The 56,945-nt window shown below is 64.5% G+C and carries 57 protein-coding genes (2 of these 57 only partly in view); 23 read left to right on the top strand and 34 right to left on the bottom strand.

Features of this window, described 5'->3' with window-relative positions; genetic code table 11:
* Nucleotides 1-770 carry the 5' portion of a divergent polysaccharide deacetylase family protein gene (locus RIC54_RS00880; RefSeq protein ID WP_350097728.1) on the bottom strand. 49 nt of this gene lie to the left of the window's left edge, so the window shows 770 of its 819 coding nt (coding positions 1-770); its start codon is at nt 768-770; its stop codon lies off the left edge, out of view.
* A 386-nt stretch (nt 771-1,156) separates the two neighbouring features.
* Here RIC54_RS00880 and RIC54_RS00875 point away from each other — a divergent pair, with 386 nt between their 5' ends.
* The 6 genes from RIC54_RS00875 to lexA all read left to right on the top strand — a co-directional run bounded on the left by RIC54_RS00875 (nt 1,157) and on the right by lexA (nt 6,237).
* The gene (locus tag RIC54_RS00875; RefSeq protein WP_350097730.1) at nt 1,157-1,795 is read left to right on the top strand and encodes an anthranilate synthase component II; all 639 of its coding nucleotides are present in this window, start codon (nt 1,157-1,159) and stop codon (nt 1,793-1,795) included.
* 8 nt (nt 1,796-1,803) lie between these two features.
* Complete coding sequence (gene trpD / locus RIC54_RS00870; protein ID WP_350097732.1) at nt 1,804-2,835, top strand: anthranilate phosphoribosyltransferase; 1,032 nt, start codon at nt 1,804-1,806, stop codon at nt 2,833-2,835.
* Nucleotides 2,832-3,638, top strand: coding sequence for an indole-3-glycerol phosphate synthase TrpC (gene trpC / locus RIC54_RS00865; protein ID WP_350097734.1), 807 nt, complete (start codon nt 2,832-2,834; stop codon nt 3,636-3,638). Before trpD ends, trpC begins: the two co-directional genes overlap by 4 nt.
* Nucleotides 3,639-3,660: 22 nt before the next feature.
* Nucleotides 3,661-4,137 (top strand): cyclic pyranopterin monophosphate synthase MoaC, encoded by a 477-nt coding sequence (moaC, locus tag RIC54_RS00860; protein WP_350097736.1) that lies wholly within the window; start codon nt 3,661-3,663, stop codon nt 4,135-4,137.
* Nucleotides 4,127-5,380, top strand: coding sequence for a molybdopterin molybdotransferase MoeA (locus RIC54_RS00855; RefSeq protein WP_350097738.1), 1,254 nt, complete (start codon nt 4,127-4,129; stop codon nt 5,378-5,380). Before moaC ends, RIC54_RS00855 begins: the two co-directional genes overlap by 11 nt.
* A 131-nt stretch (nt 5,381-5,511) precedes the next feature.
* A complete protein-coding gene (lexA, locus tag RIC54_RS00850; RefSeq protein ID WP_350097740.1) occupies nt 5,512-6,237 on the top strand; it encodes a transcriptional repressor LexA in 726 nt (241 codons plus the stop codon).
* Nucleotides 6,238-6,293: 56 nt separating this feature from the next.
* Here the strand turns inward: lexA and RIC54_RS00845 are convergent, their stop codons facing one another.
* Together RIC54_RS00845 and RIC54_RS00840 are read right to left on the bottom strand one after the other, a co-directional pair.
* Nucleotides 6,294-6,602: a hypothetical protein gene (locus tag RIC54_RS00845; protein WP_350097742.1), complete on the bottom strand. Its 309-nt coding sequence runs from the start codon at nt 6,600-6,602 to the stop codon at nt 6,294-6,296.
* 120 nt (nt 6,603-6,722) lie between these two features.
* Complete coding sequence (locus RIC54_RS00840; RefSeq protein ID WP_350150409.1) at nt 6,723-8,843, bottom strand: ComEC/Rec2 family competence protein; 2,121 nt, start codon at nt 8,841-8,843, stop codon at nt 6,723-6,725.
* A gap of 125 nt (nt 8,844-8,968) precedes the next feature.
* Between RIC54_RS00840 and gltX the strand changes: the two genes are divergently transcribed.
* Entirely contained in the window at nt 8,969-10,384 is a 1,416-nt protein-coding gene (gene gltX, locus RIC54_RS00835; RefSeq protein WP_350097746.1) for a glutamate--tRNA ligase, read from the top strand.
* A 72-nt stretch (nt 10,385-10,456) separates the two neighbouring features.
* Nucleotides 10,457-11,758, top strand: a complete 1,302-nt coding sequence (locus RIC54_RS00830) for a citrate synthase (protein WP_350150406.1) — start codon at nt 10,457-10,459, stop codon at nt 11,756-11,758.
* An 89-nt stretch (nt 11,759-11,847) separates the two neighbouring features.
* Here RIC54_RS00830 and lpxB read toward each other — a convergent pair whose 3' ends face one another.
* From lpxB to rpsB, 15 genes are all read right to left on the bottom strand, one after another.
* Nucleotides 11,848-13,029: a lipid-A-disaccharide synthase gene (lpxB, locus tag RIC54_RS00825; RefSeq protein WP_350097750.1), complete on the bottom strand. Its 1,182-nt coding sequence runs from the start codon at nt 13,027-13,029 to the stop codon at nt 11,848-11,850.
* Complete coding sequence (locus tag RIC54_RS00820; RefSeq protein WP_350097752.1) at nt 13,026-13,850, bottom strand: LpxI family protein; 825 nt, start codon at nt 13,848-13,850, stop codon at nt 13,026-13,028. Before RIC54_RS00820 ends, lpxB begins: the two co-directional genes overlap by 4 nt.
* A 7-nt stretch (nt 13,851-13,857) precedes the next feature.
* Entirely contained in the window at nt 13,858-14,661 is an 804-nt protein-coding gene (gene lpxA, locus RIC54_RS00815; RefSeq protein ID WP_350097754.1) for an acyl-ACP--UDP-N-acetylglucosamine O-acyltransferase, read from the bottom strand.
* Between the two features lie 14 nt (nt 14,662-14,675).
* Nucleotides 14,676-15,152 (bottom strand): 3-hydroxyacyl-ACP dehydratase FabZ, encoded by a 477-nt coding sequence (gene fabZ, locus RIC54_RS00810; RefSeq protein WP_350097756.1) that lies wholly within the window; start codon nt 15,150-15,152, stop codon nt 14,676-14,678.
* An 11-nt stretch (nt 15,153-15,163) separates the two neighbouring features.
* Complete coding sequence (lpxD, locus tag RIC54_RS00805; RefSeq protein WP_350150432.1) at nt 15,164-16,132, bottom strand: UDP-3-O-(3-hydroxymyristoyl)glucosamine N-acyltransferase; 969 nt, start codon at nt 16,130-16,132, stop codon at nt 15,164-15,166.
* Nucleotides 16,133-16,202: 70 nt separating this feature from the next.
* Nucleotides 16,203-16,781 (bottom strand): OmpH/Skp family outer membrane protein, encoded by a 579-nt coding sequence (locus RIC54_RS00800; RefSeq protein ID WP_350097760.1) that lies wholly within the window; start codon nt 16,779-16,781, stop codon nt 16,203-16,205.
* The gene (bamA, locus tag RIC54_RS00795; protein ID WP_350097762.1) at nt 16,781-19,057 is read right to left on the bottom strand and encodes an outer membrane protein assembly factor BamA; all 2,277 of its coding nucleotides are present in this window, start codon (nt 19,055-19,057) and stop codon (nt 16,781-16,783) included. Before bamA ends, RIC54_RS00800 begins: the two co-directional genes overlap by 1 nt.
* A 98-nt stretch (nt 19,058-19,155) precedes the next feature.
* Nucleotides 19,156-20,283 (bottom strand): RIP metalloprotease RseP, encoded by a 1,128-nt coding sequence (gene rseP, locus RIC54_RS00790; protein ID WP_350097764.1) that lies wholly within the window; start codon nt 20,281-20,283, stop codon nt 19,156-19,158.
* Between the two features lie 48 nt (nt 20,284-20,331).
* On the bottom strand, nt 20,332-21,549 hold the full coding sequence (locus tag RIC54_RS00785) for a 1-deoxy-D-xylulose-5-phosphate reductoisomerase (protein ID WP_350097766.1): 1,218 nt from the start codon (nt 21,547-21,549) through the stop codon (nt 20,332-20,334).
* On the bottom strand, nt 21,546-22,388 hold the full coding sequence (locus tag RIC54_RS00780; RefSeq protein ID WP_350097768.1) for a phosphatidate cytidylyltransferase: 843 nt from the start codon (nt 22,386-22,388) through the stop codon (nt 21,546-21,548). The genes RIC54_RS00785 and RIC54_RS00780 overlap by 4 nt, the downstream gene beginning before the upstream one ends.
* Nucleotides 22,385-23,131, bottom strand: a complete 747-nt coding sequence (locus RIC54_RS00775) for an isoprenyl transferase (protein WP_350097770.1) — start codon at nt 23,129-23,131, stop codon at nt 22,385-22,387. The genes RIC54_RS00780 and RIC54_RS00775 overlap by 4 nt, the downstream gene beginning before the upstream one ends.
* A 3-nt stretch (nt 23,132-23,134) precedes the next feature.
* Entirely contained in the window at nt 23,135-23,692 is a 558-nt protein-coding gene (frr, locus tag RIC54_RS00770) for a ribosome recycling factor (protein WP_350097772.1), read from the bottom strand.
* Nucleotides 23,693-23,697: 5 nt separating this feature from the next.
* Entirely contained in the window at nt 23,698-24,438 is a 741-nt protein-coding gene (gene pyrH, locus RIC54_RS00765; protein ID WP_350097774.1) for a UMP kinase, read from the bottom strand.
* Between the two features lie 45 nt (nt 24,439-24,483).
* Complete coding sequence (gene tsf / locus RIC54_RS00760) at nt 24,484-25,404, bottom strand: translation elongation factor Ts (protein ID WP_350097776.1); 921 nt, start codon at nt 25,402-25,404, stop codon at nt 24,484-24,486.
* An 85-nt stretch (nt 25,405-25,489) separates the two neighbouring features.
* Nucleotides 25,490-26,320: a 30S ribosomal protein S2 gene (gene rpsB, locus RIC54_RS00755; RefSeq protein WP_350150404.1), complete on the bottom strand. Its 831-nt coding sequence runs from the start codon at nt 26,318-26,320 to the stop codon at nt 25,490-25,492.
* Nucleotides 26,321-26,618: 298 nt separating this feature from the next.
* On the opposite strand from rpsB, the gene RIC54_RS00750 reads away from it, so the two are divergent.
* A complete protein-coding gene (locus RIC54_RS00750; RefSeq protein WP_350097780.1) occupies nt 26,619-26,843 on the top strand; it encodes a hypothetical protein in 225 nt (74 codons plus the stop codon).
* Between the two features lie 12 nt (nt 26,844-26,855).
* On the opposite strand, the gene RIC54_RS00745 is transcribed toward RIC54_RS00750, so the two are convergent.
* Both RIC54_RS00745 and dnaE read right to left on the bottom strand, forming a co-directional pair.
* Nucleotides 26,856-28,379 carry a M81 family metallopeptidase gene (locus RIC54_RS00745; RefSeq protein WP_350097782.1) on the bottom strand — a complete coding sequence of 508 codons (1,524 nt, stop codon included), beginning with the start codon at nt 28,377-28,379 and terminating at the stop codon, nt 26,856-26,858.
* A gap of 82 nt (nt 28,380-28,461) precedes the next feature.
* Complete coding sequence (gene dnaE / locus RIC54_RS00740; RefSeq protein WP_350097784.1) at nt 28,462-31,950, bottom strand: DNA polymerase III subunit alpha; 3,489 nt, start codon at nt 31,948-31,950, stop codon at nt 28,462-28,464.
* A 246-nt stretch (nt 31,951-32,196) separates the two neighbouring features.
* Here dnaE and RIC54_RS00735 point away from each other — a divergent pair, with 246 nt between their 5' ends.
* On the top strand, nt 32,197-33,426 hold the full coding sequence (locus RIC54_RS00735) for a pentapeptide repeat-containing protein (protein ID WP_350097786.1): 1,230 nt from the start codon (nt 32,197-32,199) through the stop codon (nt 33,424-33,426).
* Between the two features lie 17 nt (nt 33,427-33,443).
* Here RIC54_RS00735 and RIC54_RS00730 read toward each other — a convergent pair whose 3' ends face one another.
* The 7 genes from RIC54_RS00730 to RIC54_RS00700 form a co-directional block, all read right to left on the bottom strand.
* A complete protein-coding gene (locus RIC54_RS00730; RefSeq protein ID WP_350097788.1) occupies nt 33,444-34,133 on the bottom strand; it encodes an ABC transporter ATP-binding protein in 690 nt (229 codons plus the stop codon).
* Complete coding sequence (locus RIC54_RS00725; RefSeq protein WP_350097790.1) at nt 34,126-35,373, bottom strand: lipoprotein-releasing ABC transporter permease subunit; 1,248 nt, start codon at nt 35,371-35,373, stop codon at nt 34,126-34,128. Before RIC54_RS00725 ends, RIC54_RS00730 begins: the two co-directional genes overlap by 8 nt.
* 46 nt (nt 35,374-35,419) lie before the next feature.
* Complete coding sequence (proS, locus tag RIC54_RS00720; RefSeq protein WP_350097792.1) at nt 35,420-36,733, bottom strand: proline--tRNA ligase; 1,314 nt, start codon at nt 36,731-36,733, stop codon at nt 35,420-35,422.
* Nucleotides 36,734-36,829: 96 nt separating this feature from the next.
* Entirely contained in the window at nt 36,830-37,300 is a 471-nt protein-coding gene (locus RIC54_RS00715) for a MarR family winged helix-turn-helix transcriptional regulator (RefSeq protein ID WP_350097794.1), read from the bottom strand.
* A 144-nt stretch (nt 37,301-37,444) separates the two neighbouring features.
* A complete protein-coding gene (mmsB, locus tag RIC54_RS00710) occupies nt 37,445-38,374 on the bottom strand; it encodes a 3-hydroxyisobutyrate dehydrogenase (RefSeq protein WP_350098067.1) in 930 nt (309 codons plus the stop codon).
* 34 nt (nt 38,375-38,408) lie between these two features.
* Nucleotides 38,409-39,494, bottom strand: coding sequence for an enoyl-CoA hydratase/isomerase family protein (locus tag RIC54_RS00705; RefSeq protein ID WP_350097796.1), 1,086 nt, complete (start codon nt 39,492-39,494; stop codon nt 38,409-38,411).
* Nucleotides 39,495-39,534: 40 nt separating this feature from the next.
* Nucleotides 39,535-40,677, bottom strand: a complete 1,143-nt coding sequence (locus RIC54_RS00700; protein ID WP_350097798.1) for an isobutyryl-CoA dehydrogenase — start codon at nt 40,675-40,677, stop codon at nt 39,535-39,537.
* A gap of 248 nt (nt 40,678-40,925) precedes the next feature.
* On the opposite strand from RIC54_RS00700, the gene hemB reads away from it, so the two are divergent.
* On the top strand, nt 40,926-41,894 hold the full coding sequence (gene hemB / locus RIC54_RS00695) for a porphobilinogen synthase (RefSeq protein ID WP_502989708.1): 969 nt from the start codon (nt 40,926-40,928) through the stop codon (nt 41,892-41,894).
* Nucleotides 41,895-41,898: 4 nt separating this feature from the next.
* Here the strand turns inward: hemB and RIC54_RS00690 are convergent, their stop codons facing one another.
* Together RIC54_RS00690 and RIC54_RS00685 are read right to left on the bottom strand one after the other, a co-directional pair.
* On the bottom strand, nt 41,899-42,912 hold the full coding sequence (locus RIC54_RS00690) for a YheT family hydrolase (RefSeq protein WP_350097802.1): 1,014 nt from the start codon (nt 42,910-42,912) through the stop codon (nt 41,899-41,901).
* Entirely contained in the window at nt 42,902-43,786 is an 885-nt protein-coding gene (locus RIC54_RS00685) for an alpha/beta fold hydrolase (protein ID WP_350097804.1), read from the bottom strand. Before RIC54_RS00685 ends, RIC54_RS00690 begins: the two co-directional genes overlap by 11 nt.
* Nucleotides 43,787-43,946: 160 nt before the next feature.
* On the opposite strand from RIC54_RS00685, the gene RIC54_RS00680 reads away from it, so the two are divergent.
* Together RIC54_RS00680 and RIC54_RS00675 are read left to right on the top strand one after the other, a co-directional pair.
* Entirely contained in the window at nt 43,947-44,234 is a 288-nt protein-coding gene (locus RIC54_RS00680) for a hypothetical protein (RefSeq protein ID WP_350097806.1), read from the top strand.
* Between the two features lies 1 nt (nt 44,235).
* Nucleotides 44,236-44,676 carry a hypothetical protein gene (locus tag RIC54_RS00675; RefSeq protein ID WP_350097808.1) on the top strand — a complete coding sequence of 147 codons (441 nt, stop codon included), beginning with the start codon at nt 44,236-44,238 and terminating at the stop codon, nt 44,674-44,676.
* 65 nt (nt 44,677-44,741) lie between these two features.
* On the opposite strand, the gene RIC54_RS00670 is transcribed toward RIC54_RS00675, so the two are convergent.
* Nucleotides 44,742-45,785, bottom strand: a complete 1,044-nt coding sequence (locus RIC54_RS00670) for an AI-2E family transporter (protein ID WP_350097810.1) — start codon at nt 45,783-45,785, stop codon at nt 44,742-44,744.
* A gap of 209 nt (nt 45,786-45,994) precedes the next feature.
* Between RIC54_RS00670 and RIC54_RS00665 the strand changes: the two genes are divergently transcribed.
* Genes RIC54_RS00665 through RIC54_RS00635 form a run of 7 tightly spaced genes read left to right on the top strand, consistent with a single transcriptional unit; the run spans nt 45,995 to nt 51,925 of the window.
* Nucleotides 45,995-46,459, top strand: a complete 465-nt coding sequence (locus RIC54_RS00665) for a CopD family protein (protein ID WP_350097812.1) — start codon at nt 45,995-45,997, stop codon at nt 46,457-46,459.
* Between the two features lie 60 nt (nt 46,460-46,519).
* Nucleotides 46,520-47,446 carry an AAA family ATPase gene (locus tag RIC54_RS00660; RefSeq protein ID WP_350097814.1) on the top strand — a complete coding sequence of 309 codons (927 nt, stop codon included), beginning with the start codon at nt 46,520-46,522 and terminating at the stop codon, nt 47,444-47,446.
* 52 nt (nt 47,447-47,498) lie between these two features.
* Complete coding sequence (locus tag RIC54_RS00655; protein WP_350097816.1) at nt 47,499-48,764, top strand: vWA domain-containing protein; 1,266 nt, start codon at nt 47,499-47,501, stop codon at nt 48,762-48,764.
* Nucleotides 48,765-48,775: 11 nt separating this feature from the next.
* On the top strand, nt 48,776-49,117 hold the full coding sequence (locus RIC54_RS00650; protein ID WP_350097818.1) for an XdhC family protein: 342 nt from the start codon (nt 48,776-48,778) through the stop codon (nt 49,115-49,117).
* A gap of 4 nt (nt 49,118-49,121) precedes the next feature.
* Nucleotides 49,122-49,829, top strand: a complete 708-nt coding sequence (locus tag RIC54_RS00645) for an XdhC family protein (RefSeq protein ID WP_350097820.1) — start codon at nt 49,122-49,124, stop codon at nt 49,827-49,829.
* A gap of 12 nt (nt 49,830-49,841) precedes the next feature.
* Nucleotides 49,842-51,494, top strand: a complete 1,653-nt coding sequence (locus RIC54_RS00640; RefSeq protein WP_350097822.1) for an NTP transferase domain-containing protein — start codon at nt 49,842-49,844, stop codon at nt 51,492-51,494.
* Nucleotides 51,491-51,925, top strand: coding sequence for an iron-sulfur cluster assembly scaffold protein (locus RIC54_RS00635; protein WP_350097824.1), 435 nt, complete (start codon nt 51,491-51,493; stop codon nt 51,923-51,925). Before RIC54_RS00640 ends, RIC54_RS00635 begins: the two co-directional genes overlap by 4 nt.
* Here the strand turns inward: RIC54_RS00635 and RIC54_RS00630 are convergent.
* Together RIC54_RS00630 and RIC54_RS00625 are read right to left on the bottom strand one after the other, a co-directional pair.
* Nucleotides 51,915-52,331: a flagellar basal body rod C-terminal domain-containing protein gene (locus RIC54_RS00630; RefSeq protein WP_350097826.1), complete on the bottom strand. Its 417-nt coding sequence runs from the start codon at nt 52,329-52,331 to the stop codon at nt 51,915-51,917. The two genes, RIC54_RS00635 and RIC54_RS00630, sit on opposite strands and share 11 nt — an antisense overlap.
* A 50-nt stretch (nt 52,332-52,381) precedes the next feature.
* On the bottom strand, nt 52,382-53,197 hold the full coding sequence (locus RIC54_RS00625) for an alpha/beta hydrolase (protein ID WP_350097828.1): 816 nt from the start codon (nt 53,195-53,197) through the stop codon (nt 52,382-52,384).
* Between the two features lie 97 nt (nt 53,198-53,294).
* Between RIC54_RS00625 and RIC54_RS00620 the strand changes: the two genes are divergently transcribed.
* Nucleotides 53,295-54,053, top strand: a complete 759-nt coding sequence (locus RIC54_RS00620) for a hypothetical protein (RefSeq protein ID WP_350097830.1) — start codon at nt 53,295-53,297, stop codon at nt 54,051-54,053.
* Nucleotides 54,054-54,072: 19 nt separating this feature from the next.
* Here RIC54_RS00620 and RIC54_RS00615 read toward each other — a convergent pair whose 3' ends face one another.
* Entirely contained in the window at nt 54,073-54,894 is an 822-nt protein-coding gene (locus tag RIC54_RS00615; protein WP_350150430.1) for a putative metalloprotease CJM1_0395 family protein, read from the bottom strand.
* A gap of 420 nt (nt 54,895-55,314) precedes the next feature.
* On the bottom strand, nt 55,315-55,515 hold the full coding sequence (locus tag RIC54_RS00610) for a hypothetical protein (RefSeq protein WP_350097834.1): 201 nt from the start codon (nt 55,513-55,515) through the stop codon (nt 55,315-55,317).
* A 151-nt stretch (nt 55,516-55,666) separates the two neighbouring features.
* Between RIC54_RS00610 and RIC54_RS00605 the strand changes: the two genes are divergently transcribed.
* The gene (locus tag RIC54_RS00605) at nt 55,667-56,857 is read left to right on the top strand and encodes a multidrug effflux MFS transporter (protein ID WP_350097836.1); all 1,191 of its coding nucleotides are present in this window, start codon (nt 55,667-55,669) and stop codon (nt 56,855-56,857) included.
* Nucleotides 56,854-56,945, top strand: partial view of a pyridoxamine 5'-phosphate oxidase family protein gene (locus tag RIC54_RS00600; RefSeq protein ID WP_350097838.1) — the beginning only. 487 nt of this gene lie beyond the right edge of the window; 92 of the gene's 579 nt are visible here — the first part of the coding sequence; the start codon lies at nt 56,854-56,856; the stop codon falls past the right edge of the window. The genes RIC54_RS00605 and RIC54_RS00600 overlap by 4 nt, the downstream gene beginning before the upstream one ends.

The raw sequence follows: 56,945 nt of genomic DNA, 5'->3' as shown, positions 1-56,945 counted from the left end.
ACCGCGGTCAGCGGCACCAGCACGAATCCGTCCGCCTTCGCTTTCGATATCCAGGATTCCAGGACATTCAGGGTGGCATCGCGCGGATGACCGATCGCGATCGCGGTGCCGGTCGCCCGCGCCACCCGCTCGGTCTGCGCCAGCCTCAACTCGACCTCCGCCGCGGTATCGGTGTTGTCCAGGAATACGTCACGCTTGGTCGCAGGCACGCCGAGCGAACGCGCGGTCATCTCACCCACGCTTTTCGGCGTCGTCACGGAATCCAGGAAAAGCAGTCCGTTGTTGCGCATCGCCTCGGCCACGATACGCATGCCTTGCGCGTTCTCGGTGAACAGGCTGCCCATATGGTTGTTCACGCCGACAAAGCCGTTGAATTGCTTGAGACTCCAATCCACCCGGCGCGCCACTTCCTCCGCACCCAAGTTCATGTCCAGCACGTTGGGGCCCGGGTCGGCGTCGTGGCCGTGCGGCTGCATCGGCAGGTGGACCAGCAGTTCATGACCTCGGCTGCGTGCCCGTTCTGTCTGCTCGGTCAGGTCGTTGGCATAGGGAAGAAACGCCAGGGTAAGCGGTGCCGTGAGATCGATCGCGCGGGCGCTACGCCGTTTGTCGATCCCGAGGTCGTCCAGCACGATCGCGATCATCGGCCGGCCACTCGCCGGTTCGGCGGCCGCTGCGAACTGGCGCCAGGCCGGAGTGGTCCCGTTCGGCGTCAGGCTGCGCGGCAACGCAGGCGGTGAAACCACATCCGGAGTTGGCGTGTGCAACACGGCCGGAGCCGGCGCGGCAGGCGGGGATTCCCGAACCGGCGAATGCGGCAACCGGATAGACGGCACGCCCGCGGGCGGCACCACTGCTGCCGCCGAAACTGGCTTGGGAGTTTTGGGCGCCGCGGTTGCGGTCACCGGGGACGACGTCGACACAGGGCCCGACACCCAGGCACCGATCGCGATTCCGGCGCCAAACAACGCCCCGGCCCCCATCAGCACCGCTGCGGCACGCACCCACGATGACGCCGACGGCACTCGTCGGCGTTGAGCTTTTCGGGGTGCCGCCCGCCTTGCCATGCTTGCTGCTTCCGTGCCGGTGGTCGGGTTGTTAAGGTAGCAATGCCTCGTTGCGGCGCAATGTTAACAAACTTTCACAAGCTGCTGAAATGTTTATTCTGATCGATAACTACGACAGCTTCACATACAACCTCTACCATTTCCTGGGCGAGCTTGGCGCGCGATTCGAGGTGCATCGCAACGATCGGATCACGGTCGACGCGATCGAGGCGATGAACCCTCAGGGCATCGTCATCTCTCCCGGCCCCCGCGATCCGGATCACGCAGGCATCTGTGTGGAGTTGGTCGAGCGGCTGGCGCCGAAGGTGCCGATGCTGGGGGTTTGCCTTGGACACCAGACCATGGGCCAGGTCTTCGGTGGAACGGTTTGCCGTGGCCCGCTACCGATGCACGGCAAGGTGTCGACGGTGCACACAGACGGCCGCGGCCTGTTCGAGGGCCTGCCCCGGGACTTTGCGGTCACGCGCTATCACTCGCTGGTCGTAGGCGACGAGCGATGGCCGGACGTGCTGGAGAAGACCGCATGGACAGACGACGGGGTCATCATGGGGCTGAAGCACCGTGACTACCCGTGCTGGGGTGTCCAGTTTCATCCGGAGAGCCTTGCCTCGGAGCACGGCCACCGAATGCTTGCGAACTTCCTGCGTCTCGCCGGATTCAACGGCGCGCCCATCCAACCGATCGAGGAGATCGAGGCGCGTCTGAAGCGGTCCGGGACCCACGGCTGAAGAAGAACATGACCGGTGATATCCAAGACATGAAGGCGCTGATCGCCCGCGTGGCGGACGGCGCAACACTGACGGAATCCGAGGCGGAAAGCGCATTCGACATCATCATGTCGGGCAACGCCACCCCGGCACAGATGGGCGGCTTCCTGATGGCCCTGCGGGTCCGGGGCGAGACCGTGGCCGAGATCACGGGCGCGGCGCGCACCATGCGGGCCAAGGCGCTTAAGATCCCGACCCCCGAGGGTGCCATCGATACCGTCGGTACCGGTGGCGATGGCGCCAAGACCTTCAACATCTCGACCGCCGCGGCGTTCGTTGTGGCGGGCGCCGGCGTGGTGGTTGCCAAGCACGGCAACCGGGCCTTGTCGTCACGGGCCGGTGCGGCCGATGTGCTGACCCATCTCGGGGTCAACATCGATTGCGACATGGAACTGGTGCAGGCCGCACTCAACGAAGCGGGAATCTGCTTCTTCATGGCGCCACGGCATCACAGCGCCATGCGCCATGTCGGTGGAGCGAGGGTCGAACTCGGCACCCGTACGATCTTCAACATTCTCGGCCCGCTCTCCAATCCCGGCATGGTGCAGAACCAGCTGATCGGCGTGTTCTCGAGGAATTGGGTTCTGCCGATGGCCGAAACCCTGCTGAAGCTCGGTTCCAAGCGGGCTTGGGTGGTGCACGGCGACGGGCTGGATGAGATCACCACGGCCGGTGTCACCACCGTGGCCTCGCTCCAGGACGGCAAGGTCGAAACGTTCGAGATCACCCCAGAGGACGCCGGCGTGCCGCGCGCAACCGTCGACCAGGTCCGCGGTGGCGATCCGGAGCACAATGCCCTGGCGTTGCGGGCGTTGCTGGACGGTGTTCCGGGCCCGTACCGCGACATCGTGCTGATGAATGCGGCCGGTGCGCTGATCGTGGCGGGCAAGGCCGCCACCCTCAAGGACGGGGTCGCCCTGGCAGCCGAGATGATCGACAGCGGCAAGGCCAAGGCGAAGCTGGAAGCCCTGATCTCGGTCACCAACCGGGGGTCGCAATGAGCGACATTCTAGCCGAGATCTGCGAGCACAAGCGGACCGAGATCGCGGCTCGAAAGGCGGCCAACTCGCTCGCCGAGATGGAATCCACTGCACGGGCGGCAAGTGCCCCGCGCGGTTTTGCCGAGGCGCTGCGGCGGGCGGCCCGCGTCGGCTACGGCCTGATCGCCGAGATCAAGAAGGCATCCCCGTCCAAGGGCCTGATCCGGGCAGACTTCGACCCGGCATCGCTGGCCTGTGCCTACGCGGCCGGCGGCGCCACCTGCCTGTCGGTGCTTACCGACGAGAAGTATTTCCAAGGCAACGACCGCTACCTCGCCGACGCCCGATCGACGGTCACGCTGCCGGTTCTGCGCAAGGACTTCATGCTGGATCCCTGGCAAGTGACCGAGGCGCGGGTGCTGGGTGCCGACTGCATCCTGATCATCATGGCGGCCCTATCCGACACCCAGGCCCAGGAGATCGAAGCAGCGGCCCTCGGTTGGAACATGGATGTGCTGGTTGAGGTGCATGACGCTGCCGAGTTGGACCGCGCGCTTGAACTGAAGTCGCCCCTGCTCGGCGTCAACAACCGCAACCTGAAGACCATGAAGACCGACCTTGCCACCACCGAAGCGCTGGCTGATCGGGTTCCGTCCGACCGGATCCTGGTGGCGGAAAGCGGCCTGAACCACCCCGGTGACCTGGCGCGCATGGCACAGGTCGGCGCGCGCTGCTTCCTGGTCGGTGAATCGCTGATGCGGCAGTCCGACGTGACCGCCGCCACCCGCACCCTGCTGGCCGACCCGGTCGCAGCGGTGGCCTGATCTTCAACGACGGCCGAGGACCATGAGCGACCTCACCCATTTCGACGACTCCGGGCGCGCCCACATGGTCGACGTCGGAGGCAAGGAGATCACCGAGCGGACGGCCACCGCCCGGGGCTCGGTGCATTGCTCGCCGCAGACCATTGCCCTGATCCGCACCGGAGGCGTGAAGAAGGGCGACGTGCTGTCGGTCGCCCGGCTGGCGGGGATCATGGGGGCGAAGCGCACGCCCGACCTGATCCCGCTGTGCCATCCGCTGGCCCTCACCTCGGTCACGGTCGACCTGTCTATCGACGGCGACCGGAACACCGTGGACATTGAGGCGACCTGCCGTCTGAAGGGCCGCACCGGCGTCGAGATGGAGGCGCTGACCGCCGTCTCGATCGCTGCGCTCACCGTCTACGACATGGTAAAGGCAGCTGACCGGACCATGCGGATCGGCGACATCCGGCTGGTGCACAAGGCGGGTGGCAAATCGGGGGACTTCCGTGGCGAATGAGCTGCTGCCGGTCGAGGACGCGCTGGACCGGATACTGTCGGCGCTGTCGCCGCTGCCCGCCGAAATGGTCCCGGTATCAGAGGCGCTCGGGCGGGTGACCGCCGAGCCGATCCGCGCCCGCCGCACCCAACCGCCCATGGCGGTCTCCGCGATGGACGGCTACGCCGTGCGGGCAGCCGATGTGGCCAATGTGCCGGCCACCCTGCGCCGCACCGGATCGGCGCCCGCCGGCGGCCGGTTTTCCGGCGCCGTCGGCGCTGGCGAAGCCGTGCGGATCTTCACCGGCGGTCCGGTCCCCGACGGCGCCGATACCATCGTCCTTCAGGAGGATGTCGACGCGTCGTCGGAGGAGGACGGCGCCACGGTCGTGGTCCGCGAGGGCGCTCCGGCCGGTACCTTCATCCGGCCCGCCGGGCTGGACTTCAAGGAGGGCGACATCGGCATCCGGGCCGGACGCCGCCTGTCGGCCCGTGACATCGGACTGGCCGCGGCGATGAACGTTCCCTGGGTCCGCGTCCATCGACGTCCACGGGTCGCGATCCTGTCGACCGGCGATGAAATCGTCAGGCCGGGCGAGCTGAGTGATCCGAGCCGCATCGTGTCGTCGAACGCCTACGCGCTGGCGGCGGTGGTCCGCGCCGTCGGAGGCGACCCGGTCGATCTTGGGATCGCTCCCGATGACAGCGATGCGTTGCGGACCCTGGCGGCCGGGGCTCGGGGCAGTGATCTGCTTGTCACCACCGGTGGCGCGTCGGTCGGCAGCCACGACCTCGTGCAATCCGCGCTCGGGGATACCGCGCTCGGTGCCGACGCCCTGAAGCTCGGGTTCTGGAAGATCGCCATGCGCCCCGGCAAACCGCTGATCTTCGGACATCTTGGCCCCGTGCCCATGCTCGGGCTGCCTGGCAACCCGGTATCGACCATGGTCTGCGCCACTGTGTTCCTGCGCCCGGCGCTTGAGCGTCTGCTCGGCCTGCCGGACGACTCGACAGCTCTCGCTGAGGCCGTTCTTGCGGTCGATCTCAAACCGAACGACCGGCGCCAGGATTACCTGCGCGCCACATCGACCGCGGGACCGGACGGCCGCCGGGTGGTGACGCCGTTCGATCGGCAGGACAGTTCGATGATGTCCCGTCTGGCGGGCGCCGATTGCCTGGTGGTGCGGCCGCCATACGACCCGGTGCGCCGCAGCGGGGACACCGTCGGTATTCTGCCATTGGACGGTGGGTTTCTCTCGATCTGAGACAATCAACCCACAACTCCGTGTCGGCGCTTGATTTTTCTTGACCTCCACCGGAGATCAAAAGTAGAACATTTATTCGCGTACTGCTTTTGTTCGCGCCAGCTGGGGCGATTGATCGGGAGATGCGGACGATGCTTACCAGGAAGCAGCATGAGTTGCTGGCCTTCATCCAGAAGCGGATCGAGGAGTCCGGAGTGTCCCCGTCCTTCGATGAGATGAAGGATGCGCTCGACCTGAAATCCAAGTCCGGTATCCACCGCTTGATCACCGCCCTGGAAGAACGCGGGTTCATCCGGCGACTGGCGCATCGTGCCCGTGCGCTGGAGGTACTTCGGACGGCGGATCAGGTGGTCGCGCGAGGCGCGCGATCGGACCGCCCCGCGGCGCGCGGTTTCACCCCGAATGTGATCCCCGGCAATTTCCCGTTCCGGGGCGACCCGCCGGTGGCGGCACCTTCTCCCGGGGAAGGTCCGGAAAGCGTCGATCTGCCAATGTATGGCCGGATCGCCGCCGGCACGCCCATCGAGGCGCTGCGCGACCCATCGACTTCCATTGCCGTCCCGGCGTCGATGCTGGTCGGGGGCGACCACTATGCGCTGGAGGTATCGGGGGATTCGATGGTCGATGCCGGAATTTTCGACGGTGATACCGTCATCATCCGGCAGTGCGATACCGCGGAGAATGGATCGATCGTGGTCGCCCTGGTCGATGAGCAGGAAGCGACGCTGAAGCGGCTGCGCCGAAAGGGCCAGTCGATCGCGCTCGAACCTGCGAACCCAGCTTATGAGACGCGAATCTTCGGCCCGGACCGCGTGAAGGTCCAGGGCAAGCTCGTTGGCCTGCTTCGTCAGTACTAGGAATTGCCGCCGATCATTCGCCGCAGGCTACCGCCCACCCTGCAGGACGGTTTCGTTCAGGCGCCCTGGGGACGGCCAAACAACTTGCCGAGATCTGCCAGCACGACGTCGGGTTGACGTTGGCGCCCCGCATCATTCGCGCGAGCGCGCTCGACATGCGCCTTCTCTATGGCATTGGTCTTGATCTGCTTGCGATTCGACACTGAAATCTGCCGGAACATCGAACTGGCCCAGCGATCCTTGCTCTCATCCTCGATCTTGCCTGCCTGCACGACGGCGACGTAAGCGAGATTGCGCTTACCGACAACATCGGCGACGGCATCCCCGAGAATAGTAAATGACCGCTTTCGCAGCGAATTCGGCATTGCAAGCAACTCCCCAGCCGTATTGTTAGCCGCTACCCCCGTAAGCGGATGCCAATTGTTACAGCATTTCGTCCTTGCAGTCCATATTTAGTACGCATTCCAGGTATTTCCAGCTCGTTCTCAATGCGCGGTTACCCAGGGCCGGTGTCCCCGTTCGGCGGCCACCGACCGGATCCGCACTCCGCCTGCAGACAACCAGATTGCGTGTGTTCCGTTCCGCCGGAGATCCGATCGGTCGATGACGATCGCATTGCTCGGACAGCCCCGGCGGAAATGTACGCCCGTTACGATAATGTCGGCATGGTCGCAGTCCTCTATTGCGGCTTCCGGTGTGGTCGGGACGGTAAGCACCCGCCCATTGATCCGCACGACGCATCCCAGCCCGTCGCATGCGAACCGCTCGGACGCCTCGGCCAGATCGGTCGCCAGGAAGCTGGAATCCGGGCTTCCGCCCCATCGCCGTTGCCAAGCTTTGCGAACGAATCCTCCGCCGTTCTCTCGTGACACCAGCCATCCGGTTCCGTCGACATGAACCGCCGACAGTTTGCCATCCGCTGAGATCAGCGCATCGGGCGGCCGTTCCAGGCCAATGACGATCGCGGCAACCCCGGCGATCATGACCCCGACCCAACGGATCGCCGTCCGCCAGATCGCGAGCCACAGTCCACCTACAGCCAGTACGGCGAGCGGTGCGGTGCCCAAGGCAGTCACCCCAATCGCGGTCAGGGGGCCGTCGATTGCAGCGGCCGCCGCCCACAAGGTTGCCTCAATCCCCCACCCCATCGCCGCCAATGGCCACGCTTCGAGCCCTATAGGCATGACAATGAGGGACGCAATGCCCGCCGGCATGGTCACGAATGCCGTCACTGGAACAGCCATCACATTGGCGATCGCCCCCAGGATCGGCACCTGTTGGAAGTGATGAGCGACGATGGGCGCCGTGACAAGCGATGCGACCACAGAGGTTGCCACGACGCCGAACAAGTACCGCATCGCGTGTCGCACTGCACCGAAACGACGGGAACCCCGGAGGCTCCGGCGTCCAGACACGCCTTCCCAGACCGCGACCAATGCCGTAACGGCGGCAAACGACAACTGAAAGCTTGGCCCGATCAGGCTCTCGGGCGCGATCAGCAGCACGGCGGCTGCGGCCCACGCGACCATGTGCAGGCTCACCGCCTCTCGGTCCAGCAGGACGGCGCACAGCACCAGTCCGGTCATCAGGAACGCCCGCTGCGTGGGAACAGGAGCGCCGGCAAGCAGCAAGTAGAATGCGGCTGTCGCAAGAGCCGCCGCTGCAGCCCATTTTTTGATCGGTCGACGAAGGGCAATTGTCGGACAGGCCGCCAGCGCCAAGCGGACGACGGCGAAGACCGTTCCGGCAACCAAGCCCATGTGCAGCCCGGAGATCGCCAGCAGGTGGGCTAGCCCCGTCTGGCGGAAAGCGGCCGCGGTTGGCTCGTCGATTCCGGCCCGGTCTCCTACCAGCATCGCCGCCGCAATCGAGCCTGCCGGATCCGGCAGTGCCGAGCGGATCCGGCGGGCCACGACATCCCGAAGCCGGTCGACGGCCTCCCACGCCTCGCCATCCCACCGCGCTGATCCTCGACTGACGACCGACACCGGGCCAACCGCAAATCCAACGGCACCAAAGCCTCTGAAGAATGCGTCGCGTTGAAAGTCGAAAGCGCCCGGCGCGACCGGTGCCGACGGCGGTCGAAGACGGACGCGCATTCGAACACTGTCACCGATCCCGATCGCGGAACCGCTGGATTGAACCAGCCGCATCGCGACTGCAATCCGAGCTCCCGACGGGCTCCGCTCTCCGGCCGCATCACCGGACAAGCGGATCTGATGCAAGGTCAACCGCCAATCGGAAGGCCGTCGTTCGATTGCCGCGACCCGCCCCTCCAACTCCGCCCAAAGCTCGCGGTCCAGCATGACCGTCGCCTGGGTCCGCGTCCGCAGTTCGGCAGCCGAAAACCCGATACACATTGCAACCACAAGCAACGCCCCCCAGGCCGGAACGGTCCACCGCCGTAGCGACAGGGCCGTGCCAAGGGCCGCGAGCGCTCCACCTGGACCCATCCAGGCAGGCGGTTCCGCAGGCAACGCAAAATACCAGCCGATCCCGACAGCCAACGCAACCGGCAGCCAGAGCAGCCTGCGCGGACTCTCCCGACGGACAAGGTCCGACGCACCACGCCAACCGGTTTCGGATGTCCTCCAAGGCGCGGGCACCGGCTGTGAACGCAATTCCCCTTGCCGGGTCGGTCGCCTCGGATTGGACGTTGTGCTAAAGACCACCGCTCTCCCATCCGGGGGTCCGATTGTCCCCCGCCCGCAACGTGATCGAGCCGCGCCTCATGACCGTCGTCACCCGTTTCGCGCCGTCACCAACTGGCTACCTGCATATCGGCGGTGCCAGAACGGCACTGTTCAACTGGCTGTTCGCCCGCCACCACGGCGGCACATACCGCTTGCGGATCGAAGACACCGACCGCCAACGTTCGACTAAGGAAGCCGTAGACGCGATCCTCGAGGGATTGAACTGGCTTGGACTGTCGGGCGATGGTGAGATCGTGCTCCAGTCGGAGCAGGCGCAGCGCCACGCCGAGGTCGCCTACGCGCTTCTTGAGCAAGGCAAGGCCTACCGTTGCTACTGTTCGCCGGAGGAACTGGTGGCAATGCGCGATACCGCCAAGGCCGAAGGCCGATCAATCCGCTATGACGGACGCTGGCGTGACCGCGATCCCGCTGACGCTCCCGCCGGCGTTGACCCGGTCATTCGCATCAAGGCGCCGCTCGACGGCGAGATGACCATTGCCGATGCGGTCCAGGGCAACGTCACCGTTCCGCACTCCCAACTCGACGACATGATACTCCTGCGTGCCGACGGTTCGCCGACCTACATGCATTCGGTCGTTGTCGACGACCACGACATGGGCATAACCCACGTGATCCGGGGCGATGACCACCTGAACAACGCGTTCCGGCAGTCGCTGATCTACCAGGCGATGGGATGGGACGTGCCGGTGTTCGCCCATATTCCGCTGATCCACGGAGCCGACGGCGCCAAGTTCTCAAAGCGCCATGGCGCGCTCGGAGTCGATGCCTATCGCGAGATGGGCTACCTGCCGGAAGCGATGTTGAACTACCTGTTGCGCCTCGGTTGGGGTCATGGCGACGACGAAATCATCTCCAGCGACCAAGCGATCGAGTGGTTCGAACTGGATGGTGTCGGTCGGGCGGCATCGCGGTTCGACTTCGACAAGCTCGGCAGCGTCAACGGCCACTATATCCGGGAGGCCGATGACGACCGCCTCACGGCGTTGGTTACCGAGAAGCTGGCCGCCGACCCATCCCTCATTATCAACGACGAGGCACGACGCCGTGTTCGTGCCGGAATGGCCGGGCTGAAGGAGCGGGCAAAGACGATCGTCGAACTTGCCGAGAAGGCACGGTTCTACGTAGCGCCGCTCCCGCTGCACATTGAGCCCAAAGCCGCCGCCCACCTCGACGGGAGCGGATTGGCGGCACTCGCGGGCCTTGCACCGCACCTGGAGATGCTTACGTCGTTCGATGAAGCCTCCATTGAGGATGCCGTGCGCCGATACGCAGAGAACAACGACCTCAAGCTCGGGAAAGTCGCGCAGCCGCTTCGCGCAGCGGTGACCGGATCGACCACGTCGCCCGGGATTTTCGAAGTCCTGGCGGCGCTCGGGAAGACCGAGTCGCTGCAGCGCATCAATGCTGTTTGCGCAGTGCACACTAACGGATAAGATCGGCGGCCGGTCCGGCGGAACCATACTGTTCCTCGCTACGGACTGCCTGCGACACAGGGGACGGACATCATGAATAAGAGCAACGCCGCGACCTTCACGCTGACCGACGACACGACTGGTTCGGCATACAAACTGCCGGTTATTCCCGGCACCATGGGCCCCAGCGTGATCGACGTGCGAAAGCTGTACGCAGAGACCGGACACTTCACGTTCGATCCAGGCTTCACGTCGACCGGGTCATGTGAATCGGGTCTGACCTTCATCGACGGCGACGAGGGCATCCTGCTGCACCGCGGCTACAAGATCGAGGACCTCGCCGAGAACTCGGATTTCTTGGAAGTCGCCTATCTGCTGCTGTACGGCGAGCTGCCGACCGCGGCGCAGAAGAAGAAATTCGACCACGATGTGACCTACCACACGATGGTCCACGAGCAGCTCAGCAACTTCTACCGGGGCTTCCGGCGTGATGCCCATCCCATGGCGGTGTTGTGTGGCGTGATTGGCGCGCTGTCGGCGTTCTACCATGACTCGCTGGACATTCATGACGAACGCCAGCGGATGATCGCGTCGTTCCGTCTGGTGGCGAAAATGCCGACGATCGCCGCGATGGCCTACAAGTACTCGGTCGGCCAGCCGTTCAACTATCCGCGCAACGACCTGAGCTACTCCGAGAACTTCCTGCACATGATGTTTGCGGTTCCGGCGGAGCCGTACAAGATCAGCCCGACGATCTCCAGGGCGATGGATCGGATCCTGATCCTCCATGCCGATCATGAGCAGAATGCCTCAACCTCGACCGTCCGCTTGTCCGGGTCGTCCGGGGCCAATCCGTTTGCCTGCATTGCAGCGGGTATTGCCTCCCTGTGGGGGCCGGCCCATGGCGGTGCCAACGAAGCCGTCCTGAACATGCTTCAGGAGATCGGCCACAAGGACAACATCAGCGAGTTCATCAAGAAGGCGAAGGACAAGGATGACCCGTTCCGCCTGATGGGCTTCGGACACCGGGTCTACAAGAACTACGACCCGCGCGCGAAGGTCATGCAGAAGTCCTGCCACGAAGTCCTGGCGGAGCTTAACCTGGACGATCCACTTCTCGAACTGGCAATGGCGTTGGAGAAGATCGCCCTTGAGGACGACTACTTCGTTGAGAAGAAGCTGTTCCCGAACGTCGATTTCTATTCAGGAATCGTGCTGAAGGCCCTCGGGTTCCCGACCTCGATGTTCACTGTGCTGTTCGCGGTGGCGCGGACCGTCGGTTGGGTCGCGCAGTGGAAGGAAATGATCGAGGAGCCGGGCCAGAAGATCGGCCGGCCTCGTCAGCTCTATACCGGCCCGCAGCAGCGGCCGTTCGTTCCGGTATCCAAGCGCTGAATCATCGACGTACCGGCGAAAACGGAGGGCGGCCCGAGGGCCGCCCTTTGCATTTCTGGAGTCCGTAACGGTGCGGTTGTCTGCGCACTTCAACCGATCCCAGCTGCATTCAGCACGGTCCGCGCGGCGCGATCGGAGGGGTTCTCGCCGTCGGCGAGCAACATCGCCCTTGTTGCCTCACTAGCGGCCGCTTGCTCGGCACGGGCGCGCGGGTCGTCAAACAACCGCTCGACCGCCACTGTCAGCCGGTCGGCGGTACAGTCGTCCTGGATGAACTGCGGTATCACCCGGCGACCCATGAGTTTGTTGGTCAAGACGATGGCCTCCGGGTCGATCAGGCGGCGCGCGATCGCAGCGGACAATGCATTCACCCGGTATGCCACCACCGTGGGCACGCCGGCGATCGTCAGCTCCAGCGTCACGGTACCCGACGCCGCAAGGGCGACGTTGCAGGCGGCGAAGGCGTCGTACTTGTACTTCGGATCCTGGACGATCGTGACCGGCGCCCGCCATCCGCGTGTTTCCTCGCGGATGGCATCGGCGACCAGGGGAACGGTCGGAATGACCACCCGCATCGACTGGTACCGCCCAGTCAGACGAGCGACAACCTCGCGGAACACCGGCATGAGCCGCTTGACCTCGCCGGGACGGCTGCCCGGCATGACCCCGAGAACCGGTGCGTCCTTGGGCAGGCGAAACCGACCTCGGAACGCCGATCCGTCACCTGCCGGCTGCCGGGCCGCAGGGTGTCCGACGAACGTCGTCTCCAGCCCGTGCTTCTCGAAATATGGCGGCTCGAACGGAAACAGGGTCAAGAGGTGGTCCAGGTGCCGTGCAATTGCCGCCGCACGCCCCGGACGCCATGCCCAGACAGTCGGTGGCACCCAGTGGATCAACTTGGGCCCGATTCCACCAGCCTCTGCGCGGCGCTGGAAGAGCCGCTTCTGCACCCGCATGGTGAACGCCTTGGAGTCGATCGACACCACTGCACTTGGTTGCCGTTCCCATGCGTCATCGGCGGTCTGCCGGACCCGTCGCAGCAACATCGGTGCTTTCGGAAGGATCTCGACGATGCCCATCACGGCCATTTCCGAGATCGGAAACAGGCTTGCCAATCCTTCTGCGGCCATCGCGTCGCCGCCCAGCCCGGCGAACCTTACGCGGCCCGCGGTGGCCGCCCTCAGCGACCGCATCAGCCCGGCACCTAGGACGTCGCCCGATGCCTCTCCCGCCATCAGGTAGATCAGCGGTGGTTCGCCATCCGCCGTCATGCAGGATCTGCGAAGCGTCGCGCCACCAGGAACAACCCAGCATCCTCCAGGGCTCGAACCGTGGCCCCTCGGTCGACGATCAGTGTTGCGCCAGCTTCCACGACGATGCCCCGGAATCCCGCCGCAGCAGCTGCTGCTGCCGTACCCTCACCGATTGTCGGGCGATCGGCTCGCTGCTCCTGTCCCGGCTTGCTGCCCTTCACGAGGATCGGACGACGACCTTCCCGACGCAGGTTGCCCGCCCGGGCGATCATCGCGTCGGTTCCTTCGATGGCTTCGACGGCGAGGACCAATCCCTCCTGGACAACCACCGCCTGTCCGACGTCTGCCGACCCCAGGGCCCGCAGCACGGCAATGCCGCGAGCGATGTCCACTTCCTCGTCCCGACCCGGGGCCGACCCGGCCAGAATACCGGCTGAGGCGAGATAGCCGCCCAGAAGATCGTCGACACCGACAACACGGAAGCCATCACGTTCGATCTCCTCGACGATCACCGACAGCAAACCGTCGTCGCCAAACACCCGGGTCCCAGCCCTGGCAAGGGCCGCAACCGACCGCCGATCCAGCGACAAGGACGACAGCGAGGGTCGGCGCATCGGCCCGGCCATAACGACATCGCCACAACCGGCATCCCTCAGGTTCTGCAGCGCCGCTCCGGTCTGGCCGAGCTTCAGCCACGCATGCGGAAAACCGGCAACCGTTGCCGCATCGGTATGACCGACGAATGCAATGATGAATACCGGACGGCCGTCCGATACGGCCGCCTCCGCGATCCGGCGAGGCAACTCACCGCCACCTGCGACAATTCCGAGTCCGTCCATGCCCGCCTCAGAATTCGCCGCCATCTCCCGGCTGGCAGATCTTCCGGGAGGAATCCTCCCGGATAAAATCGACGACCTCCATAACCGGGGGGCACTCGGCGAACTCCTCGGCAACTTCCTGAAGGCGTTCCTGGAAGGTTCCCTCGACTGCGAAGAGCAGGCGGTAGGCTTTGCGCACCGCGTTGATGTCGTCCCGACTGTAGCCTCGGCGCTTCATGCCGATGATGTTGATTCCCGACAGCCGTGCCCGGTCGCCCATGACCGATCCGTAGGGGATCACGTCGCGTTCAACCCCGGTGACACCACCGACCATCGCATTGCGTCCGATGCGCACGAACTGGTGAACGGCGGACAATCCACCGAGAACCGCATGGTCCTGCACCTGAACGTGACCGGCCAGCGTGGCGTTGTTGGCCATGATCACGCCGTTTCCAACGTCGCAGTCGTGGCCGATGTGACTGCCGACCATGACCAGGCAACGGTCCCCGACACGGGTGACCATACCACCACCCTCGGTTCCAGGATTCATCGTCACATGCTCGCGGATCACCGTTTCGCTGCCGATGATCAGTTCCGAGGGCTCGCCTCGGTACTTCAGGTCCTGCGGACGCAGACCAATGCTGGCGAAGGGGAACACCTCCGTACGGGCACCGATCGTGGTGCGTCCGCCGATGACCGTGTGACTGTGGATCTTGCAGCCATCCGCCAGAACGACATCGGACCCGATGACCGCATAGGGCCCCACTTGCACCCCGTCGCCCAGTTCAGCGCCGGCATCGACGACCGCCGTCGGATGGATCTCTCGAGCCACGCAACTTCTCCGGTTCAGGCGTCGAGAATCATCGCGGAGTAGGTCGCCTCGGCGACCAGCACACCATTGACCCGCGCCTCACCTTCAAACTTCCAGACCGGACCCCGGTTGCGAACCTTGCGGACGTGCACCTTCATCTGGTCGCCAGGAACGACAGGCTTACGAAAGCGCGCATTGTCGACAGTCATGAAGTACACAAGCTTGCCTTCCGACTCGGGACCGAGAGTGGCAACGACCAGGCAACCGGCCGTCTGCGCCATGGATTCGATGATCAGAACGCCCGGCATCACCGGCCGTTTCGGGAAGTGCCCCATGAAGAACGGCTCGTTGATCGAGACGTTCTTCACGCCGATGCAACTGACGTCCGGAATGATGGCGTCCACTCGATCGACCATGAGGAACGGATAGCGATGCGGGATCAACTCCATGACCCGCATGACGTCGATATCGATTCCGACCTCGGTAGCCCGAGTTTCTTCCGCCTGACTCATGCTTCGCCGCCTCACCCCTCGCCTTCGGAACGCCGCCCGAGCCTTTTGAGCGCCGCAATCTGCCTGCGGAACTCCCTGGCTGGAACAGCTGGTGCCCCGCCTACCACGGCGCCCGCAGGAATACCGCGAGTAACCCCGGACTTCGCGGCAATCTGAACTCCATCGCCGATCTCGATATGACCGGCAATGCCAACCTGCCCTGCCACGACCACCCGATTTCCCAGTCGGGTGCTTCCGGAGATCCCGACCTGGGCAACGATGATACAACCGCTGCCGACCACAACGTTGTGGCCTATCTGTACGAGATTATCAATCATGGTACCCCGACCGATGACAGTATCGGGGCCGCTTCCACGGTCGATCGTCGTGTTGGCGCCAACCTCCACGTCGTCCTCGATGATCACCCGCCCGAGTTGCGGCACCATGAAGGGACCGTCACGGTCCATTTCAAACCCGAACCCCGGCTGCCCTATTCGCGCGCCCGGATACACGAACACCCGGGACCCGATCCGGGCATGGCTGACGGACGCACCGGCGCCAATGCGCGTTGCCTCGCCAATCTCGACGGCATCACCAATCACCGCGTTCGGGCCGATTTCCGTCCCGGCCCCGATGCGAGCGGACCGCCCGACCACCGCTCCGGCGTGGATCGTCGCCGAAGGGTCGATCTCGGCCGTTGGGTCGACACCCGCATGCGGGTGGATACCGGGTTCAGCCGGCACCCTGGGAAAAAAGGCGTGGCCTATCCGGGCAAAATTGCGACGCGGGCGCGGAGTTACCAGCAGGGCCAGCCCGGCGGGCGCCTGATCGACAAACTCCGGGGCAACGAGGCACGCTCCGGCGCGGCAGGTCCGAAAACCATCGATGTAGCGTCGGTTCTCGAGAAAGCTCAGATCGGCAGGTCCTGCCGCATCAAGCGCCGCCAGGTCCGATATCGGACGATCGACATCCGTCGCGCCGACCAGTTCAGCCCCCGTCATCTCCGAGAGTTCGCCGAGAGTGAACGGACCGTGCGACTTGAAGAATCGAGGATCGGTCATCGCGCAAGTCCTACTTCAGAGGCGGAAGGTCGATCTTGATCGTCGGCAACCGCTCGTTCAAACGCTGCAGGGTCTCCTCCGAGACGTCCAGGGACTTCTCCGCGATGACGATCTGGCTCTTGAACAGGACGAGCTTGATGCCGCGTTGCTCGGCCAGTTCGGCCACAACCGAGACAAGCGCCCCGCGAAGCTCGTTCATCGCGGCCGCGAAAGTCTCATCCAACTCGCGCTTGCGCATCTGCACCTTGCGCTGAACGTCCGCAACCTGCGCCTGGAACTCGCGAACCTTCTGTTGATAGGCGTCGGGTGCGAGGACCGTCCGCTGCTGCGCCAGGTCCTGCTCCGCCTGACGCAGGCGCTTTTCCTCCGAGGAAACCTGCGCCTGGTAAGCCTCCCGGCGTTTCTCGATCTGGTCCTGAACGCCCTTGGCCGCCTGGGCAGCGCGCATGATGCCTTGCACGTCGACCACGGCGATCGGCAACTGAGCCGCCGACGTCTGTGCCAGTGCCGGCCTGTCGACAGCAGACCAGGACAGCAACATCACAATCAGGCAACTGGCCGCAAACCGCGCCATGATGATCGACCGCATTAGAAGCGTGTGCCGAAACTGAACCTGAACAGCTCGGTCTTGTCGAAGTCTTCCTTGAGCACGGGCTGTGCTGCGTCGACCCGGATGCGGCCGAACGCCGTTACGAACTCCACACCAAGCCCAACTGACGCCCGCACCGATGTCAGGTCGCGAACCTCTGCACCGCTGGCATCGACGTTCCACAGGCTGCCGACATCGGTAAAGACGAACGCACGCAGCCCAAGGTCCTCGGGCAATCCTGTCGGAAAGGTCAGTTCGGCCGACCCCACGTAGTACTGGTTGCCGCCCAAGGCGTCGCCGGTGACGACGTCGCGCGGACCGACGCCCGCCTTCTCAAAGCCCCGGAACGTGTGCCCGCCGATGAAGAAGCGCTCGCCGATCGACACGTCCTGACCGAGGCCGATGATGTAGCCGGCCTGCCCCAGGAACGCCAATCCCCAGATCTCATCGATCGGGTAGTAGTAGGCGCTCTTGCCCTTCAGGCGCAGGAAGCGCTCGTCTCCGCCGGCTCCCGCCGCCTCGGAGGTGAACTGCAGAATGTAGCCGTCGCGGGGATCAACGCGACTGTCGCGCTTGTCGTAGGTCAGGGTCTGACCGACCTGTGAGACGACGGTCTCGCCTTCCTGCTCCTTGATGAACCGCGAGGCGTCGCTGTCGATATCGGTGATTTCGGTGCTCTTCAGGGTGTAGTTCACGGTCTGCCGGAGATCCGGGGCCAGATCATAGCCGGCACGGAGCGAACCACCCGTTCGCACTTCATCGTACGAACTCTCTTCCTGTTCACGCTCGATACGGAACAGATCGAAGCCAGCCGAGACATCGCGACCCAGGAAATACGGTTCGGTGAAAGAGATGTCGTACTCTGTCGAGCTGGCCGATCCCGAGACGCCGAACCGCAGGTCCTGGCCACGCCCCAGCAGGTTGCGCTCGCGAATGCCGACGTCGCCGATCACGGCCTCGACGGATGAGTAACCGATGCCGAACGAGATCTCGCCCGTCGGCTGCTCTTCGACCGCGACCTGGACATTGGTGCGATCCGGCGCCGAACCTTCGGAGTTCGTCACTTTGACCGACTTGAAAAAGCCCAGATTGCGAATCCGGCGCTCGGAACGGCGCATGTTCGAGACGTTGAACGCGTCGCCTTCAACGAGGTTCATTTCACGGCGGATGACCCGGTCCAGGGTTCGCACGTTCCCGACGATATCGATCCGGTCGACGAACACCTTGCTCGCCTCGCCGATCTGATAGGTGATGTCGATGGTTCGGTTGTCGGGGTTGCGTCCGGCCTTCGGGCGGACGTCAACGAACGCGTATCCAAGATTGCCAAGTTTGTCGGTGATCGCATCGACCGAATCATCAACCTTGGTTGAATCGTAGCGTTCACCCTCCTCCGTCACGAGCAGCTCTTTGAGGTCTTCCTCGGTGATCCGCGGCAGCGCGATCTCGAAGCCCATCTTTCCGAACGTGTACGGTTGACCCTCCTCGATCGTGAAAGTGACCACGAACGCTTCCCGGTTCGGGGTCAGTTCGGCAACGGCGGAGAGCACCTGGAAGTCGGCATAACCGCTTTCCAGATAAAACCGGCGCAGGAGTTCGCGGTCGAAACTGAGACGATCGGGATCGTAGGTATCCGCGTTGGACAGGAACCGATAGAACGCGGATTCCTTGGTCTGAATGACCCCGCGCAACGTTGAGTCGCTGAAGCGCTTGTTGCCGACGATCGAGATTGTCTGAACCGGCGTCAGTTTTCCTTCATTGATCTCGAAGACCAAGTCGACGCGATTCTGCGGCTGCTGAATCACCTTCGGTTCGATCGTGACGCCATACCGGCCGGAGCGGCGATAGATCTCAACGATCCGCTGGACGTCCTGCTGGACCCGGGTCCGGGTGAACACCACCCGAGGGCGCAACTCGACCTCGCGCGACAGCTCCTCGTCCTTGATCCGGTTGTTACCCTCAAACGCCAGGCGGTTGATGATCGGGTTCTCCACGACATTGACGATCAGCGCATCGCCTTGCCGGCGCATGGTCACGTCGGCGAACAGACCGGTTGCAAAAAGCGCCTTCAACGATCGATCAAGTCGCTCCGGATCGAACTGGTCGCCCGGCTGGATCAACAGGTAGGAACGAACCGTTCCGGGGTCGATCCGCTGTGTGCCCTGCACCTGCACTTCGGACACCGTGCCTGCGCCACTCTGGGCAAGCACTGGCCCGGTGGCCAGCAACCCGACCGCGAAAGCGATCACTCGAAACCAGAGCTTTATCGAAGACGGCAAAGGCCGGCCCCCTATCGGCGGATGGATTGGCGTCGCAGCGCGCGGCGGGGACTATAGCGGTCGGCTCTCGCGGCGCAAACCGAAGAAATCACAATTGTTTACCCGAGCAGCGACCCTAGATAGGTGACGACGTTGAGTTGAACCAGATCGTTCCATGTCACGAACAGCATCAGGGCGATCACAAGGGTCAAACCGGCCATCGACGCCCACTCCTGCGCCCGTTCACCAAGAGGGCGCCCGCGCAGGGCTTCCACCCCGTAGAACAGCAGATGACCACCGTCGAGAACCGGAATCGGGAAGAGATTGATCAGACCGAGATTGATCGAGAGCATCGCGACGAACCAGACCGTGGTTATCCATCCGCTCTGCGCGACATTGCCTGACATCTGGGCGATTCGCAGCGGGCCGCCCAATTCTTCGGTGCCGCGCGTGCCAGCGATGATCTGCCCGACGACATCCAGCGTCTGTCCGACAATCGACCAAGTCTCGGTTGTCGCCACCCCAACTGCGGAGAACGGATTCAAGCGCTCGATACTGACCTGATTGGAGCGGACACCGAGACGGCCAAAGGTGTGCTGTGTGCCGAAGCGATCGGTCTCCGTGACTGGTTCCGGGATGATCGTGACATTCTGACGCTGACCGTCACGCTCGATCACCATCGGCAGCGGTTCGCCGGGTCTGCTGAACACCACCCGGCGTAGGTCGGAGAACTGCTTCACCGACGCGCCATCGGCGGACACGAAGACGTCGCCGATCCGGATGCCGGCCTGCTCGGCCGCGGAACCCGCTACGACCTCGTCGACGACCGGCGGGGCATAGGGTCGCCCGACTATCGCGTACAGCCCGGCCAACAACAGGATCGCGAACAGGAAGTTGGCGATGGGACCAGCCGCCACAATGGCCGCGCGCGCCTTCAGGGACTTGTGGTGAAACGACACGGCACGCTGCTCCGTGGTCATCTCATCGAGGCCCGTGGCGCCGGTGCTGGCTGGATCGGCATCGCCGAACATCTTGACGTATCCGCCCAACGGGATCGCGGAGATCCGCCACCGGGTGCCCGATGCAGCTGTCCAACCGAACAACTCGCGCCCGAATCCGACAGAGAAGACCTCGACACGCACACCGGCTCGGCGCGCGATCAGGTAGTGTCCCATCTCATGCACGAACACTAGGATCGTCAGGATGATGAGGAACGGGATGACGTAGTCGACGAGTCCGGCGATCATGCCTGAAAGTTCCTTGGTTCGGCCAATGTTCCCGCCCGTTTCCGGACCTTAATCCGCGGCACCGGCCGACGCAACGCGCGCGGCCCGGCGGTTGCCGATCAATCCACGGTCAATCAATCCGGTTGCCGTCACGCGCGCCGCCCGGTCAGCCGCCGCGACCGCTTCAAGGTCGTGCACGCCAGTGGACGGCAGCGTTTCCAACACCGCTTCGACGACCGACGCGATCTCGGTAAACCCGATCCGATGGTCGGCAAACGCGGTGACGGCTTCTTCATTGGCTGCGTTCAGCACGACAGGCGCCGACCCACCCGCCCGCAGCGCATCTCGGGCGAGCCGAAGCGACGGGAACCGTATGGGATCAGGGGCTTCGAATGTCAGTTGCGCCAGCGCCGCCAGGTCAAGCCTGGGCGTCGGAGCCATCATCCGGTCGGGCCAGGCCAATGCGTAGGCAATAGGTGTCCGCATGTCCGGTGACCCAAGCTGCGCGAGCACCGACCCGTCAACATAGGCGACCAGGCTGTGCACGACGGACTGGGGATGAACCAGGATATCGATCCGGTCCTCCGGCATCGCGAACAGGTGGTGAGCCTCAATCAGTTCGAGGCCCTTGTTCATCATCGTCGCCGAATCGATTGAGATCTTCAGACCCATCGACCAGTTCGGGTGTGCGATCGCTTCTTTCGGGGTCTTGGTCGACATCACGGCGCTCGACAGGGTCCGGAACGGCCCACCGGATGCGGTCAGGATGATCTTCTCGACTGCTGACCTGCGCTCGGTTTCAAACACCTGGAAAATCGCGTTGTGCTCGGAGTCGACCGGCAGGATCGTTGCGCAGGCGTCGCGCGCCTCCGCCGCAAACAGGGCGCCAGCGCAAACCAGCGCCTCCTTGTTGGCCAGGGCGACCACGCGTCCCTGCCGCACCGCGGTCAGGGTTGGAGCAAGCCCGGCAGCCCCGACAATGGCCGCCATGGTCCAGTCGGCGTCGCGGCGAGCCGCCTCGTCCACGGCATCGGCGCCGGCGGCCGCCTCAATGCCGGTCCCAGACAGCGCCATTTTCAGGGCCGGCCACGAAGCATGATCAGCGACAGCGGCAAACTCGGCCCGTGTCCGAATCGCTTGGTCCGCGAGCAGGGCAGCGTTCGAACCCGCCGCCAACGCCACCACACGGAATCGCTCCGGGTGACGCTCCACCAGGTCCAAGGTGCTGCAACCCACCGAGCCGGTGGACCCCAGGACACTGATACGCCGTTGTGACGGTCCGCTCACCACTCGAGAATGCTCCGGCCACTTACGTGCACGGCCAGCGCGACCAGCGGAAGAACCGCGATCTGCCCGTCCACCCGATCCAGCACGCCGCCATGCCCGGGAATCATTCGACCGGAATCCTTCACCCGAAACATGCGCTTTACCGCCGACTCCATCAGATCCCCAATTTGCGCCACAACGGCGAGAAGTGCCGCGATGGGTGCGAGCACCCATGGATTGACGCCTTCCACCACGGCGGATGCAACCAACGCTCCGGACACCGCCGCAACCACGCCACCGGCAAGCCCGGCCCAGGTCTTTGATGGGCTTACCGATGGCATCAGCTTCGGTCCACCGATCGTCCGTCCAGCGGCATACGCCCCGACGTCGGTGAGCACCACGGTTGCCAAGGCCCAGATCACCGTCTCAAGTCCGAGCGGTGGATTGTTTCGAAGCCAAAGTATCGCAATGCCGGGCAGGGCAACGCTCATGATTGCCACCGCCAGCCAGGGCGCCCGCGGGACCTTCATGAACCGACCGGCGATGATGAGGCCAAGCGCCCAGGCTACGGCGACCGCCACGCCTTCGTAGGGTCCGCGCATCACCATCCAGGCAAGGGCTATCGCCGATCCAGCCAGAACCAGACTGCGCGCCAGCATGCGACCGGGCCGCTCGGCGACCAGGCTACCCCACTCCCACGCCATCAGGCCGCAAACCATCGCGACGCCGAGCTGAAACGCCGGCCCGCCGGCAAACACCGTCGCCGCTGCGGCCGGGACCATGACCATCGACGACACCACGCGCAACCGCAGGTCGCTTCTGGCGGGACTGCCGATTCGATGGCTTGCGTCGTCCTTCATCCACCACCCTGCCCGGTTGCGCGTCCATAGCGACGGTCGCGACGGGCGAACTCGTCCAATGCTTCCTCCAGGTGCTGGAGCCCGAAATCCGGCCACAGCACGTCCAGAAACACGAACTCGGCGTAGGCAATCTGCCACAGCAGGAAGTTCGAGATCCGCTTCTCGCCGCTCGTTCGGATCAGCAGATCCGGATCCGGCAGGTCGGCAGTATACAGCCGGGACGCTACCACAGTTTCGTCGATCGCGCTGGGATCCAGGCGACCGGCGGCTACGTCCTCGGCCACCCGACGGACCGCGCCGGTCAGTTCCCGGCGGCCGCCATAGCTCAGTGCGATAGTCAGAACCATCCGGGTGTTGCCCGCGGTCAGGCGCTCACCGTTCTCGATCAGCGTCACGATGTCGTCGGAGAACAAAGTGCGATCGCCGATGACCCGGAAGCGTATGCCGTCCTTGTGGAGCTCGGCTATTTCGCGGCGCAGGTAGAAGCGCAGCAACTCCATAAGATCGCCGATCTCCTGCGCCGGCCGACTCCAGTTCTCGGACGAGAAGCCGAACAGCGTCAGGTATCCGACCCCGAGTTCGCATGCGGCACGCACCGTACGCTTGACGGCCTTCGCGCCTTCCCGGTGACCGAAGCTGCGCGGCATGCCGCGAGCCCGCGCCCAGCGACCGTTGCCGTCCATGATGATGGCAACGTGCAGGGGACGGTCACCCTCCCCGAACTGCGGCGCGGCATCCACCATGGATCAAACCTGCATGATGTCCTTTTCCTTGGACGCCAGCGCCTCGTCGATAGCCTTGACGTGCTTGTCCGTCAGCTCCTGGATCTCGTCCTCGTAGAGCCGGCGCTCGTCCTGGCTGACATCTCCGTCCTTCTCGGCTTTCTTCAGATGGTCCATGCCATCGCGGCGCACGTTGCGGACCGCGACCCGGGCACTCTCCGCGTACTTCGACGCGACCTTGACCAGCTCGGTTCGGCGCTCCTCCGACAGGTCCGGCAGCGGCACGCGGATAAGCTGTCCATCCGACTGCGGGTTCAAGCCCAGGTCCGATTCCCTTATCGCCTTCTCCACCGCCTTCGACATCGCCCGGTCCCAGACCTGGACCGAGATCATCCGCGGTTCCGGGACGCTGATCGTCGCCACCTGGTTCAACGGCATCCGGCTGCCATAGGCCTCCACGTGGATCGGCTCCAGCAAGCTGGCCGATGCTCGGCCGGTCCGCAAGCCCGAGAACTCGGCTTTGAGCGCCACCACCGCACCGTCCATACGCCGCTCGATGTCATCGAGATCGAGGTCCGCCATGTCCCCTACTCCGCTATGATCGTGAACCGTCCCTTGCCTTGAACCACCTCGGCAAACGCGCCGTTATTGTGGATCGAGAAGACGAGGATCGGAATATCGTTCTCGCGTGCCAGCGAGATCGCAGATGCATCCATGACCTTCAGGTCGCGCCGCAGAACGTCCATGTAGGTCAGCCGATCGTACCGCTTGGCATCGGGAACCTTCATCGGGTCGGCATCGTAGACGCCGTCGACCTTCGTCGCCTTGAGCAGCGCCTTGCAGCCCATTTCGGACGCCCGTAACGCAGCTGCGGTGTCGGTCGTGAAAAAGGGATTGCCGGTGCCGGACGCGAAGATGACAACGCGGCCTTTCTCCATGTGCCGCATTGCGCGACGACGGATGTACGGCTCGCACACGGCCGCGATCGGCAGAGCCGACAGAACGCGGGTCGGGATGTTCCGGCGTTCCAGGGCGCTTTGCATGGCCAGCGAGTTCATCACCGTGGCCAGCATACCCATGTAGTCACCGGTCGCCCGTTCCATGCCGGACGCAGCCGACGATATACCCCGGAAGATGTTGCCGCCGCCGATGACGAGACAAACCTCGACCCCGGACGAATGGACCGACTCGATCTCGCCGGCCACCCGGTCGACCATCTCCGGATCGATCCCGTAGGCGAGGCTGCCCATCAGCGCCTCGCCCGAGATCTTCAGCAACACCCGGGAGAACGGTCCAGGTGTTGCTGGTTGGTCAGTGCTGGAGCCCATCGCCCTTGTCCCTCCGGTCGCCGGCGTGTCCGCTCCTGTTCTACATCAACCCGTGAGCGCTGCCACTTCCGCCGCGAAGTCGGTCTGCTCTTTTTCGATGCCTTCGCCCAGTTGGAGCCGCGCAAAGGCCTTCAGGGTAACCGGAGCGCCGACATCCTTGGCAGCGGCCTCGACCACCTTCTTGACCGGGGTCTCACCGTCGATCACGAACGCCTGCTCCAGCAGGACGACTTCCTGGTAGAACTTGCGGACACGGCCTTCGACCATCTTCTCGATGATGTTGTCGGGCTTGCCCGAGGCGCGCGCCTGCTCGACCAGCACCGACCGCTCACGCTCCACCAGGGTCTGGTCGAGATCGTCGGTCGACAGGCTCTGCGGTGCCGCAGCCGCGATGTGCATGGCGATCTGCTTGCCGAGGTCGGCCAGCTTCGCCTTGTCACCCGTGGACTCAAGCGCCACCAGGACGCCGATCTTGCCAAGACCCGGACGAACCGCGTTGTGGACATAGGGAACCACGACGCCGTCGCCGACCGACAGCGCAACCGCGCGGCGGATCGACATGTTCTCGCCGATCGTCGCGATGTTGTGGGTCAACTGCTCGCCAACGGTGCGCCCGGTGCCCGGGTATGCAATGTCCTTCAGGGCCTCAACGTTGGCGCCGTTGCTGAGCACCAGAGCCGTCACCGTCTCGGCGAACGCCTGGAAGCCGTCGTTGCGTGCGACGAAATCGGTCTCGGCGTTGACCTCGGCGACCGCACCCTTGGTACCGTCGACCACAACACCGACCAGGCCTTCCGCCGCCACGCGCCCAGATTTCTTGGCCGCCGCCGCGAGTCCCTTGGTGCGGAGCCAGTCGACCGCCGCCTCCATGTCACCATCGGTCTCGTTCAGCGCCTTCTTGCAATCCATCATGCCGGCGCCGGTCTTCTCGCGCAGTTCCTTCACAAGGGCTGCCGTAACCGCCATCGTTCTGTTCCTCGTCGTTCGAATTGGGTGGCGGCGCCGACCTTAAGCCGGCGCCGCACTCACTCTCAATGCTCAGGCCCAGCGCTCAGGCGCTGGCCGGCTCCACAACAGCTGCTTCGGCGGCCGGCTTCGCTTCGTCATCGGCTGCACCGACAACCTCGGCTTCCAGCGCCGGTTCCGACGGTGCTTCGGCGCTCTCGCCGACATCGTCACCCGACGCCATCATCTCGGCCTGAAGACCGTCAAGCACGGCGCTCGCGATCAGGTCGCAATACGTCGCGACCGCACGCATCGCATCGTCGTTGCCGGGAATTCCGTACTGCACGCCGTCGGGGCTGCAGTTGCTGTCGAGCACGGCGACCACCGGGATGCCGAGCTTGTTGGCCTCCTGGATGGCCAGTGCCTCCTTGTTCGTGTCGATCACGAACAGGATGTCCGGCAAGCCGCCCATTTCCTTGATGCCGCCCAGAGCGCGCTCCAGCTTCTCGCGCTCGCGGGTCAAGCCAAGGGTTTCCTTCTTGGTGAGACCCAGGCTCTCCGGCGAGTCGAGCAGGTCCTCAAGGTCACGCAGGCGCTTGATCGAGTGCGAAATCGTCTTCCAGTTGGTCAGCATGCCGCCGAGCCAACGATGGTTCACGAAATACTGGCCCGAACGCTTGGCCGCCTCGGCGACCATGTCGGAAGCCTGCCGCTTGGTGCCGACGAACAGCACACGGCCACCCTTGGCGGTCGTATCGCGGACCGCCTGCAGCGCGCGGTGCAGCATCGGCACGGTCTGGCGCAGGTCGAGAATGTGCACGTTGGTGCGCACGCCAATGATGTACGATTCCATCTTCGGGTTCCAACGACGGGTATGGTGACCGTAGTGAACGCCAGCTTCGAGGAGCTGACGCATAGTGAATGCGGGTAGAGCCATGGTAAACCTCACGTTTTCCGGTTTCGCCTCCACGGGTCTTGGTCGAGGCGACGCCTCGACACCGGAGCGACGGCTTACGGTCGGTGTGAATCGGCCGAAAGCAACCGCGGGCCCGTGTGCGGGATTGAGCGGGCGCCTATCTACTCCGGCCAGTCGGATTTGGCAAGCATTCGGCAGCTCGATGTTCACCGTGGGGTGTATAGCCACAGCCGTGCTTGTGCAGTGCGGGACAGCCCGGGCCGGCGATCTGGGGGACCGCATCGCCGAAACCCTGTGCTACCCGCCCAGCACAACGGTCATGCGGTTGAGCAGTGACGAGCTGGCGGTGTATCGGGCGGCCATGCAGGTCGAAGGCGATCATCGCGACACCGAGGGACCGGATGCACGCGCCTGGTTCACCAAGACCGCCACCGGCGCCATCTGCCGAAGGCCGGCCAACTGGCAGCTCACACTGTTCTTCTGTGCCGCCGTTTCAGATGCCGGCGGTGTCCTGACCAAGGCCCCGCCGCGGCTGTGCTCGTAGCGCGCCCGATGGCTACGACAGAGGCCAGACCGCATCCGGATCGAGCGGATAGACAGGGCGAGGCAGGCCTTTCCAATCGAAGTTCGCGAGGTTCGGCGACGTCAGCCCCGGGACATCGACCTCGCGGATCCGCTCGGGCGGGAACAGATGCTCGAATCCAGCCCGGAAATGACCTCGCGACTTCACCACCACCGACCGGGCGCCGGCGACATCGACGCCGAACGCCTCGAAGAACTCGGTGGAGAGACACTGCTGTCGCTTGCTGATGACCACCAGAGTCACCCCATCGAGCGCGATCACCGCCGTGGCACCGGTATCGACCGATTTGCCGGTGACCATGCCGTGGCGTCCGACAAACCGCCCGTCGTGCAGATGAACCACGCGAGCGTCCCACGACAGTGGTTCGGAGAAGCGGGCGGTTTCCCGCGTGTTCAGTTTGGCGCGGAACTGGTTCCCCTCTCCCGCCGACCGAGCCTGCTCGACCAGCGCCGGATCGAAGAACACGCCGGCGACGCAGCCATGTACACCGGCCTTCAGGAACGCCGCGAGGATATAGGTGGTGTTGCCGCGTCCGCCGCCGCCGGGATTGTCGGCCGGGTCGGCGAACAGCAGAGACGGCGCCATCGGATCCATGCCCGCCGACCGCGCCTGCGCCACTGCGTCGTCGAGCGCGATCATGCGCGGCACGTAGCGATGCCGGTCGGCCCATCCGGCTTTCGCCAGGCTCATCGCGAGCGATTTGGCGTGCTGCGGGTCGTTGCGGGTCGTCACGATCACGGTCATGCCGTTCTTCGGCGTGTCCGCAAACGCGAAGCCCGACAGAATCGTGACGTTCAGCACCCGCTCGTCGATCTTGGTCTGCCCGAGCCGGATCAGGTCGCCGTACGGATGGCCCTCGGCAGTAAGCTGCGTGACCGACGGTGCCACGATCGGCAGGCGCACTCGGTATGATGTTGCGACAACGCCGTCCATCAACTCGTTCAGCACCCGCGCCGCTTCCTGCCCGCGCGCGTAGATGTCGACATGCGGGTTGGTGCGGTAGCCGATCACCGCATCGACGCTGTTCATCATCACGTCGGAGACATTGGCGTGCAGATCGAGGGTCGCGACGACCGGCACCTCCGGCCCGACGACCCGACGCACCAGCGCGAACACCTCGCCGTCGGGATCGTGGGTGTGCGTCGCCGTCGCACCACCATGCTCGGCAATATAGACCCCGTCGATCGTCCCGGCCCGCCTCAACCCTTCTTCGAACTCGGCGAGCAGTTCCTTGAAGAACCCTTCCGCGACCGGACCGGCGGGTTGCGAAGAGGCGTGGACGACCGGCACCGGATGCCAGCGCTTCGCGCCGAACAGACGGTCCATCTCAGCATAGAAACCGGAGATTCCGGCATATATGGCCGGGGTCTCGGCACGTGCCTGGGTGGTGATTTCATCGCCTCGATAGTACCCGCGCTGCTCAAAGTCCCACCGCGCACACGGCGCCGCGAACGCGTTGCTCTCAAGCGCGAAGCCCAGAACTGCGATGCGTTTCATTGGATATCTCCCGGAAGCAGGATGGAGGAGCCAGCCACGGGCTGACCGCTCGCGAAACCGGCATCTTGCCGGCGGCTGACGATCAGAGGTCCCGAACGAAGTCGATGCCGGGGATCGCCTTCACCGCACCGCGAAGCTGGCCCGACACCTTGTAGGCGTCAGGCAGCACGATGCCCACATCCCCCTCGCCGGTGGGCACGACGACACGGATGCGCCCGCGTCCGCGCCCTTCCTGGGCGATCAGCGAACGAAGCGGCTCGAGCGCACGGGTGTCCCGGACATGGATCTCCAGGCCAGCGGCGGTCTGTTCGACCGCCTTGTCCAGCGGCTCCATCCGTGAGGCGAGCAAGCGCATGGCGTCGTCCTCGATGCGGGCATCGGCTTTCACCAGCAATGGAATGCCGGCATCCAGCAACTCGCGGCAGGATGCCAGAACTTCGGAGAACAGCGTCACTTCGAACACGCCGGTGCGATCGGTGAGTTGCACGAAAGCGAAGCGGTTGCCCGACTTCGAAGTGCGGATCTGCTTGCCGACCACGATACCCGCCAAGGTCAGGCGCGTTGATCCGCCCTTGGCACGCGTCTCGGCGAATGCCCTGTCGGACGGGACCACGCTCAGCCGGCCCAGCGATTCGGCATAGGCGTCCAGCGGGTGCGCCGACAGGTAGAACCCGAGCGCATCGAACTCCTCCTTCAGCCGCTCCATCGGCGGCCAGTCCGGCCGATCCTTCAACCGCAGGCGTGTCGGCTCGCGACCGCCGTCCACCGCGAACAGGTTGACCTGGCTCGAGCCTCGTTCGCTGGCGGCGGCGCTGACATGCCGAACCACGGTCTCCAGGCTCTCGAACAGCTCCGCCCGGTTCGGATGCAGGCCGTCGAACGCCCCGGCTTTGACCAGATTCTCGAGCAGGCGCTTGTTGACCTGCTGCGGGTCAGCGCGGTCCGCGAAGTCCCCGAGGGACCTGAATGGCCGGTCCGCATCGCGGGCCGACACCAGCGCGTCCATGGCCGCCCCGCCAACGTTCTTCACCGCCGCAAGCGCATAGCGGATCGCCAAGGTGCCGTCCGGCATCCGCTCAACCGCAAAATCGCGCCGTGAACGGTTGATGTCGGGCGGCAGCAACGGGATCCGCAGCTTCTGCAACTCCTGGCGGAAGGTGTTGAGCTTGTCGGTATTGCCCATGTCGTAGGTCATGGACGCCGCCAGGAACTCGACCGGATGGTTGGCCTTGAGGTAGGCCGTCTGATAGGCGACCAGCGCATAAGCGGCGGCATGGCTCTTGTTGAAACCGTATCCGGCAAAGGCGGCGATCTGGTCGAAGATGCCGCTCGCCTGTCCCTGGTCGACGCCGTTCTCAACCGCGCCGGAAACGAACCGCTCACGCTGGGCGTCCATCTCCTCCTTGATCTTCTTGCCCATGGCCCGGCGCAGCAGGTCGGCGCCGCCGAGGGTATAGCCGGACAACAGCTGTGCGGCCTGCTGGACCTGCTCCTGGTAGATCATGATCCCGAACGTCTCGGTCAGCACCGGCTCCAGCTTCGGGTGCATGTAGTCGGGCTTCTCGTCGCCGTGCTTGCATGCGATGTACTTCGGGATGTTGGCCATAGGCCCGGGCCGGTACAGGGCGACCAGCGCGATGATGTCCTCGAACCGGTCAGGACGCAGCCGGCGCAGCACGTCGCGCATGCCCGAACTTTCAAGCTGGAACACCCCGGTGCTTTCGCCCCTGGCCAGCATCGTATAGGTCGCCTCGTCCTCCAGCGGGATCTTCGCCAGATCCAGCGTGATGCCGCCTTCCTTCAGCAGGTCGACGGCGCGCTGCAGCACGGTCAGGGTCTTCAGGCCAAGGAAGTCGAACTTCACCAGGCCGGCCGGCTCCACCCACTTCATGTTGAACTGGGTGACCGGCATGTCCGAACGCGGGTCACGGTACAGCGGCACCAACTCGGACAGCGGCCGGTCGCCGATCACCACGCCGGCTGCATGAGTCGACGAATTGCGATACATGCCTTCGAGTTGCAGGGCGATCCGGATCAGGTTGGCGACATTCTCGTCGGCGTTGCGCTGGCGGCGCAACTCTTCCTCGGTCGTCACCGCCTGCGCCAGGGTCACCGGGTTGGCCGGGTTGTTTGGCACCAGCTTGCAGATTCGGTCGACCTGCCCATACGGCATCTCCAGCACCCGGCCCACGTCACGCAGCGCGGCACGAGCCTGCAGCTTGCCGAAGGTGATGATCTGCGCGACCCGGTCGCGGCCGTACTTCTCCTGGACGTAGCGGATGACCTCGTCACGCCGGTCCTGGCAGAAATCGATATCGAAGTCCGGCATCGACACACGCTCGGGGTTCAGGAACCGCTCGAACAGCAGCCCCCATCGCAATGGGTCGAGATCGGTGATCAGCAGCGAGTACGCGACCAGAGACCCGGCACCCGATCCGCGTCCCGGTCCGACCGGTATGTTCTGAGCTTTCGCCCATTTGATGAAGTCCGAGACGATCAGGAAGTATCCGGGAAATCCCATCTGCTCGATGACGCCCAGTTCCATCGCCAACCGGTCCCAGTACGGCTTGGCGATCTCCGCGCGCTTGTCGTCCGGGGTGTCTTCAGCAAGGACATAGGCCTCTAGTCGGGCCTGCAACCCCGCCTCTGCCTGGGCCCGGAGTTCCTCTCCCTCCGATCGGCCGCCCTCGGTCTCGAAGCGTGGCAGGATCGGGTCGAGCTTGCGTGGCATGTAGGCGCATCGCCGGGCGATCACGATCGTGTTGTCGACCGCCTCCGGCAGGTCGGCGAACAACTCACGCATCTCCTGCGACGTTTTGAAGCGGTGGTGCGGCGTCACCCGGCGCCGCTTCGGATTGCCTATCGTCGTGCTTCCGGCGATGCAGAGCAGGACATCCTGCGCCTCGTGCATATCCTCGTCGGCGAAGAACACCTCGTTGGTCGCCACCAGAGGGATCCGATGCTCATAGGCCAGATCGATCAACCGTCCCTCGATCCGGTTCTCATCCTCGAGGTAATGCCTCTGAAGCTCGACATAAAGCCGATCGGGAAACAGGCGCTGAAGGTGCAACAGCACCGACGTGGCGTCCGAGTCGCGGCTTTCCAGCAACAGACGACCGACGCCGCCGCGCAGTCCTGCGGTCAGCGCGATCAGGCCGTCCGTGTGGCCTTCCAACTCGTCGAGCGCAACCTGTGGTTCCTCCTCGCCCGAGGTCTCCATGTACGCCCGACTGACGATGCCCATCAGATTGCGGTAGCCGACCTCCGACTGCACCAGCAACAGGAGTTGGTCGGGCGGCACATCGCGGCCCGCGACGACCCGAAGGCCCCGGCGATCGGGTTCGGCCGGGCGCCGTACCGCGAGTTGAACCCCGACGATCGGCTGCACCCGCTCACCCGCGGCGGCAACCGAAAACTCCAATGCGCCGAACAGGTTACCGCTGTCCGTCATCGATACGGCCGGCATGTTGTTCTGCTTCGCCAGCTTCACCAGCTGCTTGGCGTGAATCGCCCCTTCGGCAAGCGAATAAACCGAATGGACGCGCAGGTGGATGAAGTCGGCGTGGCTCATAAATCGGCTCCGAAGGCTGGACGCCGATCATCCCACGGCTTGACCGGCAGGTCATCGGCCGTCCGGCAACGCCGCGTTCAGACCCGGTTCAGCGGCGATCTCGACCACCCCCTTTCAAGCCGACTCGGGGAGGGCTCGTTAACCAGTTGTGATGCCCAGGGTTTACGAACTCTTTACCTGTATCAATGCAAAGTAGGTCCGTACCGAAGAACTTGGTTCGTACCTGAGGCAAAACAGCGTCACCCAATGGCTCCCGTTCTCACCCGGCCAGTCAACATCCCCTTCGAGACCGCAAAGGCGGTGAAGGCGCACGAATCCTATCTGAGCGGCCGCCCCAATGGCCGTCGGCTGGTGCTCAAGGGCGAGAATCTCAACGGGAAAACCCTCGACGGCCTGAAGCTGCAGCGGTCCATCCTGACCGGCGCCACCTTCTCCAAGGCGAGCGCCCGCATGACCGATTTCTCGGACGCGGACCTGTTCGGCTGCGATTTCGCCAACGCTGACTTGCTCTCGGCCAACTTCGAGAAGGCCGACCTGCGCGGCGTCAATTTCGCCATGGCCGACCTGTCCGGCGCTGTCCTGCGGGGCGCCGACATGCGGCCCGGCCAGATCATGGCCTGGGGACAGGAAGAGAAGCGCGAGACCAGCTTTGCGGATGCAACTCTGGATGGCGCCGATTTCTCCGGCTCCGACATGAGCGAGGCAAACCTCTCGGTCAGCAGCGCAAAGGGCGCGGTGTTCCGCGACGTCATGCTGCATGCGGTCAACCTGTCCGGCGCCAACCTGTCAGGCGCCGACCTGTCCGGCTGCAACCTGAAGAACGCCAACCTGACCGGCACGAATCTCGACGGCGCCAACCTGAGGGGCGCCAATCTGGCCGACGCCAACCTGCGCAACGTGGATCTGTCGAAGGCTCTGCTCGACAACACCAACCTGATGGGCGCCATCCATCGGGACGCCGACGTCAGCCTCCCCGAGGAAATCGAGCAGGCGCTGCGCTTCCACAGCACGTGGATCGCCAGCAACGGGCGCCTCGGGATGCGGGCCGAATTCATCGGCAAGGATCTGAGTGGCCTGGACTTCTCAAGCTGCGACGTGCGCGGCGTCTCGTTCGACGAAGCCAATCTGACCGGATCGGCGTTCGTGCGTTCCGAACTGTTCCTGACGTCGTTCCGCAAGGCCATCCTGGAGGGCGCCGACTTCTCGTTGGCCCGGCTTGCCGGAACCAACTTCTCGGAGTGCGTTCTGACCAATGCCAGTTTCGTCGGAGCGCGAATCGAGGGTGCGGAGATCCTGGACCCCAAGGGGCGACGGACCGGCAAGAGCCTGCCCGCGCGTTTCCGCAATGCCGACCTGCGCGACTCCAACTTCGTCGGTGCCATACTGGACGGGGTTGATCTGACGGACAGCGAACAGGCCGGATCGCGGCTGGACCAGTCGACCGTCAAAAAGGCGACAGGCCTCGTCGGCCGCTAGATCCGGTCAGTCCCCGGTCAGCGCCTGAGCTCGGCCACTCTTCCATCGCGGATTTCCAACGTCCGATCCATGGCATGCGCCAGTTCCAGATTGTGCGTGGCGATCAGCGCCGCCAAGCCGGTTGCCCGAACGATCCGGGTCAGTTGGGCGAACACGTCGGACGCGGTCTGCGGGTCGAGATTGCCGGTCGGCTCGTCCGCGAGCAGCACCTGCGGGACGTTGGCGATCGCCCGAACGATCGCGACGCGCTGCTGCTCGCCACCGGACAAACGGGCCGGTCGGTGCCCGCCACGGCGTTCCAGCCCAACCATCTTCAGCAATTGGTCGGCACGCTCTCCCGCCTCCGCGGCTGACAGGCCGGCAACCATCTGCGGGATCATGACATTCTCGCGGGCCGAGAACTCAGGCAGCAGGTGGTGGAACTGATACACGAATCCGATGGAGTCCCGCCGCAGCTTGGTCCGGCCGGAATCGCCCAGCCCGGCGCAATCCTTGCCGTCGATCAGTACCTGACCGCTGGTCGGCGCCTCCAGCAGCCCCGCGATGTGCAACAGGGTCGACTTGCCTGCACCGGACGGTCCGACCAACGCCACGATCTCACCAGGCCGCAGCGCCAGATCGACACCGCGCAGGATCTCCAGGGCGGTATCGCCCGAACCGAAGCGCCGGGTTACGTCCTTCAGCCACAGCACCGGGTCGCTATTCATAACGCAACGCCTCGACCGGATCGATCCGGGCCGCCCGCCACGCCGGATAGATCGTTGCCGCGAAGCTGAGCACCAGGGCCATGGCGATGACCGTGCCCACCTCCCACGGATCGACCTCCGCCGGCATCTTGCTCAGGAAGTAGATCATCGGATCGAAAATCGTCACGCCGGTCAGGGTTTGCAGGCCCTGGCGTATCGCCTCGATGTTCTCGCAGAACAGCAGGCCAAGCGCCGACCCGAACACGGTGCCCAGCACGCCGACGCTGGCGCCAGTCATGAAGAAGATCCGGGTGATCATCCCGCGGGTCGCGCCCATCGTGCGCAGCACCGCGATATCCCGTCCCTTGTCCTTCACCAGCATGATCAACGAGCTGATGATGTTGAACGCAGCCACCAGAATGATTAGCGTCAGGATCAGAAACATCACATTACGTTCGACCTGCAACGCATTGAAAAAGCTTGAGTTCTGTTGTTGCCAGTCAAAGAAATACAGGTCACTCGGCAGGGCTTCCAGGAGCGGGAGACGAAAACGCCGGATGTTGTTCGGGTCGGTGGTGAAGATCTCAAGCGCGTTGACGGTCTGTCCGGACTGGAAGAACACCTGCGCCGCCTCCATCGGCATGTACACGAATGTGTTGTCGTACTCGAACATCCCGACGTTGAAGAGGCCGACGATGTCGTAGGCCTTGGTGCGTGGGACGCTGCCCATCACCGTCACCGCGCTGGTCGGCGATATCAGCGTTACCTTGTCGCCGACCCCCAGGCGCAGCCGCTCGGCCAAGCGCTGCCCCAGGATGATGGCATCGCGGCCCTCAAAGCGATCGAGCGACCCCCCGACGATGTTCTGGGCGACAAGCCGCTTGGCCTTCATGTCGGTCGGCCGCAGGCCGCGGACCACGGCTCCAGATGCCGATCCGTGCGCCACCAGCATCGCCTGGCCTTCGACCTGCGGCGTGACACTGAATATGCCGGGGATCGATGCGACCTGAACCGCGATCTGGTCGAAATCCTCGATGTGGCCGGTCCGGGAATAGACCGCGGCATGGCCGTTCAGCCCCAGGATCCGGCCCATCAGTTCGGCCCGGAATCCGTTCATCACGCTCATCACGATGATCAGCGTCGCAACGCCCAGGCCAATGCCCAGCAGCGAGAACCCGGCAATGACCGAGATGAACCCTTCCTGTCGACGGGCGCGCAGATAGCGCATCGCCAACATCCGCTCGAAGGCCCCGAAGATCATCCGGACAGTCTCCCCGAGGACAACGACGATGACGAGTGGCGGACGATCACCCGATCAGCCGGTTCAGCGCGGCGTCCGGTGTCATCTCGTCCTTCGCGCCGGTCTTGCGGTTTTTCACCTCAACGATGCCGTTTGCCAGCCCGCGCGGTCCGACGACGATCTGCCAAGGCAGGCCGATCAGGTCCATGCCGGCCAGCTTGGCGCCGGGGCGCTCGTCGCGATCGTCCATCAGCACCTCGATCCCGGCCTTCAAGAGCTTGCCGTACAGGTCTTCCGTCGCGGCATCGCAGGCAGCATCGCCGACCTTGAGATTGACCAGACCAACCTTGAACGGCGCGACCGGTTCCGGCCAGACGATGCCGGCATCGTCATGCGACGCCTCGATGATGCCGCCGACGAGGCGCGACACCCCAACGCCGTACGATCCCATGTGGACCGTCACATCCTTGCCGTCCGGGCCAGCCACCCTGGCGCCCAGCGGGTCGGAGTATTTGGTGCCGAAGTAGAAGATGTGCCCGACCTCGATACCGCGCGTGCGGACCAGATCGGCCTCGGCCACCGGACAGGCCGCCGGGTCATGCTTCTCGTCGGTCGCGGCGTAGCGTGCCAGACACGCGTCGACGATCGGCTGCAAGTCAGCATCGTAGTCGACCGTTGCCGGCACCGCGTCGGTGGTCAGCCAGTCCTTGTGGCAAAACACTTCGCTTTCACCGGTGTCCGCCAGAATGATGAACTCGTGGCTCATGTCGCCGCCGATCGGCCCCGAGTCCGCGGCCATCGGGATGGCCTTCAGGCCCAGCCGATCAAAGGTCTTCAGATACGCCACGAACTGCCGGTTATAGGCGCGCTTCGCCGCCTCGAAATCGAGGTCGAACGAATAGGCGTCCTTCATCAGGAATTCGCGGCCGCGCATCACGCCGAAGCGCGGACGAACCTCGTCCCGGAACTTCCACTGGATGTGGTACAGCCGCCCGGGCAGCGCCTTGTAGCTGCGCACGTGGCTGCGGAAGATATCGGTGATCAACTCCTCGTTGGTCGGTCCGAACAGCATATCGCGGTCGTGCCGATCCTTGATGCGGAGCATCTCCTTGCCATAGTCGTCATAGCGCCCGCTCTCGCGCCACAGGTCGGCCGACTGGATGGTCGGCATCAGGACCTCCTGCCAGCCGGCGGCGTCCTGCTCCTCGCGGACCACCTGCTCGATCTTCTTGAGGACACGCAGACCCAGCGGCAGCCAGGAATAGATCCCGGCGCTTGCCTGCTGCATCATCCCGGCGCGCAGCATCAGCCGATGCGAGACGATCTCCGCATCGCGGGGGGTATCCTTCATCGTGGGCAGAAAATATCCGGAAAGGCGCATGACCCTACTCATGTCGAGGCGGCAAGGCGCGCACTCTATGAAAGGGGGTCGGGCGTGTCCAAGGGAAATGCCGCAGGGCGCGGCGCGCACCGCGAATCAGAGACTTGTGCCACGCAGGTTAAAGTTCAGCATCGAAATCCAGAACCGCTCCAAATCCCGGAAAGACGTCCGCGCGCTGCTCAGATCGTCATGGGCGATCTTGGCCTCTGCCAGCGCGATGGCGTGGCGGTCGAACATGTCGTTGATCTGCGCACAGAGCGCCAAACCCTTGTCGGAGAGCCGGACCCGGATCGATCGCCGATCATGCGTCGACCGCTCCTGCACAAGATAGCCGTTCTCGACCATCTTGCGGACGTTGTAGGACACGTTGGAGCCAAGGTAGTAGCCGCGGTTGGTCAACTCACCGACCGTCAACTCTTCCTGTCCGATATTGAACAGGATCAGCGCCTGGATGTTGTTGATGTCCTCAACGCCAATGCGATCAAGCTCGGTCTTCACGACCTCCAGAAACTGCCGGTGCAGCCGCTCGATCAGCTTGATGGCCTCAAGGTACTCGCGTCGGACCACGGAGCCCTCGTCGGTCGATGAAATAACGGTATCGGAGGTCGGCATGTTGGCAGTCTAACCGATCATCTCAACCACGGGAAACCTCACTCGGCATCTAAAGCATTGACCCATTTAAATCAACGGCTTTCGATCCTTGCCGAACAATCATCGCTCACGAAGCATCTGGATGATGCCGGAGAAATCCACCGCGCCGTGGCCGCTTTCCACATATTCCTTAAAGAGTCGCGCCGCTTCGTGGCCAAGCGGCGTACTGGCGCTGGATGCCTCCGCCGCATCCTGCGCCAGCATCAGATCCTTCAGCATCATCGAGGCGGTGAACCCCGGTTTGAAATTCCGATTCGAGGGTGCCGATTCGACGAGGCCTGGCACCGGGCAGTACGACGTCATCGCCCAACTCTGGCCTGACGCCTTCGATGCGATCGCAAACAGCCGCGCGGTATCCAGCCCAAGCTTCTCCGCCATGACGAACGCCTCGCTCACGGCGAGCATCGAGATTCCGAGCATCATGTTGTTGCAGATCTTGGCGGCCTGCCCGTTTCCCGATCCTCCGGCGTGCACGATCGTCTTGCCCATCGCCTGCAGAAACGGCTCGGCGCGCTTGAACGCCGTGTCCGCCCCACCCACCATGAACGTCAGCGTCCCGCCGGCCGCGCCGGCCACGCCACCGGACACCGGGGCATCGACCATCGGCAGCCCGGCCGCTTCCGCATCGGCCGCCACGGCCCGCGCGCTCTCCACGTCGATGGTCGAGCAATCGATCAGCAGCGTACCCTTCGGGACGCGCCCGATCACCGACTCGCTGTAGACCGTCCGCACGTGCTCACCGGCCGGCAGCATGGTCACGATCACGTCCGCGCCATCCACGGCCCCCGCGGCACTGGTCGCCGCGACACCACCGCCGGCGGCCAGCGCCTGGGTCTGCTTTTCGGACATGTCGAAGCCCCGGACCGCATGGCCCGCCTTGGTCAGATTCAGGGCCATGGGCAGGCCCATGTTGCCCAGTCCGATGAAACCGATTGTCGCCATGCTCACTTCTCCCTCGGTCCGAGTCGTATCGGTGCGGTCACCGGCGATGCTCGTGGTGCGCGGTCTTCCGGTCAAGCCAACGTCACAGCGAGAACTCGCGGCCCGGAATTGCCGCAAAGTACTGGTCGACGAGGCTGTCGGTTACGCCGGCCAGGGAATTGGGCTGCCATTTCGGTGCATGGTCCTTGTCGACCAGTATCGCCCGCACCCCTTCAAAGAACTCGGTGCCCGCCATGCAGTGCTGTGACATGCGGTACTCCATGGCCAGCACGTCGGCCAGGCTGGACATGTCCCGGCCACGCCGCAACTGCTCGAAGCTGATCTTGAGGCTGGTCGGGCATTTGTGGCGCAACGTTGCCGCAGTCTCGCGGGCGAAGTCGGAGCCTGAGGCAGTCTCCCGGTCGAGCGACTCGAGGATTGCCTCCACCGACGCCGCCGAGAAGCAACGATCGATCAACGGCCGGTGCTCCGCCATCGGGTCGGCGCCGGGCGCCTCGGCAAACCGCCCCAGGACATCGTTGATCGCCGACCGGCCATCGTCTGACTCGCTGATCGTCGTGGCAAGCGCCGCTTCCAGCCCCTCCAGACGTGCGCTCGGCACGTAATGCGAGGCAATTCCGAGGGCAACGGCGCCGGCCGCGTCGAGTCGCGCGCCAGTCAGCGCCAGATACAACCCCATCGCACCCGGCAAGCGCGGAAGGAACCAGCCACCGCCGACATCGGGGAACAGCCCGATGGTGGTCTCCGGCATCGCGAACATCAGCCGCTCGGTCACGATCCGGTGCGAGCCATGCACCGACAGGCCAACGCCGCCGCCCATCGTCACGCCGTCCAGAATCGCAACATAGGGCTTCGAGAACGCATGGATGGTGTGGTTCAGACGATACTCCTCCAGGAAGAATGTCTGCGACAGTTCGGACGGCCCCTTCCCGCCCAGATCGTCGACGATCGAGCGGTACACGGCCCGGACATCGCCCCCAGCGCAGAACGCCTTCTCGCCCTCGCCCTTGATGATGACGGCCTTGATCGCGTCGTCGTCGTCCCAGGCTTCCAGCCGAGGGTGCATGGCGCGGATCATATCCAGGGTAAGGGCATTCAACGCCTTGGGGCGGGCCAACTCGATGGTGGCCAGCCCGCCCTCTGCGGCGAAGCGGATTTCGTCAGACACAGTCGTCTCCAGAACGCGGGTCAGGTGTGGTCGGCGGCGGTCATTCGGCCAGCAGCTTGCGGCCGATGATCACGCGCATGATCTCGTTGGTTCCTTCCAGGATTCGGTGCACCCGCAGGTCGCGCAGCAGACGTTCCACGGGGAAATCCTTGAGGTAGCCGTAGCCACCATGAAGTTGCAGCGCCTCGTCGACGATCTTGAACCCAATGTCGGTGGCAAAGCGCTTGGCCATGGCGGCGTGCTGCGTGGCATCCGGCGACTTGGCGTCCAAGCTTGCAGCCGCGCGATGGGTCAGCAACCGCGCGGCATCCAACTCGGTCGCCATATCGGCGAGCCGGAACTGGGTTGCCTGGAAGTCGGCGATCGGCTTGCCGAACTGCTTGCGCTCCTTCACGTAGCCGAGCGCCTGTTCGAGCGCCGCCCGCGCGCCGCCGAGCGAGCAGGCGGCAATGTTGATGCGGCCGCCATCCAGTCCCTGCATGGCAATGCGGAATCCCTCGCCTTCCGCTCCGACCAGGTTCTCCGCCGGAACCTTGCAGTCCTCGAACGTCACCATGGCGGTCGGCTGGCTGTTCCAGCCGAGCTTGCGTTCCTTCTTGCCGAAACTCAGCCCCGGTGTGTCCTTCTCCACCAGGATGCAGGATACACCCTTTGGCCCCTCGCCCCCGGTCCGGCACATCACTGCGTAGACGTCACTGGTACCGGCGCCGGAGATGAACGCCTTGCCGCCGTTCAGCATGTAGTGGGAGTTGCCGACCTTCTCGGCCCTGGTCTTCAGGGCGGCGGCGTCGGAGCCGGAGCCAGGCTCCGTGAGGCAGTAGCTGGCGACGGTCTCCATCGACGTGAGCGACGGCAGGAAGCGCTGGCGTACATCCTCGGAGCCGAACCGGTCGACCATCCAGGAAACCATGTTGTGGATCGACAGGAAGGCCGCGGTCGACACGCAGCCGGCCGACAGCTCCTCGAAGATCAGTGCCGCATCGAGCCGGCCGAGGCCGGAGCCGCCGACATCATCCCGTACGTAGATGCCGGCGAGGCCAAGGGCGGCCGCTTCCTTCAGGACGTCGACCGGAAACACCTCTTCGGCATCCCAGGCGGCCGCGTTCGGCGCGAGTTTCTCCTGCGCGAACGCGCGTGCCATGTCCCGGATCGCCTGCTGCTCTTCGGTGAGCGCAAAATCCATGATCCGCCTCCGCTACCGTCGCAATACCGCGGATATGCGGACTTGCTTACCCGCCTGTCAACGCTGCCCCCGCGTCAACCGGGACACCGTGCCGCGGATCGGGAAATTGCAACCTGGGTCGCGCGGCTTATGATCGCCGAAAATCGCATCCGCGCGGCGGGGCTGAGGAGAGGGCGATGCCGTTCAACGGACGACCGAAGATTTCGAGCAGGACCGGCACACCGGCGCCCAGTTTCCCGACGACTCGCATGCGGCGCAATCGCCGGACCGACTGGTCGCGCCGGCTGGTGGCGGAGAACCAACTCAGCGTCGACGATCTGATCTGGCCGGTGTTCGTGCATGCCGGTGATGAACCGAAGGTCCCGATCCCCTCGATGCCTGGCGTGGTTCGGCACTCCGTCGAGGCCCTGGTGGACGCCGCCGGCGAAGCCGCCGCCCTCGGCATTCCGATGATTGCCGTGTTTCCACACGTCGAGGCCACGTTGAAGGATCCCGAAGGCAGCAACGCCGTCGATCCCGACAACGTCGTGTGCCAGGCGGTCCGCGCAATCAAGGCCGCCAATCTCGACATCGGCGTGATGTGCGACGCCGCCCTGGACCCTTTCACCTCGCACGGACATGACGGGCTGCTGCGTGGCGAGGAGATCCTCAATGATGAGACGGTCGAGGTGCTGGTTCGGCAATCCCTGATCCAGGCCGAAGCCGGCTGCGACGTGATCTCGCCGTCCGACATGATGGACGGCCGGATCCACGCCATCCGCACCGCCCTTGATGCGGCCGGCCACACCCATGTCCAGATCATGGCATACGCGGCCAAGTATTCGTCCGGGTTCTACGGACCGTTCCGGGATGCCGTCGGCTCGGCCTCCACGCTGGGCAAGGGCTCGAAGGCGACGTACCAGATGGCGCCATCGAACGGTGACGAGGCGCTGCGCGAGGTCGCGCTGGACATCGCCGAAGGCGCCGACATGGTGATGGTGAAGCCAGGCATGCCCTATCTGGACATCGTCCGCCGGGTGAAAGACACCTTCGGGGTCCCGACCTTCGCCTATCAGGTCTCGGGCGAGTACGCGATGCTGCGGGCCGCTGACGAGCGCGGCTGGCTCGACGGCGACCGGGTGATTCTGGAGTCGCTGATGGGCTTCAAGCGGGCCGGCGCCGACGGCGTGCTGACGTATTTCGCGGTCGAAGTCGCGCAGCGCCTGCGGAACGGGTGAACGGTCAACCGGTCAATCGGCGCAGGTAATCGACCATACAGTCGTCCGACCACACCCGCCCGCCGACCGCGTGGAAACCCACATGCCCGCCACGCCGCGGCAGCAGCGGCGTCAGGTTCGGGTTTCCCGCCCAATCATACTCCCTGTACGCCGCACCGGGGATCCAGGGGTCGTCCAGCGCGTGAATCACCAGTGTCGGCACTGGGATCGCCGGCATGAACCGTCCGGCCGAGCACTGGGAATAGTAGTGGGCGGCATCGGCGAACCCGTTGCGCGGCGCGGTGAACCGGTCGTCAAACTCGATGATGCTGCGGACCCCGGCCAAGGCCGCGCGGATCGCGGGCATCAGTTCGCCGGGGGCCTGCGCCAGTTCCTGTTTCATACGGGCCAGCAGCCGACGGTGGTAGACCCGGTTTCGCGGCGAGCCGAGTTGCGCCGCCGCCGCGGCTAGATCAATGGGAGCCGAAACCGAAACCGCAGCGCGGATCGGGAATGCATCGCCGAACTCAGCCAGCCCTTTGAGCAACACGTTGGCGCCCAGCGACCAGCCCACAGTCACCAGGCCGTTGCCGGTCAGGCTCGACGGCAACTGGTTGAGCACGGCCTTCAGATCCTGCGAGCGTCCGGAGTGATACTGCTCGCGGCAGATTTTCCGGCACGGCCCGGCACCCCGAAGGTTCAGGCGCAGAACCGGGAACCCGGCGTCCAGCAACCGCCCAGCGGCCCTCAGGACGTATCGGCTGTCGGCACATCCGGTCAGGCCGTGCAGCAGCACCGCCAGCGGGCGCGACCGCTCCGCCGCCCGCGGACGCTCCAGCATCCCGGACAGGATGTCGCCGGTGCCATCGGGCATCGGAAACTCGAGAATTGTCGTCTCGGCCGGATCGTGCGGATCGTTCGCCGGCATCACGACATCGCGTACCGTCTGCAAATCGCCGCCGATCCATGGCAGGCGCGGCCGGAAAGTCGGAAACGACACCGATGACCGCGCCGTCGGCGCGGCACTGTCAATCGACATCGGCCGTCTCGTCCTCTTCGGAGTCGTCAAACGACAGGAGCCACTCGTGTACGACCTTGATCTGCTCCTCGCTCATCAACGCCGGCGCATGCCCGCACCCGGAAAACTCGACCAGTTCGGCCTTCGGGCCGCGTCGGGTCATCTCCCTGGCGGTCTCGCGGGTCAGCAAGTCCGAATGCTCGCCACGCAGCACCAGGACCGGGCAGGTTATTGCATCCCAGACAGACCAGAGATCGACATCGTTCATCGCCTGCTGGAACACGTCGCCGATGGCCGGATCGTAATGCAGCGCATAGGTGCCGTTCTCCTGGCGGATCGCCGAGTGCAGGGTAAGCTCCGACCAACCCAATTCATCCGGGATCCCGAAATCGGCATAGATGGTCTGAAAATACGCGGCCGCTTCCTGCAGATTTCGGAAACGCGGATCCTTGCCGACGTGCTCACCAATACGCTCCAGCGCACCCTTCGGAATGAACGGTCCTACGTCGTTCAGCACCAGTCGTCTGATCGGGCTCTCAGGCTGGGCCGCCATCAGCATGCCGATCAACCCGCCCATCGACGTGCCGACCAGATCCACAGATTCGAGGCCGCGGTAGTCCAGGAAGGCGGCCATGTGCTTCAGATAGGTCGGATAGGTGTATGCCGTCTTGTCCGCGAGCCAGCCGGAGCGGCCCCGCCCCGCCACATCGACCTCGATCACGCGGAAATCCCGGGCCATACCGGTCGCCAGGCGGTCGAAATCGCGGCCATTCCGCGTCAGACCATGCACACACACCACGACCCGTTCGCGCGAGCGGGAGCCGAAATCGGTAAAGGCAAGCCAGACCGTTCCGTTGTCGTCGGTGTAGGGAAAGCTGCCGGCATTCGGACGCATGGGCACCTCTGGAGACGGTCGCGCGGATCGGCAGTGTCCGGCGGTTGGTCCGCAAGTTCAACTGGGGCGTTGCGTGAAACAGCGCACCCCCGGATACGGAACCGGGCCACCGTCGCAATGGTTCCCCTGCCAGGATCATCAAACCAGGGAGTATCCAGCGATGGCTGAAGCCACGAAGGCCGCCAACGACGTCCAGGCTGAGTTTGACGCACTGCGTCGCGACGTGGCCAACCTGACCGACGCCGTTGGCCGACTGCTCAACGAGTCATCAGACGATATCAAGGCCCGCGCCCGTGAGCGCGTCCAGCAGACCGCGACGGCAGCCCAGCAGGCGGCCGGCGCCGCCGGCACCAAGGTGACGGACTTTGTCGACGAACGGCCGGCGACATCCCTGCTGATCGCCTTCGGGGCCGGGTTGCTGTTCGGGTCGTTCTTCCGGCGTTCCTGACGTGACGCTTCCGTTCATCCCGATCCTGAAGCAGCTCGCGCAGGACCGACTTCGGGAGGCGGTATGGAGTGCCGTCACCGCCATGGTCTTGGCGGTTGCCGCACTGACGTCTGCCGGGCTGGGCGTTGCCGCCGGTATCGTCGTCACCGCCGAACGCGTTGGGCTGGTCCCGGCCCTGCTGGCCTGGGCCGGCGGCTTCCTGACGGTCGCACTGATCATCATCGGCGCACGACAGATCAGTCATCGCCGCAGGCGCATCCGCAAGCTGGAGCTTGCAGCTGCCCGCTCCTCCAGCGAGCCTTCGGCGGCCGAGTTTGGCGCCTCGATGCTGTCAAATGCGGCCTTCAAGGCCGGTGTCGATGCCAGAAACCGCATCTCTCCGCTGGGTGCCGTGGCAGCCGCGTTCGCCGTTGGCGCGTTGATTGCGGGCACCAAACGCTGACATTCAGAGTTCGGAGGAATGACAAGAGGGGGACGACCGGTGTCGTCCCCCTCTTGTCATTGCGATCATCGCTCCAGGCGCCACGCGCTGGCGCCCGTCGTTGCCATGACGACCAGCGGTACCGCCAGGATTGCCCCAGGCGTTCCCCACAGCCACGCCCCGAAGGCAATTGCAACCAGCGTGGCCAGTGGACTCATCAGGAAACGCCTCTCCATCACCAGCGGCATCCCGAAATTGGCCTCGATCACGTTGAGGCCGATCAGCACCGCGGGCGGAATCAGCGCCGCCTCGAACGACGGATAAATCACCAACCCAGCCAGGAACGACACGACCTGAAGGATCAGCGGGCCAATGTACGGAACGAAGTTCAGCACGGCCATCGCCGCCCCCCAAGCCAACGGCTCGGGCATTCCCGCGATGTAGAAGGCGATCGCGGTCGCAGCTCCCAGCGTCAGGTTGATCATCGACACGGACAGGAGGTACGAAGCGGCGTTGTTCTGAACCAGTCGGCAAACTCGGGCCGCCCGGAACCGGGCCCGTTGTGACGGCGCCCACCGTATGATGATGCGCTGCATGCCTCGGCGGTCGCGCACGAAGAAGAATACCAGCACGAGCATGAACACGATCTGCGCGATGACCTTCGGCGTGGAACTGATCAGCTGTCCCACGGCTCCTCCGCCTTCGCGTACCACGACATGGCCACCGTCCGGCTGACGACCACCGAGCGAGAGCAGCTCTTCGACCGTTTTCGACCAACGCTTCACCGCCTCCATCGACAGCGCGATGCTGCGCAGCTTGTACTCGACTCGGTACGCCAAGGTTGGAAAGTCCTCGGACAGGCGCTGAACCGTCGGCACCGCCACGAACAGCAGGCTGAGGATCACCACGAACGCCAGTACGAATGCTGCAAAGGCGGCAACCGAGTTCGGAAACATGAAACGGCGCATCAGATAGCGCGATACCGGTGTCAGGACGATTGCAAGGACCATTGCCCCGACGATCGGAATAACGACGTCCTGCGCCACGTGCAGCGCGGCGACAAAGATGCAGATGGCGGCCCCCCACACCGCAAAGGACAGGCTCGGCAGCCGCTCCTCCAATGTCAGCATTCTCGTGGGTTCGCCCCTGGGCATCCGATCGTCCCCCTGTTTCCCTCGGTCGCGGCGTCGCTTTCGCGCGCCGTACAGGAGGAGAACCGTCCGCGTGACCTTTGGCTCCCTAGGAACAGCAATGAGTTGCCGTGGTTCTTTCGGCGGCCAGGCTTCCGTGCCAGAAAGGGCACCCCTGCCCCCGAATCGTTCGCAACGGAGCCGCACCAATGATCATGATCCTGCTGGCGCTGCATGCTCTCTCGGCCGTCGTCTGGGTCGGCGGGATGTTCTTCGCCTATGTCGTGCTTCGCCCTTCGATTGCCGGTATCGAGCCAGCGCCGGAGCGCGCCCGGCTGTGGAGCCGGGTGTTCGCCCGTTTCTTTCCCTGGGTGTGGGTCGCGGTGTTCACCCTACCGACCACCGGGTATGCCCTGATCTTCGGCTTGCACGGTGGAATGGCCGGCGTCGGCCCCCATGTGCATCTGATGCAAGGCCTGGGTTGGGCGATGTTCCTGTTGTTCGGTCATCTGTACTTCGCGTCGTGGCGCCGGTTCCGCGCCGTGGTCGACACCGGCGATCTCCAGGCTGCGGGCCCGGCACTGGCCGGTATTCGCAGGATCGTCGCGATTAATCTCATTTTGGGACTGATCGTGGTCACCATCGCCGCGACCGGTCGTTATTGGCCGCAGTAGCGGCTGCATGTTATGTCCCAGACCACGCATCGACCTGAACCCGCCTCGTCCGGAGAATCCATGGCCGTCCCGATCCCCGAGTCCGTCGGCACCACCCTGGAGCTGTTGACCGCCGGCAGCTACGTGGCCGACCGCTCGCTGGCAACCGCGTTGCATCTCGCGCTCAGCCTGCAGCGTCCGCTGTTCCTGGAAGGCGAGGCAGGCGTCGGCAAGACCGAGATCGCCAAGGTGTTGTCCGAGCAGCTCGGGCGGCGACTGATCCGACTGCAATGCTATGAAGGCCTGGACATCGCATCCGCCGTCTACGAGTGGAACTACGCCCGTCAGATGGTTGAGATCCGGCTGGCCGAAGCGGCGGGCGGCGCCGACCGCGAGGCGCTGGCCCGCGATATCTTCGACGACCGGTTCCTGATCAAGCGGCCGATCCTGCAGGCGCTGGAACCCGACGAGCGCGGCGCGCCGGTTCTGCTGATTGACGAGCTCGACCGCACCGACGAGCCGTTCGAGGCGTTCCTTCTGGAAGTGCTTTCTGACTTCCAGGTCACGATCCCGGAACTCGGCCCGATGAAGGCCGCGACTCCGCCGATCGTCATCATCACCTCGAACCGCACCCGCGAGATCCACGACGCGCTGAAACGTCGGTGCTTCTACTACTGGGTGGACTACCCCAGCGCCGCGCGCGAACGCGAGATCCTGCGGGTGAAGGTACCCGAGGCTCCGGCGGAACTGTCGCGTCAGGTCGTCGCTTTCGTGCACGAACTGCGCAAGATGGACCTGTTCAAGCTGCCGGGCGTCGCCGAGACCATCGACTGGGTGCATGCGCTGGTGCAGTTGGACCACCTCTCGCTCGACCCGGCCGCCATCGAGAACACCCTGGGCGTCCTGCTGAAGTACCAGGACGACATCGCCAAGATCCAAGGCAGCGAGGCCACCCGCATCCTGAACCAGATCAAGACCGAGCTAGCCGGCGCCGCGGCTGTGGCTTGATCCGCCCTATCGCGCCGAAGCCGTGAACCACACCACCCCCATCGATCAGGATTTGCCGGACACTGACGGACCCGGTGGCGGCAAGCTGGTCGACAACATCATGTATTTCGGTCGCGCACTGCGCGCCGCCGGCCTGCCGGTCGGTCCGGGCCGGATCATCGACGCGATCAAGGCGGTTGAAGTCGCGGGAATTACCAACCGCCGAGATTTTTACTGGGCTCTGCATTCAGTGTTCGTGAACCGCCGAGACCAACGCGAGATCTTCGACCAGGCATTTCACGTGTTCTGGCGCAACCCGCGGATCCTGGAGCGTATGCTGCAGGTGATCCTGCCGGAGTTCCGTGCCGACATTCCGGACGAGAAGGAACGCGAGGAGATGAACCGGCGGGTGGCCGAAGCGCTGCAACCGCCGAGATCCCCCCTGGAAGACGAAGGTCGGGAACCCGACGAGGATAACATCGAGTTCGACGCCTCGATGACCTGGTCTGACCGTGAGCTGCTGCGCGCGATGGACTTCGAGAAGATGTCCACCGAAGAGGTCAATCGCGCCAAGGCGGCGATCCGCGGAATGCGTCTGCCGATCATGGAGGTGCCAACCCGACGCTTCCGGGTGGCCGAGCACGGGCGCCGCATCGACCTGCGCCGGACCATGCGTGCCACCCTACGCTCCGGAGGCGACGAAATCCCGCTGCAGATGAAGAAGCGCCGAATGCGCCATCCGCCGCTGGTGACCCTGTGCGATATCTCCGGGTCGATGAGCCGGTACTCGCGCATGTTGCTGCATTTCATGCACGCCATCACCAGCGACCGCGACCGGGTCCACACCTTCCTGTTCGGAACACGATTGACCAATGTCACCCGCTACCTGCGGGCCCGCGATGTCGACGACGCGCTGGCCATGGTCGGCGCCAATGTCGACGACTGGTCGGGCGGCACCCGGATCGGCCACTCGCTGCACGAGTTCAACCGGTTCTGGGGACGACGGGTCCTGACCCAGGGCGCGGTCGTTCTGCTGATCACCGACGGGCTGGATCGAGAGGTCGGAGCCGGCCTCGCCGAAGAGATGGAACGGCTGCACAAATCCTGCAGGCGTCTGATCTGGCTCAATCCCCTGTTGCGCTTCGACGGCTTCGCGCCCAAGTCTTTAGGCGTTCGTGCCATCCTGCCGCATGTCGACGACTTCCGGACCGTCCATTCGCTCGACAGCCTAGAACAGCTCGCCAACGCCATCGGGCGACCGGCCGTGCGCCGCCGGGAGGGCATGGAGGGCTGGATGTCCGAACTGCAGCGGATCGAGGACGAGCGGACCACGACCTAAGGAGCCGGTTGATGACTGAAGCCAACGCGTTCGCCAGCCAGGATGACATTCTTGCCACTGCCGGATCGTGGTTGGCGGAAGGTCGAAAAGTCGCAATTGCAACAGTGGTCAAGACCTGGGGTAGTTCGCCCCGGCCGGTCGGCTCCCGCCTTGTGGTTGACGGCGACGGCGCCATGGTCGGCTCGGTATCGGGCGGTTGCATCGAAGGTGCCGTGATCAAGGAGGCCTTTGAGGTGATGGCCGGCGGAAAGCCCCGGCTGCTGGATTTCGGAGTCAGCGACGAGCAAGCCTGGGATGTCGGCCTGGCCTGTGGCGGCAAGGTCGAAGTCTGGGTCGAGCGGTTGGAGGGTTGAGCCGATGCACGTGGCACTGTTCAATTCCCTGCAGTCGGCACGATCGGCCAAGACGCCCGTGGCGCTGGTGACGGTTCTGTCGGATGGCGGGCAGTCCCTAGTCTATGCCGACCGGGTCGAGGGCAACCTGCCGGAGTCGGTAACCGCCGAGGCGCGCCAGCGCCTGCGCGACAACGCCGGCGGGGTGATCGAGCAAGGCGACGTCCGGTACTTCGTCGATTGTCACAACCCGCCGCTGCGAATCATCGTGGTGGGTGCCGTCCACATCTCCCAGACGCTGGTGCCGATGGCGGCGATTGCCGGTTACGAAGTGATCATCATCGATCCTCGGGCGAGTTTCGCGACCGCGGAGCGGTTCCCCAACGTGCGTCTGGTGGACGACTGGCCCGACGAAGCGATGCAGGCCCTGGCACCGGACGGCCGAACGGCGATCATCACTCTGACCCACGATCCGAAGCTGGACGACCCGGCGTTGGAAGTCGCGCTCAACTCCGATGCCTTCTACATCGCTTGCCTCGGCAGCCGCCGGACCCATGCCCGTCGGCTGGAGCGTCTGCGTGCCCTGGGGTTCGACGACGCTACGCTCGGACGGATTCATGGACCGGCGGGCCTGCCGATCGGTGCGGTGTCGCCAGCGGAGATCGCATTGTCAATCCTCGCCGAACTGACCGCCGTCCTGCACGAAGTCGAGACCGTGGCGAAGGCAGCCTGAGGGAGATATCCAGTGCAGTTCGGCGACGTTGCGATCGACGATGCGGAAGGCGTAATCCTGGCGCATTCGCTGCGCCTGGATGCCAAGGCCCTGAAGAAGGGTACGGTCCTTACCGCCGATGACATCGTCATCCTGCGTGAAGCCGGCTACACCCAGGTTGTCGCTGCCCGGCTGGACCCGGGGGACGTCAGCGAGGAAGATGCAGCCAATCGTTTGGCACGGGCGATGGTCGGCGATGCGGTTACGGCTGGCGCGGCCTTCACCGGCCGCTCCAACCTGTACGCCGAGACTGCCGGTGTGGTGGTCTACGATGCCGCTCGCCTGGATGCCTTCAACTTGGTGGACGAGTCGGTGACCCTGGCGATGGTTCCGCCGTTCCAGGCGGTCGAGGCCGGGCAGATGATCGCCACTTTGAAGATCATCCCGTTCGCAGTACCGGAGGACACCGTGCTGCTGACGGAATCGATCGCCCGTCGTGACACGCCGATGGTGCGGGTGGCGCCGTTCCGGCCGACACGGATCGGCCTGGTGCAGTCGCGTCTGCCCGGAACGAAGGAGAGCGTGCTGAACTCGACGTTCGAGGTGACGCGGGCACGCCTGCACCCGATGAACAGCGAGATCTGCCATGAGGTGCGGTGCGACCATGCCACCACGGATATCACCAAGGCGATCGAGGAAACCCTTCAGCACGGAGCGCAGATGGTGCTGATCTCCGGCGCGTCGGCGGTGGTCGATCGCCGCGACGTCGTGCCGGCCGGCATCGTCGCCGCAGGCGGAACGGTGACGCATTTCGGAATGCCGGTCGATCCGGGCAACCTGATGCTGATGGGGCGGATCGGCGACGCAACAGTGATCGGTCTGCCGGGCTGTGCACGCTCGCCGAAGCTCAACGGCTTCGACTGGGTGTTGCAGCGTGCCGTCGCCCGGCTGCCGGTCGATGGTCGGGAAGTCATGCGAATGGGTATTGGAGGGCTCTTGAAGGATATTCCAAGCCGGCCGATGCCCCGGACACGGGCCAAGGAGGGCAAGGTCACCCCACCGGCCCACAAGGTGCCGGCGCGCCGACCCCGCATTGGTGCGATCATCCTGGCCGGCGGCCAGTCGCGGCGGATGGGTGAGATCAACAAGCTGCTGGCCGATATCGGTGGCCGGGCCATGGTGCGCCATGTTGCCGACAACGTCCTGAATTCCGGCGCCGATCCAGTCGTGGTGGTGATCGGCCACGAGGCCGACAGGGTTCGTGGTGCGCTCGGTGGTTGCCCGGTGGTGTTCGCGGAGAACCCCGATTTCGGCGACGGGCTCTCGACCTCGTTGAAGACCGGCCTCGCCGCCCTGCCCCAGGACGTCGACGGCGCGATCGTCTGTCTGGCCGACATGCCGAAGGTCAACGCCTCGGTCATCAACCGGCTGATCGAGGCGTTTGATCCGATCGAAGGCCGGGCGATCGTGGTACCGACCCGCCGTGGCAAGCGCGGCAATCCGGTACTGTTCGCGCGTCGGTTCTTCGAGCAGATGGGCGCCGTCTCGGGCGACGTCGGCGCTCGGCACATCATCGGCGAGCACACTGAGATTGTGGTCGAGGTCGAGGTCGAGGACGAGTCGGTGCTGATCGATGTCGATACGCCCGCCGCCCTGGCTGCAATCACCAGCGAGGGCTTACCGTGAACGATCCGCTCTACCAGGCGGAAATCCTGGAACTCGCCAAACAGGGCAGGACAATCGGCCGACTGGAAAACCCGACGGTGTCGGCTCGGGTCGACAACCCGATCTGCGGGGACCGGATCACCATCGACCTCGCAGTCACCGACGGCCGGATCAGCGAGGTCGGCGCCAAGGTTCAGGGTTGCGCATTGTGCCAGGCCGCCGCAGCCATCATCGCCGCCGAGGCAGTCGGCGCCAGCGTCGACCAGTTGGCCAGGGTGCGGGATTCGGTCACCGGCTATCTCGCAGGCACGGTTGCTGAGACCGCCCTGCCCTGGACTCGGCTGGCGAATTTTGCACCGGTTCGAACCGCGCGATCACGTCACGACTGTGTGCTGCTGCCGTTCAAGGCGGCCGCCAATGCCGTCACGACGCTGGAAACCGTCAGCTCTTGATGTCGAGCGTGGCCTGCAGCAGTTCGTCGGCAGCCCTTATGGAGGCGAGATTGGCCTCAAGTTGGCGCTGGCCAGCAATCTGATCCGCCGTCTCACGCACCAGATCCACGTTTGGGCGGTGCACCAGACCGTCGGCGTCCGCATGGGAGGCCGAGGGGTCGTACTCCTGTATTGAGGACGGATCGACCAGCAACTGGCTGGAGCGAACCCCACCGGTTGCCGTGGTCTGATCGACGGAGCTCGCGGCACGGAACAACGTACGCCCCTCCGCGTCGGTGGCCGGGCCATCAACGGTGGGTGACGCCTGGCTGCGCAGGTTCGCGACGTTGTTCGCGGAATTGCCAAACCGCCGTTCCGCCGCCTGCACGCCGCTCAAGGCACTCGATAAGGCGTTGGTTATAGCCATGCCGTCATCATCCTCCGTAGAGATTAAATAATCGACAACGGCGTGGATTGCTAGGGAGCCGGCCGAACGAGCTCGTTCACAAAGTCGTCGAGTGCCTCAAGGGCGCCGTGGTCGAACAGGTTGGAGTGACCGCCCCCCTCCAGACGTGCGAACCGCTTGGGTTCGGACGCGGCCGCATACACCCGTGCACCGTGTTCAACCGGAATGACCCTGTCCTCGGTGCCGTGGACGATCAGTACCGGGGCCCGGACGCCCGGAATACGGCTCAGGGTATCGAAGCGGTCAAGCAGGAGCCGTCGAACCGGGACATACCAGTACTGCGACGCAGCAATATCAGCGATCGAGGTGTACGGCGCCTCCAGAACCACGCCGGCGACCGAATGCTCCTGCGCCAGCGCGGCGACCACGCCGGATCCAAGGGATTCGCCGTACAGAAGCACTGCATCCCGTTCGACACCCAGGCTTTCAACGGCAGTCAGCCAGCCATGCCCATCCCTGATCAACCCAGTCTCGCTCGGTCGTCCCGGGTTGCCTCCATATCCACGGTATCCGGCAAGCAGGACCCCGTATCCACGGGCGATCAGCCGCTGCGCCTTGGCTTCGCGCGTTCCGACATGACCGGCGTTCCCATGGAAATACACAATGGTCAGCCCGACGTCGGGTGGCGGGTACCACCATCCCTCGAGACTCAGCCCGTCAATGGTGGTCGCATGGACCCGGGTCATTGTCGGTGGCCCATCAAGCCCCGGCTCCGGGCGGGTGGTATCCGGCACAAAGAGGATCTGGCGTTGCAGCAGGAACAAGACGAGCACCAGCAACGTCCATGCGGCAGCCGCTCCCGCTGCAATCCCGATCACACCTCCCATTGTCCCGCCTATCGACCGCCCGTCCGTTCACCTATACTCAGAGACCATGCAACACGAGCGCCGATCCCACTATCCGATAATCTTCACGGCTGCGTTGATGCTGGTCTGTATCGTTGCCGGATCGGCGGCCATGGCTGCTCGGGTCCAATGGTATGTCGAGGTTCTGACCGACCCGATCAGCAAGAAGCCGCTTCTCGAAGCGCGTGTCCTCACGCAGGAGGGCTACGCCTTCAAACTCATGCGAAAGAACGATAACTCGATCTGGGGGGAATTCACGCTGCCTCGCTCGAGCCAAGCGATGCTGACGTCAGACAAGCTGCCGATCTATAACGTCGACCAGCATGATCGGATCGACTTGGACGAGCTCAAGAAGCTGGAAGTCGGCAGTGACCCGACTCTCTACAGAATCGCCGGGCGCTCAATTGAGTTCATCATCTGGGGGGATGCCCGTCGAGGTTTCATACCGCCGATTTTGCGCCAGATGATGCTGGGCGAGAATGTCCGCGTCACCTATTTCACCATCCTTGGAGAACGGATTGAGGCGGAGCTGACCCTGCGACGTGCCAACGAGGCGATTGCGCAGTTTCTGAAGGTCAAGCCGCTCGACCCCAAAGCCGATACCACCGAAGAGCCTGCGGAGAGCTTCGCCCTGGTGGCAAAGCGGTTTCAGGAGCTCTGCGATGACCTGCGTTTCACGGGGAACGATACCGATTACACCCGTTGCCGGGACTTGTTCTTCCGTTGCTCGGAAACTCCAGCGCAGACGTCGGAAACCTTCCAGCAGTGCCTGGGCTTCAACCCCACGCAGATGACAAAGCCACCCGCACCAGCCGACGCCGCCACTCCGAAAAGCTGACGAGGGTGTCCCGGGACTGTTAGACGGAAATCGAGATCTGATTCGGCTTGAAGCCCGTATGGCGGTAGCTTGCTGCCGCACCGCTGAATACCACCGGTGCGATGAAGGCGCGATCCGAGCCGCCTTCGGCGTCCTCGTCATCCGGTCCCACCGATGCCCCGAACGCATCCGGACTGGCCGTCCGCTCGAGACCGGCTTCCCGATCTTCGGCTGAACCTTGCGGCCCAGCCGCAGGAGCACTCGTGGCTTGGGGCGCGCTCTGAACGTCCGGGCCCTGATCGGGCGCCCCTTGAGCGGAGGCGGGCTGCTGTGCCGCCGCTGCGGCACTCGGCTCAGTCTCGCCGCCGTCCCCGTCTACGCCCTGTCTTGCTTCGGCCCGCTCTGCCTGCAACTCCGCCTGAGCCTGCTGACGCAATGCGTCGGCCTGCGCCGCAACCCGGCGGTCTTGCGATGACGGATCGGCCGGAGCGGAAGCAGCCGCCTTGATCTGCTGAGCTTTCTGGATTGTCGCCTCGGGATTGCCCCGCACCGGCGACGTGTCGATCGAGACCTCGCCACCCACAGCATACTGCCGACCGTCCGGACCGGTCTGATACGTGTACGTCGGCGACCCTGCATACTGACCGCCCGCCGCTGCGTGGGCCGCCTCATGCTGGCGCACCTCGGCATCGCGCTGTTGCAGTTCGCGAACCTGTTCCTGCTCCGCCTCGGTCAGGCCGTTCGCTCCAAGCTCTTCCGGTCCATCGCCTTCAGCCGCCGCAGGGGACCCGGTCGATACCGGAGTTGCAGGCTCTATCCCTTCCGGCTGGGACTGCTCGTCCAGCGACAGACCGATTGCCACCGCCAACACGAACGCGCCGCCGGCAATCAGCGGCCGGCGCGGACCGCTGCCGTCGACGCCCTCCTGGCCCGGCAGGCGAGCGACATCGGTTGCTTGCCGGTCCGTCCGGCGACCCGGAAGCTCCGGGATCCCGGCTCCCGGTCGTTGACGGTCAGCGGTCTCCCTCGCTTCCGTCGCCTCACGAGGATCGCGGCGTCCGGGCAGTGTCGTCCGATCGGTCTCGTCCTCACGCGTGGACGGTCGGCCAAAAGTGCCCGGCTGCCCGAATCCGGCAGTCGATCCGACCCCTCCTCCAACGATCTGCGACACACTCGTCATCGATTCCGACGTCCCCGTCCCTTAGGGATCTCGCGCTGCATACGTCACCTCTCTAGCACAGAAGTCCACATCAGGCGTTAACGGCTAGGGTTAACCCGCGTTTCAACCCAGGGCCGCCGGCCGAAGCGTGTGCAGAATGCATTCAGCGAGGCCGATGTAATGGGAGTTCGGCAGCGAGAAGAACCGCTGAAACAGGATGCCCGTCAGATCGCCACGCGTGAAGGAGTCGAGGAACATCTGGCTCACCGGGTGCAGCGGGTGTACCAGATGGCAGACCTCGTACATGGCCAGATGAGCGGGCATGAACGACCTCCGTGCATCGGCAAGGATGCAATCCCAACATGCCGGCCTCCATTCTCCAAGCACTTCCGAATCCACCGGGGCTTGGCCGACTGCGGCGGCTCTCCTAGGTTGACGCTCCACTTATCAAGGACGGCCCCTGGGCCGCGACCCCATGTCCGACAAACCGATCTCTCCACCGATCTGGATCCTGATCGCGGCCACGGCTACCGGCCCACTGGCGCTCAACATCTTCGTGCCGTCGATGCCGGGGCTGGTGCATGTGTTCGACACCGACTACGCCACGATCCAGCTGACCCTGACGCTGTATCTGGTGGGAGTTGCCCTGGCTCAATTGGCCTATGGTCCACTGTCTGATCGGTTCGGGCGCCGTCCTGCCATGTTGTACGGTCTGGCCATCTACGCTGCGGCCAGCCTGCTGTGCGCGGTTGCCTGGTCGGTCGAGACGCTGATCGTCGGCCGAATCCTCCAGGCGATCGGTGGATGCGCCGGCATGGTGCTGGGGCGGGCGATCGTCCGGGACGTCTATGAACGCGACCGCGCGGCGAGCGCCATTGCGTTGATCACCATGGCAATGGCGGTGGCGCCGGCCATCGCTCCCACGCTCGGCGGCTACCTGGAGACCGGGTTCGGGTGGCACGCAACCTTCCTGGCGCCGATGGTCATGGGATTGATTGTCCTGGCCGCCTCGTTCCGCGGCCTGAACGAGACCAATCTCACCCCGATCCCGCGGATCGACGTCCTGGCGATGCTGCGCCACTACGGCGAACTGCTCCGGTCCCGTGCGTTCATCGGATATGCCGGCAACTCGGCGATGTCGGTCGGCGCATTCTTCGCGTTCCTGGCCGGTGCCCCATACGTGGTGATCGAAATCCTGCACCGTCCCCCCGGCGAATACGGGCTGTACTTCGTGCTGATCTCCGTTGGCTACATGGTCGGCAACTTCGGGGCCAGCCGCCTGTCCCAGCGTCTCGGCGTCGACCGGATGATCCCGCTCGGCGTAGCGAGCTCAACGGTCGGTGGGCTGATCAGCGCGGGCTTCCTGCTGGCCGACGTCATTACCCCGGCCAGCGTGTTCCTGCCGATGATGCTGGTGGCTGTCGGCAACGGCCTCAGCCAGCCGAACAGCATTGCCGGTGCGATCAGCGTCAACCCGCGGATCGCCGGTGCCGCGTCAGGGCTCATGGGCTTCGGTCAGATGACCGTCGGGGCGCTCTTTACCGTCATAGTCGGTCACCTGCAGAACGACCATGATCACGCCGCGATGGCCGGCATGATCCTGTTTTCCTGTGTCGCCTCCTATCTGTTCTACAGGCTGGCGAAATCGGACCGGACCGCGTCATGACCAACTTGCCGCCACCCGAACAGCTGGACGAATTAATCGATCACATCCAGGCGCGCCTGGCCGCCGCCGTGTCGGACTATTCGGCCCC

The organism is Thalassobaculum sp. (assembly GCF_040219215.1).
GTDB lineage: Bacteria > Pseudomonadota > Alphaproteobacteria > Thalassobaculales > Thalassobaculaceae > Thalassobaculum_A.
The sequence above is the reverse complement of the archived record's forward strand: the minus strand, read 5'-3'. Positions and strand labels throughout refer to the sequence as shown.

Bases quoted from the DNA above. Each gene is read 5' to 3' on its own strand.
- RIC54_RS00820 (WP_350097752.1), bottom strand. From the start codon at position 13,850: ATGGACGGACTCGGAATTGTCGCAGGTGGCGGTGAGTTGCCTCGCCGG.
- dnaE (WP_350097784.1), bottom strand. From the start codon at position 31,950: ATGAGCCACGCCGACTTCATCCACCTGCGCGTCCATTCGGTTTATTCG.
- rpsB (WP_350150404.1), bottom strand. From the start codon at position 26,320: ATGGCTCTACCCGCATTCACTATGCGTCAGCTCCTCGAAGCTGGCGTT.
- RIC54_RS00735 (WP_350097786.1), top strand. From the start codon at position 32,197: ATGGCTCCCGTTCTCACCCGGCCAGTCAACATCCCCTTCGAGACCGCA.
- tsf (WP_350097776.1), bottom strand. From the start codon at position 25,404: ATGGCGGTTACGGCAGCCCTTGTGAAGGAACTGCGCGAGAAGACCGGC.
- RIC54_RS00725 (WP_350097790.1), bottom strand. From the start codon at position 35,373: ATGATCTTCGGGGCCTTCGAGCGGATGTTGGCGATGCGCTATCTGCGC.
- RIC54_RS00875 (WP_350097730.1), top strand. From the start codon at position 1,157: ATGTTTATTCTGATCGATAACTACGACAGCTTCACATACAACCTCTAC.
- RIC54_RS00730 (WP_350097788.1), bottom strand. From the start codon at position 34,133: ATGAATAGCGACCCGGTGCTGTGGCTGAAGGACGTAACCCGGCGCTTC.
- lpxD (WP_350150432.1), bottom strand. From the start codon at position 16,132: ATGACGGGGGCTGAACTGGTCGGCGCGACGGATGTCGATCGTCCGATA.
- gltX (WP_350097746.1), top strand. From the start codon at position 8,969: ATGACCGTCGTCACCCGTTTCGCGCCGTCACCAACTGGCTACCTGCAT.
- fabZ (WP_350097756.1), bottom strand. From the start codon at position 15,152: ATGAGTCAGGCGGAAGAAACTCGGGCTACCGAGGTCGGAATCGATATC.
- RIC54_RS00670 (WP_350097810.1), bottom strand. From the start codon at position 45,785: ATGCTGACATTGGAGGAGCGGCTGCCGAGCCTGTCCTTTGCGGTGTGG.
- RIC54_RS00830 (WP_350150406.1), top strand. From the start codon at position 10,457: ATGAATAAGAGCAACGCCGCGACCTTCACGCTGACCGACGACACGACT.
- hemB (WP_502989708.1), top strand. From the start codon at position 40,926: ATGCGGCGCAATCGCCGGACCGACTGGTCGCGCCGGCTGGTGGCGGAG.
- RIC54_RS00660 (WP_350097814.1), top strand. From the start codon at position 46,520: ATGGCCGTCCCGATCCCCGAGTCCGTCGGCACCACCCTGGAGCTGTTG.
- RIC54_RS00680 (WP_350097806.1), top strand. From the start codon at position 43,947: ATGGCTGAAGCCACGAAGGCCGCCAACGACGTCCAGGCTGAGTTTGAC.
- RIC54_RS00605 (WP_350097836.1), top strand. From the start codon at position 55,667: ATGTCCGACAAACCGATCTCTCCACCGATCTGGATCCTGATCGCGGCC.
- RIC54_RS00645 (WP_350097820.1), top strand. From the start codon at position 49,122: ATGCACGTGGCACTGTTCAATTCCCTGCAGTCGGCACGATCGGCCAAG.
- RIC54_RS00775 (WP_350097770.1), bottom strand. From the start codon at position 23,131: ATGGTGGATGCCGCGCCGCAGTTCGGGGAGGGTGACCGTCCCCTGCAC.
- RIC54_RS00700 (WP_350097798.1), bottom strand. From the start codon at position 40,677: ATGGATTTTGCGCTCACCGAAGAGCAGCAGGCGATCCGGGACATGGCA.
- RIC54_RS00690 (WP_350097802.1), bottom strand. From the start codon at position 42,912: ATGTCGATTGACAGTGCCGCGCCGACGGCGCGGTCATCGGTGTCGTTT.
- frr (WP_350097772.1), bottom strand. From the start codon at position 23,692: ATGGCGGACCTCGATCTCGATGACATCGAGCGGCGTATGGACGGTGCG.
- RIC54_RS00800 (WP_350097760.1), bottom strand. From the start codon at position 16,781: ATGCGGTCGATCATCATGGCGCGGTTTGCGGCCAGTTGCCTGATTGTG.
- lpxB (WP_350097750.1), bottom strand. From the start codon at position 13,029: ATGACGGCGGATGGCGAACCACCGCTGATCTACCTGATGGCGGGAGAG.
- rseP (WP_350097764.1), bottom strand. From the start codon at position 20,283: ATGATCGCCGGACTCGTCGACTACGTCATCCCGTTCCTCATCATCCTG.
- trpC (WP_350097734.1), top strand. From the start codon at position 2,832: ATGAGCGACATTCTAGCCGAGATCTGCGAGCACAAGCGGACCGAGATC.
- trpD (WP_350097732.1), top strand. From the start codon at position 1,804: ATGACCGGTGATATCCAAGACATGAAGGCGCTGATCGCCCGCGTGGCG.
- RIC54_RS00620 (WP_350097830.1), top strand. From the start codon at position 53,295: ATGCTGGTCTGTATCGTTGCCGGATCGGCGGCCATGGCTGCTCGGGTC.
- RIC54_RS00630 (WP_350097826.1), bottom strand. From the start codon at position 52,331: ATGGCTATAACCAACGCCTTATCGAGTGCCTTGAGCGGCGTGCAGGCG.
- lexA (WP_350097740.1), top strand. From the start codon at position 5,512: ATGCTTACCAGGAAGCAGCATGAGTTGCTGGCCTTCATCCAGAAGCGG.
- RIC54_RS00625 (WP_350097828.1), bottom strand. From the start codon at position 53,197: ATGGGAGGTGTGATCGGGATTGCAGCGGGAGCGGCTGCCGCATGGACG.
- RIC54_RS00750 (WP_350097780.1), top strand. From the start codon at position 26,619: ATGCGGTTGAGCAGTGACGAGCTGGCGGTGTATCGGGCGGCCATGCAG.
- proS (WP_350097792.1), bottom strand. From the start codon at position 36,733: ATGCGCCTTTCCGGATATTTTCTGCCCACGATGAAGGATACCCCCCGC.
- RIC54_RS00745 (WP_350097782.1), bottom strand. From the start codon at position 28,379: ATGAAACGCATCGCAGTTCTGGGCTTCGCGCTTGAGAGCAACGCGTTC.
- RIC54_RS00665 (WP_350097812.1), top strand. From the start codon at position 45,995: ATGATCATGATCCTGCTGGCGCTGCATGCTCTCTCGGCCGTCGTCTGG.
- moaC (WP_350097736.1), top strand. From the start codon at position 3,661: ATGAGCGACCTCACCCATTTCGACGACTCCGGGCGCGCCCACATGGTC.
- RIC54_RS00650 (WP_350097818.1), top strand. From the start codon at position 48,776: ATGACTGAAGCCAACGCGTTCGCCAGCCAGGATGACATTCTTGCCACT.
- pyrH (WP_350097774.1), bottom strand. From the start codon at position 24,438: ATGGGCTCCAGCACTGACCAACCAGCAACACCTGGACCGTTCTCCCGG.
- RIC54_RS00610 (WP_350097834.1), bottom strand. From the start codon at position 55,515: ATGCCCGCTCATCTGGCCATGTACGAGGTCTGCCATCTGGTACACCCG.
- RIC54_RS00685 (WP_350097804.1), bottom strand. From the start codon at position 43,786: ATGCGTCCGAATGCCGGCAGCTTTCCCTACACCGACGACAACGGAACG.
- RIC54_RS00780 (WP_350097768.1), bottom strand. From the start codon at position 22,388: ATGAAGGACGACGCAAGCCATCGAATCGGCAGTCCCGCCAGAAGCGAC.
- RIC54_RS00845 (WP_350097742.1), bottom strand. From the start codon at position 6,602: ATGCCGAATTCGCTGCGAAAGCGGTCATTTACTATTCTCGGGGATGCC.